Raw genomic sequence first — 56,879 nt, 5'->3', positions numbered from 1 at the left:
CCGTCGACGGCCAACAGCGCCAGCACCACGACGCGGATAGCGGGGTCCGTCGGGCCGCCATCCTCAATGGACACGGCGCGTGGCTTGGTTTCGGTCAGGTCGGGACGCTGTCGATGTTGGACATGATGGAGCCGATAACCCACTGCAAGCTGTCGAGTCGGTCCTGCCAATGCTGCAGGTTAGGGTCCAGGTCGGGGTCCATACGAATTCCTTCCGTGGCTGCCTGCATCGCAGCCTACCGCGCGGCGGACCCGCCGAGATCTAGTCCCGCGAGCAGATCGGTCTCCCAACCGCGCCCATCGCGATCCCCGGCGGAGCCGGCGACCAGAACGTAATGCTCGTCGCCAAGGATCGGCAGCGCCATGTTGTTCGACAGGGCACAGGCTCGCCCGGTCGGCCCGACGACCACCTGCGTGGCGTGCGCGCCGAGCGCGGCTACCTTGGCGGCCAGTGCATCTGGCGGTGTCGCCACGACGGCGTCGATCGACTCATCGGGATACCCGAAGTCGAATTCCTCTTGGGGCAGGATCGTCCACCCCGGCAGCAGATCGTCGCGGTCCAGGGCGTGCCAGGCGGTCAGGAATGCGTCGACCGCGAGCACCGTCCAGTAGAACTTCGGCACCGTCCACGGCTCGCCCGGGTAGTCGGCGCCGCCGGCCGCTTCGACCGCGGCGGTGGTGACGGCGTGGGCGCGGATGTGGTCGGGATGCCCGCATCCGCCGTTGGGGTCGTAGGTCACGACGACGTGCGGGCGCAGCCCGCGAATGATGGCGACCAGCTCCCCGACGGCCTCGCGCTCGTCGGCGTCGACGAATCGTTCGCGGCGCCGCTTGTTGTCGGTGCCCGCCATGCCCGAGTCGCGCCAGCGTCCCGCTCCGCCGAGATAGATCGGCGCACCGATGCCCAGCGCCTGCAATGCCGCGGTCAGTTCGCCGATCCGGTAGCCGCCGAGTTGGTCCGCGCGGTCGACCGCGAGCTCGGCCCAGCGGTCCCCGATAACCTCGCCCTCCTCGCCGAGAGTGCAGGTCACAACGCTCACTTGCGCCCCGCGGGCGGCGTAGTACGCGATCGTCGCGCCGTTGCTGAGGCTCTCGTCGTCGGGATGCGCGTGGACGAACAACAGCCGCGGAGTCTCAGGCATGGACGCACCCTACCCGCAGCCGAACCGGTAATCTCGGTCGTTGTGTTGCACCGAGGCGCACCAAATAGGAACGCCTACGGCTACTATCGAGAAATGCCGCAAGCCACTCAAGAAGCGCCGACTGGTATCCGCAGCCGCCGCCGCGGCGAGGTGCTCGAACGCGCGCTCTACGAGGCCACATTGGCCGAACTGGCCCAGGCCGGATACGGCGGGCTGACGATGGAGGGAATCGCGGCCCGCGCCCAAACCGGCAAAGCCGCGCTATACCGGCGCTGGTGCAGCAAGCACGACCTGGTGCACGCCGCGCTGGTGTTCGCGCTGCCGTCGCTCCCCGAACCAAGGTCCGGGCGGTCGGCGCGCGAAACTCTGCTGACGGTGTTCACCGCGCACCGCGACGTCTTGGCGGGCAAGACCGGTTTCCCCGGTCTGGACATCATTCACCAACTGCTGCACGAACCCGAGATGCGCGCCATCTTCGCCGACGCCGTGGTGAGCCCCCGGCTGAAGATCATCGATTCGATCCTGCAGGCCGCCGTCGAGGCCGGCGACATCGATCCGGCCACGCTGACCCCGCTGACCGCGCGCATCGGCCCGGCCCTGATCAACCAGCACTTCCTGCTCACCGGCGAACCACCGAATCGCCGCGAGCTGGCACTGGTCGTCGACACCGTGATCCCGCCGCGAGCGTCCCGCGACGACTGATCTCGCGGTTAGGGCCCGGTTTTCACCCATTGACCGGCGTCGCCGACGATGCCGACCGGCACCGCACCCGTGAGGCTGACGTTCTGCACGCTCGGGCCCGCACCGACGATCGTGGTGTCCTGCAGGATCGGCAACACCGTCGACATGTTCCACAGCCGCGGTTCCACCGCGGTGATCACGTCGTTGATGCTCTTGGTGCCGTTGAGAGCGGCATCGATGTTGGATTGGATGCTGCGATCGCAGATCCCGGTGAGGTTCGACGGCGCCTGCACCAGCGCGCCGGGGTCGGGCGGACGACTGGGCTCCGTCGGGGTGGGCGTCACCGGGGTGCCCGGCGGCGCGGCCGGTGAGGTCGAGGCGACGGGTGTGGTCGTCGGCGGCGCAGTGGCACTCGGTACGGTCGTCGCCTCCAAAGCGGGGCAGCCATAGCGCGATGCCAGCAGCGTCGCCAGGTTTCCACCGGCCTGATGCCAGCCGACGATGGCGTCCACCTGGTTGTTGTTCAGCGCGTCGCGATACAGCGTGACCGGATCCAGTGCCGCCACCGACGCAGCGATGCCGACGTTGCGCAACTGGTCGGCGGCGGTGTTGGCCACGGCCACCGAGGTCGGGTCGTTGGACGCCACCCCGATCACCAGCGACAGCTGCTTGCCGTCCTTGCTGATCCGGCCGCGAGTTGCTTCCGGCGGCCCGGTAGTCGGCGCAACGGTCGTCGACTCGGGCACCTGAGAGCTGTTCTCAACCTGATACCCGGCTGCCGAAAACAACGCCAGCGCAGCCTGTTTCGTCATCGCCGGCGGCGCGGTCGGTTCGTAGCCGGGGTCGCTGGGGGCGCGGATCTGAGCCTGGTCCAGCGAGATGGTGTTGTCGCTGCCGGCGCCCACCGCGGCGAGCAGGTCGACATCGAGCAATCCCAAAATCCCCTTGCGGACCGCGGTGTCGGCGAGCTTTGGCTGGTTGGCGCGCAGCGTGAGCTGCATGACCCGCGGCGTCATGATCCGGGCGGTCCGCACCTCGGGGATGGCCGACAGCTGCGCGAAAGACGCCGAGCCACCGTGCACCTGAGCGACCTGGGTATCGCCGTTGCGTACCGAGTCGGCAAGCGCCGCCGGCGCACCGGCACGACGGAACTGGATCAGGGCGGGCTTGGCGGGCGGCCCCCAATACCGGTCATTGCGTGCGATCAGGATCTCGTCGCGCTGCGGGTCGATATTTTCCACCCGGAATTGCCCGCCGGTGACCGTCAGCGACTTGACCAATCCGGCGGCGAAGCCGCCCGGCACATCCTTGACGATGTGCGCCGGCAGCAGATCGCTGAACAGTTCCTTCCACGCCGGATACGACCGCGCGAAGGTGACGACGGCCTGCTTGCCGCCCTCGAGCGACTGCACGCCGGTGATCAGGTCATAGCCGGCCGGGTCGACCACGCCAGGTTGGGTGACCATTTGATGCCACAGGTACCAGAAGTCGTCGGCACCGATGGGCGCGTTGTCGGTCCACTGCGCCTCGGGCCGGATCTTGTAGGTCACCGTGAACGGGTTCTGGTTGGTCACCTCGGCGGACACCAGCAGGGTCGGGTCCAGCTCCCAGCGTGAACCCGTGGCTGTGTTGGGATCGGGCACCGGCCGAAATGCGCTGGGCAACACCAGGGCACTGATCGCCGCGTTCACCGGAGACAAGTCGGACAGCAGATGTGGGTTGAACCCGGCGCCGATCGAGTCGATGCCCATGATGATCTGGGTGATGCGCTGCGGCGGCGGCGGCGTGTTGTGCGGAGTGTCGGTGCTCTGCGGTGCCGGCGGCGGGCTGACGGTGCAGGCCGCCACCGTCAGGCCCACCAGCGCGAGCAGCACGCCGGCCATCAGCAAAATGTGGCGGGCGCGGTGCAGCACGACCATCAGGGTATCGACCGCCCACCCGGCGGCAGCACGACCATCAGGGTATCGACCGCCCACCCGGCGGCTTCGCGAATCCTGCCCGCGTTGGGCAACAACAACCTAGCCCCGAGCCTTGGCTCGGGCCTTGCTGCGCGCCCGGGAAGTGGCGTCCAGCTCGACCTTGCGCACCCGCACGATCTCCGGAGTCACTTCGACACACTCGTCGACCGCGCAAAACTCCATCGCCTGCTCCAAGTCGAGTTCCAGCGGACGGGCCAACGTCTCGATGACGTCGGCCGTCGAGGACCGCATGTTGGTCAGCTTCTTCTCCCGGGTGATGTTGATGTCGAGATCCTCGGCGCGCGGGTTGATTCCGACGACCATGCCCTCGTAGGTGTCCTGGCCGGGCTCCACGAAGAACTGGCCGCGGTCGGCGAGCTGGATCATCGCGAACGGCGTGATGGCGCCGGACCGATCGGACACCAGCGAGCCGGTGTGCCGGGCCCGGATCTCGCCCGCCCACGGCCGGTAGCCGTCGAACACCGCGTTGGCGATGCCGGTACCGCGGGTCAGGGTGAGGAAGTCGGTACGGAATCCGATCAGGCCGCGGCTGGGCACGATGAAGTCCATCCGGACCCAGCCCGCCGCGTGGTTGGTCATCTCCTCCATACGGCCCTTGCGGCCGGCCATCAACTGGGTGATCGCGCCGACGAACTCCTCGGGGCAGTCGATCGTCATGGCCTCGAATGGCTCGTGCAGCTTGCCGTCGACGGTCTGCGTGACGACCTGCGGTTTGCCGACCGTGAGCTCGAAACCCTCGCGGCGCATCTGCTCGACGAGCACCGCCAGCGCCAGCTCACCGCGGCCTTGCACCTCCCATGCATCGGGCCGGTCGATCTCGACGACCTTGATGGAGACGTTGCCGACGAGTTCGGCGTCGAGTCGCGACTTCACCATGCGAGCGGTCAGCTTGTGGCCCTTCACCTTGCCCGCCAGCGGCGAGGTGTTGGTGCCGACGGTCACCGAGATGGCGGGCTCGTCGACCGTGATGCGCGGCAGCGCGTGCGCGTGATCGAGGTCGGCGAGGGTGTCGCCGATCATGATCTCCGGAATGCCCGCGACGGCGACGATGTCCCCGGCGATGGCCTCGTCGGTGGGCGTACGTTCGACGCCCTCGGTCACCAGCAGCTCGGTGATCTTCGCGTTCGTGATGACGGGATGGGAGTCCACCTCGCGCATCCAAGCGACCTGCTGCCCCTTACGGATCCGGCCCTTGTAGATGCGGATCAGCGCGAGTCGTCCGAGGAAGGCCGACGCGTCGAGGTTGGTCACCAGCGCCTGCAGCGGCGCCTCGGGATCGCCCTGCGGCGGCGGGATGTGCTCGAGCAGAACGTCGAACAGCGGATCGAGGTTGTCGCCCTCGGGGTTCTCGCCATTGGACGGCTCCGTCGTGCCGGCGATGCCGGCCCGGCCCGAGGCGTACAGCGTCGGCAGGCCCAGTGCGTCCTCGGCTGCCTTCTGTGCTTCCTCGTCGAGGTCGGATGCGACGTCGAGCAGCAGGTCGTGACTCTCCGAAACGACCTCGGAGATCCGGGCGTCCGGCCGGTCGGTCTTGTTGACGACCAGGATCACCGGCAGGTGCGCGGCCAGCGCCTTGCGCAGCACGAACCTGGTCTGCGGCAGCGGGCCCTCGGAGGCGTCGACCAGCAGCAGCACGCCGTCCACCATCGACAGCCCGCGCTCCACCTCGCCACCGAAGTCGGCGTGGCCCGGGGTGTCGATGACATTGATGACGGTCGTCGTGCCATCCGGGTGCTTGCGATGCACGGCCGTGTTCTTGGCCAGGATCGTGATGCCCTTTTCCTTCTCCAGGTCCCCGGAATCCATCAGGCGTTCGACCGCGTCATCGCCACGATGCGTCAATGCGCCGGACTGGCGCAGCATCGCATCGACGAGGGTGGTCTTGCCGTGGTCGACGTGAGCGACGATGGCGACATTGCGGAATGGCACGTCGGTGATTGTGGCAGCGGGGGCCCATCAATAGCGAACTGAGCACCTCAACGCTCTCAACACCCCTGCTAGGAGCTCGCGTCCTGAAGCGCCTGATTTCCACCCCGGCGTTTGGCCGCATACATCGCGTGGTCGGCGAGGACGACGAGCTTTTCGACGAGAGCGCCCCCGTCGCTCGTGTACAGCCGCTCCAATTCGGCGTTGGCGGTGCCGATGCTGGCCGTGATCCCGGACGGATGCCTGGCGATCGCCTCGCAGAGCAGTGCGGCAAGTGGCGCGACGTCGCCGGGCGTGCATGTCAGCGCGACGAGAAATTCCTCCCCACCGGCGCGGCACACGATGGCCTCGGCAGGAGCGTGATCGCGCAGTAGCCCGGCCACTACCTGTAAAAGGCGATCGCCGGCGGCATGACCGCTGGTGTCGTTGATGCGCTTGAAATCGTCGAGATCGGCCATCATCACCGCGAGATGAGTGTGCCCGGCAGGGTGGTCGGCCAGGCGGAGGCTGACCGATTCGGTGAACGCCCGTCGATTCAGCAAGCCGGTGAGCGGATCTTGCTCGGCGCGCTGCACATACGTTGCCATGGCCAGCGACATGCCCCAAATGATCAGCGGCACCGCGAAATTCGGATACCAGATCAGCCAGAACGCCGCGGCCGCGGTGGCCAGACCGGCTTCGTCGGCCAAGCGCAGCGCCGCCGTCATCGCGGCCACCGCGACGATGGCGGCGTTGAGCATTAGCAGACGTGGGCTATGAAACAGCGCGACGTAGGCTCCGGTGACCACCAGGGCCGCACACGCGAGCGCAGCGAACGTCGCACTGGGCTGGGCCACGCTCCAGCCGCCGGTTGACAACATGCCCGTGACCGCCGCGATGCGCGATTGGCGCCGCGTAGGCCAGTGCGTCAGCCAGAAGGCGACCGAACCGACGGCGAACACGACGACCAGCACGCCGATGATCGCGCTCGTCACGCTGGGCCGGCGCTGGGTGGCCAAGACAGTGAGCGGCACCCACACGGCAGACGCGGAGACGATCGCCAGGATCACCTGCGCCGATCGAATCAGGTCACGCTCGCGCAGAAAGGAGGTCACCCAATCGAACTGATCGGGCCGGCTCCACCACGATGTCAGCCGCGACATCGGTCAGACGACCTTCGCATCGCGGCCGGAATCCTCAGTAGTGACAAACGCTTCGCAACGTAGAAAACGGTAGGTCAAGGCATTCGCGGTGGCAACAGGGCGGAGCGGCCGCACCCTGCGTTTCGTCGTCCAGGACGCACGGTCAACGCCGACATCGCACGCTTGACGGCCTAAACGGGGCCGCTGCTACCAGCCGCGCCGGCGCGGTGCGGAACCGACCAATTGGTGCTTGTCCGCCACGTCGCGACTGCGGTAGACGATGTAGGGCCGGAACAGGTAGCCGATCGGCGCGCTGAACGCGTGTACCAGCCGGGTGAACGGCCACAATGCGAACAACGCGAGGGCGATGAACACGTGAATCTGGTAGTAGAACGCCGCGTGTGCCATCAGGTCCCCGCGGGGGTCGAGCATCCAGATCGACCGGAACCAGATCGATACTTTGCGCCGGTAGTCGTGCAGCTCGCCGAAGTGCGTGGCACCGGCCAGGGTGCAGCACATCCCCGCCACCAGTGCGCACGCCAGCACGACATACATCAGCTTGTCGTTTCGGGTGGTCGCCAGAAACACCGGCGCGTAGGTGCGCCGTCGGTAGATCAACAAGCCGATGCCGGTAATGGCCGCTATGCCGGCGGGTACACCGAGTAGCAGGGCTTGCAGGTGATAGAGGTGATCGCTCACCCCGAGCCACTCGGTCAGGGGTTCCGGAACGAACAGACCGATGACGTGGCCCATGATGACCATCAGGCTGCCGAAGTGGAACAGCGGGCTGCCGATCGACAGCAGCTTGGACTCGTAGATCTGTGACGAACGGGTGGTCCAGCCGAACTTGTCATACCGGTACCGCCACCAGGTGCCCACAGCCACGATCGCCAGCACGACGTACGGCGCGTCGTCCCAGAAGATCTCGAGCAATTTCATGTGCACGGCCGTCAGCCCCCGCTGGTGCGCTTCGGTGGAACGGTCAAGGTAAACGGTTGTAGCCCAACGGATTCCGCGGGCGGACCAGCCTTGGCAAGCCGCTCTGCACGGCGGGCCTCCTGGTTGGTCGCGACCGGCAGCGTCTCGCAGACCGCCGTGATGGTGTGCGCGTAGGGCGACCCGGTAGCCGTCAGGGCACCCGACAACACGTCGATTGGCACCCGGTGTTCGATCAGCAACCGCCGGCCGATCTCGGGGTCGACGGTAGCGGCGAATTCCAGCACGACGGGCAGATGATCCGGCGCCTCGCAGTGCGGCGGCTCCACACCCGCGCCGCGATAGGCGTTGGCGAACACCAGCATTTCGTTGCCGCGGTTACGGGTGTCCCCCGCGGTCCAATAGGTCAGATACATCGTGGCGCGCCGGCGCATGTCGAAGGTGTCAACATAGTTGGTCGCGGCGGCCATCGGCCCGAAAGCCCTTAGCGCCGTGACCGTCTGCCCAAGAAGCTCGACGGCCCGCCCGCTGAGGTGGCCCATCAGTTCGTCGACGGTGGCCAGTCGCGCGGTGTGCCCGTCGTCCGGATAGGCCAGCAGCAGGGACGCCGCCTGCCACACCAGCCGGTCACCGATCGCGCCGCGGCGTTCCCGGGACCGGGTCAGCAGCCTCATCGCCGCACCGAATCCGAGTCGGGGAATAGGCCGGCAGGCGCGCCGTGGCCGTCCCAGTTGAGCAGGTTAACCCGGGCACGGCGATGCCCACCGGGGGGCGGTTCCTGACCCTGCTGGCGTTGCCGGAGCGCGTGGAAGGTCTCCACGGCGACAGGCACCGGAGTTCCGCTGCCCTCGCCGAACGGACCGTGTTCATACATGCCCGGACCGTCGTCGTACGACAACGAGCAGCCCATCTCGTCCGGCTTGGACGGATCAAAAGCCGCGGCCGGCAGATCCGCCGCGTAGGACGTCGGAATGACATAGCGCTCTTCGTATTTCGCAATGGCCAGCAGCCGGTACATCTCGTAGATCTCTTCCTCGGTCATCCCGACCGAGTACGGAATGTGCGGTTGGGTTTCGCGGCCGAGGTTGATGTCACGCATATAGGACCGCATCGCGGCCAACCTCTTCAACACGCCCGCAACGACTTCGGTGTCACCCGCGGTGAACAACTCGGCCAAGTACTGGATCGGGATGCGCAGCGATTCCAGCGCGCCGAACAGATTGCCCAGGTCTTCGCGTCGTGACCGTCGTGGCTGACCGCATCGACCACCGGTGACAGCGGCGGGATGTACCAAACCATCGGCATGGTCCGGTATTCCGGGTGCAGCGGCAGGGCCACCCGGAAGGTGTTGATCAGGGCGTAGACCGGTGACTGCTGGGCCGCCTCGATCCACTCGTCCGCGATGCCCTCTGCCCGCGCGCCGGCGATCACCTCGGGGTCGTTGGGGTCCAACAGGATCTGACGCTGCGCCTCGTAGAGGTCGGCGTCGTTCTCCACCGATGCCGCCTCGAGTACCTTGTCGGCATCGTAGAGAACCAGCCCCAGGTATCGCAGCCGACCCACACAGGTCTCCGAGCACACGGTGGGCAGCCCGACCTCGATGCGCGGGTAGCACAGCGTGCACTTCTCGGCCTTGCCGGTCTTGTGGTTGAAATACACCTTCTTGTAAGGACATCCGGACACGCACATCCGCCAGCCGCGACAGCGGTCCTGGTCGACGAGCACGATGCCGTCCTCGGTGCGTTTGTACATCGCCCCCGACGGGCACGAGGCCACGCAGGAAGGGTTCAGGCAGTGCTCGCAGATCCGCGGCAGGTAGAACATGAAGGTCTCTTCGAGCTTCAGCTTGATCTCTTCGCTGACCTTCTTCAAAATCGGGTCGTTGGGCACGATCTCGGGTGAGCCGGCCAGGTTGTCGTCCCAGTTCGATCCCCACGAAACCTTCATCTGCTCGCCGCTGATCAGGCTGCGCGGCGCGGCCGTCGGGAAGGTGTCTCCGGCCGGCGCCTGGGTCAGGTTTTCGTAGTCGTAGGTCCACGGCTCGTAGTAGTCGCCGATGGTGGGCAGTCTGGGGTTGGCAAAAATCCGCAGCAACTTCTGCAGGCGCCCGCCATCGCGCAGCCGCAGCCGGCCCTTCTTGTCGCGAATCCACCCGCCGCGCCAACGGTCCTGGTCCTCATAGGTGCGCGGATAGCCCACCCCGGGCCGGGTTTCGACGTTGTTGAACCACACGTACTCGGTCCCGGAGCGGTTGGTCCAGGCCTGTTTGCAGGTCACCGAGCAGGTGTGGCAGCCGATGCACTTGTCGAGGTTCATCACCATCGCCATTTGCGCCATGACCTTCATAGTTGATCTCGCTCCGCAAGGGTCGGTCGGGCTATCAATACGTCACGTCCTGGCTGCGGCGGCGCACCACGGTCACCTCGTCGCGCTGGTTACCGGTAGGACCCAGGTAGTTGAACGCGAATGCGTGCTGGCCATAGCCACCGGCCAAGTGGCTGGGCTTGATTCGCACCCGAGTCAGCGCGTTGTGGTTGCCGCCGCGCTTGTTGTTGGTCTCGGTGCGTGGCGTGTCGATCGTGCGTTCTTGCACGTGGTAGACGAACACCACGCCGTCGGGCATGCGGTGCGAGACGATCGCCCTGCACACATAGATGCCGTTGGCATTCACCGCCTCGATCCAATCATTGTCGCTTACTTGAATTTTCGCGGCATCCCCGGGACTCATCCACATGGTCGGACCACCGCGGGACAACGACAACATGTACAGGTTGTCCTGGTAGGTCGAGTGGAAGGACCACTTCGAATGCGGCGTCAAATACCTTACGGTGAGCCCAATTCCGTCGTATCCAAGCTCGGGCTGGTTGAACAGCCGCGCCATGTCCAGCGGTGGCCGGTACACGGGCAGCTGTTCGCCAAGCTCCTCGACCCAGTCGTGGGCAAGGTAGAAGTCCATTCGCCCGGTAAGTGTGTGGAATGGTTTGAGGTGTTCGATATTGATCGTGAACGGGGCGTAGCGACGGCCGCCTGTCTCGCTGCCGGACCACTCCGGGCTGGTGATCACCGGGACCGGCCGCGTCTGGGTGTCGGCGTAGGTGATGCGCCGTTCCTCGCTGCCCTCGGCCAGATGCGCCAGCCGTTGCCCGGTGCGCTTCTCCAGCTCCAGGAAACCCTCGACCGCCAGCCGGCCATTGCAGGTACCGGACAGGGTGAGAATCACGTCGGCCATCCGCTTGGCCGTGGTGATCGCCGGACGACCAGCGGCCACACCGGAATTCATCACCCCGAACTTGGCGGCCAGCTCGCTGACCTCGCGGAAGGGATGCACGGTGTAGCCCTTGACGGTCACGCCGAACTTGTCCACCAGCGGCCCCAGGGTCACCCACTTGTCGTAGATCGCGGTGTAGTCGCGCTCCACCACGGTGAGCTTGCCCATCGTCCGGCCGGGCACCGGGACCTCGTCGCCTTGCAGCCAATCACGCTGTACGCCATCCGGATACGCCATCGCGTCCGGGGTGTCATGCTGCAGCGCGGTCAGCACCACATCGCGGCGGGTTCCCAGATGGCGCTGCGCCATCGCGCTGAACGCGCGTGCGATGGCGGCGAATGCATCGAAGTCCGAACGAGTTTCCCACGGCGGGTCGATCGCCGGGCTGAACGCGTGCACGTACGGGTGCATGTCGGTGCTGGACAGGTCGTTCTTCTCGTACCAGGTGGCGGCGGGCAACACCACGTCGGACACCAACGTCGTCGACGTCATCCGGAAATCGATCGACATCATCAGGTCGAGTTTGCCCTCGGGAATTTCGGTGTCCCAGTTGACGTCTTGAGGCCGTACGCCCTCCGCCGGCGGCTCGGACTGGACGTTGGAGTCCGTGCCCAGCAGATGCTTCAGAAAATACTCGCCGCCCTTGCCCGAGGAGCCGATCAGGTTCGAGCGCCAGACGGTGAGTACCCGCGGCCAGTTGACCGGATTGTCGGGATCGGCGATCGAGAGTTTCAGCTTGCGCTGGGCGAGTTGTTCGGTGACATAGTCGGATACGTCGCGCCCGTCGGCTTCCGCCTCGTCGGCCACGTCGAGACTGGATCGACGGACTCCAGCCCATCGCCGACGCGGATGCCAGCAGGTCGACCGTGTGCTTGTCCTCGAACTTGCCGGTGCCCAGTGGGCTGGCCAGCTTGTCCGCGCCGTAGCCGTCATAGCGCCATTGGTCGGTGTGCACATACCAGTAGGAGGCGCCGGGTACCTGGCGCGGCGGGCGCGACCAGTCGCTGGCGTTCGCCATGGTCTGCCAGCCGGTCAGTGGACGCACCTTCTCCTGGCCGACGTAGTGTGCCCACCCGCCGCCGTTGCGTCCCATCGATCCGGTCAGCATCAACAGCGCCAAAACCGAGCGGTAGATCACGTCGCTGTGGAACCAATGGCAGATGCCACCGCCCATGATGACCATCGACCGGCCGCCGGATTCCTCTGCGTTGCGGGCAAATTCCTTGGCGATCCGGATCGCCTGTGCCGCCGGAACACCGGTGATGGATTCCTGCCATGCCGGGGTGTTCTGCTGAGTGGGGTCGTCATAGCCGGTGGGCCATTCGCCGGGCAGGCCGTCGCGCCGGACCGAGTAATGCGCCAGCATCAGGTCGAACACCGTGCACACCAGATGCTTGCCGACCCGGCGCACGGGTATCCCGCGGCGCGCTGTTTCGCCGTGGCCGTCGATCGTGTCGAAGCTGGGCAGATCGACCGGTGCGCAGTCGTATTCGCCTGCTGCCCGTGCGACGCTGAGCGCCGGTATCAACGAACCCAGGTCGAGGTTCCACTTTCCGACGCCGTCTTCGCCGTAGCGGAACCCCAGCGATCCGTGTGGCACGACGACCTTGTCGGTAACCTCGTCGAGCAGCGCGGGTTTGAACGCCGAGTTCTCGACTTCCTCGCCGATATCGGCTGCGGTAAGGAACTTTCCCGGCACCATCGCGTCGCCGCGCTGGTCGAGCTTGATCAAAAACGGCAGATCGGTGTAGCGGCGGACGTAATCTACAAAGAACGGAACATGGTTACGCACATAGCATTCCGTCAAAATAACGTGGCCCATCGCCATGGCGAGCGCGGCGTCCGTACCGGCGGCGCAACGCATCCACTCGTCCGCGAACTTGGTGTTATCGGCGTAATCCGGGCTCACCACAACAACTTTGGAGCCACGGTAGCGCGCTTCGGCCATCCAGTGAGCATCCGGGGTTCGGGTGATCGGGACGTTGGAACCCCACATCATCAGATACGACGCGTCCCACCAATCGCCGGATTCGGGCACATCGGTCTGGTCGCCGAACACCTGCGGCGACGCTACCGGCAGGTCGGCGTACCAGTCATAGAACGACGTCATCACGCCACCCAGCAGGGAAACGAACCGCGAGCCCGCGGCATGGCTGACCATCGACATCGCCGGGATCGGCGTGAAGCCGGCAACGCGGTCCGGACCGTAGGTCTTGATGGTGTGCACGTGGGCCGCCGCGATCATCTCGCTGGCCTCGGCCCAAGTCACCCGGACCAGCCCGCCCTTGCCGCGGGCCTGCTGGTAGCGACGCCGGCGCTCGGGATCGGCCTGGATGTCGGCCCAGGCCAGCACGGGATCACTCAGCCGGGCTTTGGCCTCGCGGTACATCTCGACCAGCACGCCGCGGGCATACGGATAGCGCACTCGGGTGGGCGAATAGCTGTACCAGGAGAACGAGGCACCCCGGGGGCACCCCCGCGGCTCGTATTCGGGCCGGTCCGGGCCGACGGAGGGATAGTCGGTCTGCTGGGTCTCCCAGGTGATGATCCCGTCCTTGACGTAGATCTTCCACGAGCACGATCCGGTGCAATTGACGCCGTGCGTCGAGCGAACCACCTTGTCGTGGCTCCATCGATCGCGGTAAAACACATCGCCTTCACGCCCGCCGCGCCGGGTGACGGTGCGCATATCCGCCGAGAACTCACCGGGCGTGAAGAATCGCCCACTGCGTTCCAGTAGCTCCTCGAGCGCCCCACCGACGTGTGGTGTCGCAGTCAAGCGTTAATCCTCCCTAACTCAATGACGCGGCGTCGCGGCGCCGGGTTCGAATTCCCCGACCCCGATCGCGATGTGTTGGAGAGTTCTCGGCTGCTCGCCCCCGCAGCCTTTGGTCAGTGTCCGCGCCATCAACCTGAGAGTTGTGCGTCGAGGACGGTCGGGCCCCGGCGTGAAAGCCGTGCCCCACCGCCCTGACCACCTTCGGGATAGCTAACTGCATGCACAACGAGGTTAAGGGTTTGGTGACGCTTGTACCTTCCAGTTTCACGCGTGTCCGCTGCAATAGAACTGAATGTTGACTGCGGAAAGACTGTGGACTTATCGAGAAGCGGCTCAAAGAGCTTGGGCCAGGTCTTTTAACCATTCGCGATCGGCGGGCACCCAGTCGACCCCGGGCAATTCGGACGCCGTCACCCAGCGCAGCGCCCGATGATCGTGCGGATGGGGTTCACCGGCGGCCAGGCGCACCAGGTAGGCCCGCAGCGTCGTCGTGTCGTTCAGCGAAATATCGTCGCCGAGACGATCCCCCACCACGACGTCGCCGATCTGGACGCCCAACTCCTCGGCCAGCTCGCGGGCCAGGGCCGCGCGCTCGGTTTCGCCGGGCGCGACTTTCCCGCCCGGCAGTTCCCAGCGGCCGGCCAACTCCGGTGGCCGGACGCGCTGCGCGACCAAGACGGTGGAGCCGCGGATGACGGCGCCGGCGACGACGATCTGGGTCGGCATGGCCGGGTCAGCCCGCCACTGCGCCCCGCACCGCTTCGACGAACGCGCGCAGGTCGCGCTCGCGATCACCGAAGCGCAGCGGCCAGTGCGTCAGCCGCAAGTCCGTGACGCCTGCTTTCGCCAGCGCCTCCGCGTCGGCGGCGACGGTAGCCAGATCCGGCCCGTCGTCGGCGTCGGCCTTCACCCGAAGTGAGCCGGTGACGCCGAAACCTTGCGGGTCGCCGCCGGCGCGTTCGACCGCCTCCCGCATTCGCCCGATGCCGTCGGCGATGTCGCGGGCGTCCTGACCCCAAGGGATCCAATACTTTCCGAATCGCGCGAGCCGGCGCGCGACGGCACGATTGACCGTGCCGCTCACCCAGATCGGCACCCCGCCGGGCTGCAGGGGTTTGGGCATCTGGTGGATCCGATGGAAGGTCAACTCCGGCGACGCGTAGCTGACTTCGTTCTCACGCCACAATCGGGTGCACACCTCGAGCGTCTGGTCCAGGATGGCCCCGCGCTTGTCGAAATCCACTCCGGCCACGTCGTACTCTTCGCGTTGCCAGCCGACGCCCACCCCCAGATCGACGCGACCTCCGGATAAAACATCAAGCGTGGCAACGGTTTTCGCGAGAACAGCGGCCGGACGTAGCGCGGCGAGCAGGATGTTGGTGCCCAACCGGATGCGCTCGGTGCGTGCCGCGAGGTAAGTCAGCACCGTGAGCGGCTCCAGCCAGGGCCCGTCCGGGCCGGTGGGCTGGCGACCGCCGGCAGTCCCCCCTACCCCGGGGTCGGCGTACGCGTCCATGTGCATGCCGAACGCGATGTGCTCGGAGACCAGCACGCGGTCGAACCCGCAGCTCTGAAGCAGGTGTGCCCAGTCGGTGAGGTGCTCCCAGCTGCCCGGCGCCTCGGCCGCAAAGGAGGGGATTCCCATCGAGAGCTGTATCGGGGCCATGCGGCAGGTTAACCGATCGCCACCAGCGGTTCGCCAAGGGCATCGACGGCGAGCGAAGCGCACACCGAGAGGTGACCGAATTTATTTGCGGTGCAATAGGTTCTGCTACTTGCGCAGCGTGAACTGGTTGACATCGATGTAGCCGTCCCGGAATGCATCGGCGCAACCGGTCAGGTACCTCATGTATCGCTGGTAGACCTCTTCGGATTGAATCCTGATGGCCTCACTTCGGCGCTCCTGCAATGCCGCGGCCCAGAGGTCCAGCGTTCTCGCGTAATGCAGGCGCAGCGATTGCCGCCGCACCAAGTTGAATCCCATCTTCGAGGCGTGGAACTCCACCATCTCGATCGCCGGCAACTGGCCGCCGGGGAAGATCTCGCGGCCGATGAAATCGTTGAAGCTTGTCTGCTCCTCGGTCATCGGCAAGCCGTGTTCCATGATCTGCGCCGCGGTCAGCATGGTGATCGTGTGCACCATCATCACCCCGTCATCGGGCAAGGTGCGGTAGGCCATCGCGAAGAAATCGTCGTACCGGTCATAGCCGAAGTGCTCGAAAGCACCGATGGAGACGATCCGGTCGGCCCGCTCGTCGAATTCTTCCCAGCCGTGCAACAACACCCGCCTGCTGCGTGCGGTGTCGAGTGCGTCGAAGGTTTTCTGCACGTGCGCGGCCTGGTGTTTGGACAGCGTCAGCCCGACGACGTTCACGTCGTACTTCTCGATCGCGCGGCGCGCCGTCGCGCCCCAGCCACAGCCGACGTCCAACAGCGTCATACCGGGCCGCAGCCCCAGCTTGCCCAGCGACAGGTCGATCTTGCGGAACTGCGCCTCTTCGAGGCTGATGTCTCGCAGCCGATCGAAGTAGGCGCAGCTGTAGGTCATGGTGGGGTCAAGGAACAGCCGGAAGAAGTCGTCAGACAAGTCGTAATGTGCCTGGACGTCTTCGAAGTGCGGCGTCAGATTCTCGCTCATGGCGGCCTTGCGCCTCCCTACTCCGGGGCCATTCATTGTTTCACGAGGTGGCCGCGCAAACTGGTTCACTCTGGCTTCCCAAAATCGGCGCTCTGAAACCACGGGGCACCGATGCGGCATCCGGCGGTACGTTGGGCTCATGGCTGTTTTAACAGACGAGCAAGTCGACGCCGCACTGCCCGATCTCGACGGCTGGGAGCACAGCGACGGGGCCTTGCGCCGCTCGATCAAATTCGACAGCTTCCTGGCCGGCATTGATGCGGTGCGCCGGGTGGGTGAGCACGCCGAAAGCAAGGATCATCATCCCGACATCGATATTCGTTGGCGGACAGTGACTTTCGCGCTGGTTACACATTCCGAGGGCGGCATCACGCGCAACGACGTTGAGATGGCCCGCGACATCAACGGGATCGTCGCGGGCTAGCCCAGCGACGACGCGGTGCGCGCTTGCGGCTGCTGAACCGGCGCCGAGTCGCACCCGGCAGCCCGACGGCCGGATGCCGCGATGACAATCAGCGTTGCCATTGCCGCCACGATGTAGACCAGCGCAGCCCAGGCCAGATACCAGGGCCGGCTGATCTGCCAGATGTTCGGCTGAGCGAACAGCAGCAGCCACGGCACGCCGACGATGGTGAGCGCGAGCCAACCCCAGCCCGCTATCCGCATGCCGGCTCGCTGGCGCAATGGGCCGTGAATCAGCCACATCATCAACGGCACCAGCCATACCCAATGGTGGGTCCACGAAATGGGTGACATCAGCAGTCCGAACATCTCGACCACCAGCAACTTGCCGAGCCGATCCGAGGAGTCCACCGCGCGCCACGCCAGGACGGCCAGCACCGCGGTGACGGCGATCGCGCCCAGGACCAGCGGAGAAAAGCCGGCGTCGTAACCCAGGATCCGGGAGATGCCGCCCCGCCAGGATTGGTTGATCGACGTCGCGATGGGACCCACCCGGCGCGCGTCGCCAAGTAGATCGGTGAAGTAGTAGCGAGTCTGATCACCGACGATCAACGCCGACAGCGCGACGGTGGCAAAGAAAACCACCGCCGAAAACGCTGCCGCGGCGAACCGCCGGACGCCGACGAGGTAGACACCCGCGATGGCCGGGGTCAATTTGATCCCTGAGGCCACGCCGACCAACAGCCCAGTCAGCCACCAGCGCGTGGTGTAGATCGCCCAGAGCACGCCCAGCATCAGGAAGACGTTGATCTGCCCGTAGTCGAAGTTGTTGCGCAGCGGCTCAATCCACATGGTGATCGCCGTCCACGCCATCGCGACACGCTGATCGGTGCCGCGCTGGACACCGAGTAAGCGCTGGCTGATCCGCACCGAGCCGTACAACGCGGCGATCATGGCGACCTGCCACAGAAAACCCACCAGGCCGAACGGGAGCAGATGCAACGGGTAGAAGACGACCGCCGCGAACGGCGGATAGGTGAATGGCAGCGGGAAGTCCGGCGTGTGCTCGCTGTAGACGAAGTTGTACAGGGTGCCGGGATGGTCGATAGCGGCCGCACCGCCGAGATATACGTGCAGGTCGACAAAGTTCGTGCCGTTGGGCGTCAGGTACGTCAAGCCGAGCCGCGCGGCGATGCTCACGACCAACAACAACGGCGCTGCGGAGCCGATCAGACTCGCCAGCCGCCGGGAGGCGGGTGCCGCCGGGGCGGCCGGATTGGTGTCTACCCGCCTGACTTTAGCGATGCGGCTGGTGCCATGGCGTTCTCCGTCGCCACCGCCGTCTGACCTGCCGTGACCTGCCGTTGCGGACTTCGCCGTCGATCCCCGGTTCGGGGTGGCCCAGCAACCGTCTGGTCACCGCCACCGCTCGTATCGGTAACGATCAAATAAATGCCACACGTGTCACTTGAGTCCCACCAGCATCACAGTAGCTTTTGGGCCTGTCACCTGTTGTCGATCCCTTGGGGGAGCAATGCCAACCATCTGGACTTACGCGAAAGCCGCCGCCGTCGTCGTCGGTTCGTCCGCCGCCCTACTCACCGGCGGTATCGCCCACGCCGACCCGGTGCCGGCGATGCCCGACCCGGTGCAGAACATCCCGCAGCAGCTGATCGCCTCGGCGGCCAACGCTCCGCAGATTCTGCAAAACCTCGCCACCGCGCTCGGCGCTCAGCCGCCGGCCGCGCCGGCCCAGCCCGGCATCACCTTCCCGGGCCTGGCCTCGGCCGCACAGCCCGCGGCGGCTGCCCCGGCGGGTATCCCGTCCATTCCGGGACTCACGCCGGCCGCAACCGCGCCGACCGCCCCCACGGCGGCCAGCCCGACAATCCCCGGACTGGGCTCGATCCCCGGACTGGCGCAGTCGACACCGGCGGCCCCCGCCGCTCCGGCGAGTTCCGGAATCCCCGGGCTGGGCTCGATGATCCCGGGCTTGTCGACGCCGACGGCACCTGCCGCCGCCGCGCCGGCCACGTCACCGCTGTCCCAGGTGGCGAATGTCAACATGCCGGCGCTGCCCAGCCTGCCCGGCCTGCCCGGCCTGCCGCTGAGTGTGCCGCCGAAACTGTCGCTTCCGGGCGACCTGCCGGCACTGGCCACGGGCGCCGTCCCGGGGACGCCGGCCGCACCCGCCGCAGCCGCGCCGGCTCCGTCGCTGTTCTCGGCCCTGCCCTGATCAGTCTGCTAAACGGCTAACCCACCACCGAAGGACCGGAGGACATCGTGGCAAGCACTTGGAATCTGTCCAGAGGTTTCGCCGCTGTCGTCGTGGCATCGGCTGCCGCGTTCGGGCTCTGCCCGAACGCGGCCGCCGACCCGGCGGCACCGCAGCCGACACCGCCGCAACCCAGCCCCGCCCAGGGGCTACCGGGCCTGCCCGCGTTGTCGCAGTTGAGCCCGATCATCCAGCAAGCGGCAAGCGACCCCGGCCAAGCGACCCAACTGCTGATGGCCGCCGCGCAAGCGTTCGCCCACAACCCGTCCGCGCCCACCGAATCGAAGAATGTGGCCGCGACGGTGAACCAGTTCGTACAGGAGCCGGGCGCCCCGATTCCGGGCGCGCCGGCTCCGGCGCCGGGCGCCGCGCCGGCCGAGCACGTGCCCGCGGTCGGCGTCGTACCGGGGGCCCAGGCACATCTGCCGACGGGCATCGACCCGGCACGTGCCGCGGGTCCGGCCCCGATTGCCGCTCCTGCGGCTAATCCGCCGGCGGCCACGCCGCCTGCCGCACCGGCACCCCACGGGATCGCTCCGGGTGCGGCACCCGGCCACGCCCCGTCCGCACCGGACGCGGCACTTCCTCCGGTAGCCGCACCGGCAGCTGCGCCCGTCCCGGGCCCGGACCCCGCCCCGGCCGCTGCACCCGCACCAGCACCAAACCCGGCTCCGGCACCGGGCGCCCCCGCGGCGGCGGGTCCGGATTTCGGCCCCGGCGCCCCGATTACGCAAGACTTCATGTATCCCTCGATCGGCAGCAATTGCCTCGCGGACGGCAGTAGCGCGATAGCTGCCGCACTGTCGGTGGCCGGCCCGGCCACAATTCCGCTGCCAGGCCCGCAGGCCGGCCAGACCGCCTACGTGTTCACCGCGGTCGGCACACCCGGACCGGCCGAGGTGCAGAAGCTGCCGCTGAATGTCACCTGGGTGAACCTGACCACCGGCAAGTCGGGCACCTTGACGCTCAAGCCACGCACCGACATCAATCCCGAGGGGCCGACGACATTGACCGGAATCGCCGACACGGGTTCGGGCAGCATCATGTCGACGATCTTCGGTCAGGTCACGACCAAAGAGAAGCAGTGCCAGTTCCTGCCCACCATCGGCTCGACCGTGGTGCCCTAGAAGCCAACCAACCCCTCCCCTAGCGCGAGCGCGCGTGTCCCGCACGGCACGCGCGCTCGCCTATGTGCGGGGGTGTTAGTCGGTACGCCATGAACGGAATTGCGTCGCGGTCGTATTCCAGACCCGGATGAAAGCTGGACAGGTGAGACTGAGTCAGCTCGACCAGCTCGTCCTCATCTTTGCCGACGATGGCTTCTCCGCACGGACACGTTAGGTGTGTCTTCACGTTGCCGCCCTTCCCTTCTGGTGACCTACTACTTAGCCGCCTTGGCTGCCGCTTTCATCTGCTTCTTGTATGAACGCACTTCACCCATCGATTGGGCGTCGACGATGTCGGCAACGGAGATGTGGGTGCCGGCCTTGCCGAACTGCCCAGCGGCCGCGCGCCAGCCTTTCGGTGTGACGCCGTACTGCTTACCCAGCAATGCCAGGAAGATCTGCGCCTTCACCTCGCCGAAACCGGGCAGCGACTTGATTCGCCGCAGCAGCTCGCTGCCGTCGGGGTCGCCGGCGGTCCACAACCCGGCGGCGTCGCCGTCGTAGCGATCCACGACGATCTGGGCCAAGGTCTGGATACGTTTGGCCATTGATCCCGGAAAGCGGTGTATCGCAGGCTTTTCCGAGCACAGGGCAGCGAACTTGTCGGGGTCGTATGCGGCGATCTCAGCTGCATCGAAGCTGCCGATGCGGTCCGCGATCTTCTTCGGCCCCGAGAAGGCGGTCTCGAAAGGCACCTGCTGATCGAGAACCATCCCGATGAGCAGGGCCAGCGGATCCTTGTCCAGCAGCGCGTCGGCCTCTGGATCTTGAGCGAGCCAAAGTTTCACTGTCAACGACCAACCTTCCGCTGAACACCCAAAGACCGATGACCTATGTGATCGACAGACTACCTACCGGAAAGGCGGTAGCGACCAGCGGATAACCGCCGAGTTATCGTGACCTGGTGGTAGACGAGGCCAAATTGGCACTGATGCTGGACCGCGACGAACTGCACGCGCTCGTCGCCGCCTATTGCCGGGCCGTCGACCGTGCCGACTATGAAACGCTTCGCAGCCTCTACCACCCCGAGGCGACCGACGCGCACGGCTCATTCTCGTCGGGCGGCGTCGAACAGTTCATCGCGCAGCTACAGGCGGCGGAGCCGTATGTACGTGTCTCCCAACACAACATCACCACCACGAACTTCGTAGTCGAGGGGGACGGCGCCCGCGGCGAGATCTACTGCCTGGTGTTTCACACCTTCGCCGGTCCAGAACACGACATCGACGTCGTCATCGGCGGCCGGTACCTGGACACCTACATCCGCCACGACGGCCGCTGGAAGTTCCTCCAGCGCACGATCATCGCGGATTGGGCATACCAAAACGATCCGTCTCAGCTCGACTTCGAGCATCCCAGCACCCGGGGAAGCCTGCGTGGAAAGCCGGGCCAAGCAGACCCTTCGGTCAGCCTATTGCGCTCGCGCCAAAGCTAGCCGAAAAGCCGGTTATACCAACGGGTTTAGCCGCCGCTCTTGCGACGGAATTCCCGACGGCTGCCCGCGGCTCCATGCGCGCGAGACTGCTTGCCGCCACCATCTTTGTGGTCGGATCCGCCCGCAGAGTTGGACATCTTGCGTTCCAGGGCCTCGCGAAACTTGCGCTTGTTCTCGTCCTCTGCCCCCGAAGCGTCCTGCTTGGAGTTCGATTCAGCCATACCGGCAAGCCTAGCCCGACTACCGCTTGCCCGGAGGCATGCCATAGAGGTGGGAGATCGGCAGCGTCAGCACCACTCGCCGATCGGTGACCATCGCGTCGCGGTACTCGTCCCAATCCGGATGCTCACCGGCGATGTTGCGATACAACGCAATCAGCGCTTCGACGGTGTCGTCGTCGGGCGCGGCGGCCGGGGGCGTCAGTTCCGCCGTGCCCTCGGCGACGGCATAGGACCAGCCGTCGTCGGAGTCGACTAGCACCGAAGCCCGCGGGTCCCGGCGCAGATTGCGAGTTTTGGCCCGCGGCTCGGTGATCGATACCCGAATCACCAACTCACGCGGGTCGAAGTGATAGCTCACGTTTGACAGTTGCGGCCGCCCGTCGCGCTTGATCGTGGCCAGCACCCCGAGGGAGTTCCCTTTAATCAGTGCCAGCAGCTTGTCGTCTAATCAGTGCCAGCAGCTTGTCGTCGAAGACTTGGCGTCCCATCCCCAGAGACTACGTCGTTCTGGTGCAATCGGATGATGATCAAGTACGCCCTGTTCCTGCGCGGCGTCAACGTCGGCGGCATCAATCTCAAAATGGCCGAAGTCACGGCGGCCCTCACCGACGCGGGGTTCACAGCCGTGCGCACCATCCTGGCCAGTGGCAACGTGGCGCTGGAGTCGTCGGCCAAGACGGCCGGGGTGCGCAAGAAGGCCGAGGCCACCTTGCGCGAGAGGTTCGGTTACGACGCGTGGGTGCTGGCCTATGACGTCGAGGCGGTGCGCGCCATCCTCGACGCCTACCCGTTCGAGCCCGAGGTCGACGGCTATCAGTCCTATGTCACGTTCGTCGCCGCACCAGACGGTGGCGCCGCGGTGCTCGAAGAGCTCGCCGCGCTGGCCGATAAAGCCGGCCCCGACGAGAAGATCAGCCGCGGCGACGGCGTCATCTACTGGCAGGTGCCCAAGGGCAGCACGCTGGACAGCACGATCGGCAAGACGATGGGCAAGGCGCGGTACAAGTCGTCGACCACGACACGCAACCTGCGCACTCTGGCCAAACTGCTGCGCTGATGTCCACGGGCAAACATCGGTAAGGTTTGGCTCGATGGCTCCCGCTCAAGATCCCGAGAAAGACAAGGTCTCCCTGGACGGCGTTTCCGAGACCGCCCTGCTGACGCTGAATGCGCGGGCACAAGAAGCACGCCGCCCCGAACCCCTGATCGTCGATCCGACGGCGATCGCGCTGGCCGATTCGATCGACTACGACTTCGCGAAGTTCGGCAGGCCGCGCCAGGACATCGCGCTGCGCGCACGGCTCTTCGACACCCAGACCGCGTCTTATCTGGCTGCGCGCCCGACTGCCACGGTCGCTGCGTTGGCCGAGGGCCTGCAAACCAGTTTCTGGCGGCTGGATGCTGTCCTTCCGGACGCTCAATTCCGTTGGCTGACAGTCGATTTACCCGAGGTTGTCGATGTTCGAGCCCGGCTGCTGCCGACCTCGCCGCGGGTGTCGGTGTGCGCGCAGTCGGCCCTGGACTACAGCTGGATGGACTCGGTGGACCCGGCCGACGGCGTGTTAATCACCGCCGAGGGGCTGCTGATGTATCTACAACCCGAGCAGTCGATGGGGTTGATTACCCAGTGCGCCAAAAGATTTCCCGGCGGCGCGATGATGTTCGACCTGCCCCCCACTTGGGTGTCCCGGGTGAGCCGGCGCGGCACGCGAACCTCGCGACGCTACAAGGGGCCGCCGTTGCCGTTCAGCCTGTCGGTTGCCCAGGTGGCTGACCTGGTGCACAGCGTGCCGGGTGTCCGGGCGGTGCACGATTTGCGGCTACCACCGGGACGCGGTCGCGCCTTCAACGCCGCGGTGTCGATGATCTATCGCGCCCGTGTTTTCAGAGCGCTGCGGCCATGCCTAACGCTGCTCGAATTCGGCTAGCGCGGATCCTCGTCGGGCACCGCCTCGATGTAGCGCAGCGCATCTGCCTTCCCCAGCCCGAGTCCGCGCGCGACATGGACGTACTCGCGGGCCGCGGCCGCCATCGCCGCGTCGGTCGGGTCGTAGCGGGCAATGAAAGTGCCGAAGCGACCACGGGTTTCGACAATGGCCGCAGTCTCTAGCTCACGATATGCACGCGCCACTGTATTGACGGCCACTCCGAGTTGCCCGGCCAGGTCGCGGACCGTGGGCAAACGGCTGCCGGGCGCCAAAGCGCCTTCTCGCACACCATCGATGACCTGCGTCCGGAGCTGGTCGAACAACGGCCGGCCGCCCTTGAGGTCGACCCGTAGCCATTCGCCCAGCTCCACGTATCCAGTATTACCCAACCACCGCTATGTTTGTGGGCATGCGAGTGACGGTGCTTAGCGGCGCGGGGATCTCCGCAGAGAGCGGGGTGCCAACATTTCGCGACGACAAGAACGGATTGTGGGCCCGTTTCGACCCCTACGAGCTGTCCAGCACCCAGGGCTGGCTCGACAATCCCGAGCGGGTGTGGGGCTGGTATTTGTGGCGGCATTATCTGGTGGGCACCGTCGAACCTAATGACGGGCACCGGGCCATCGCCGCGTGGCAAGACTACGCCGACGTCAGCGTCATCACCCAGAACGTCGACGACTTGCACGAACGCGCAGGCAGTGCGCCCGTGCACCATCTACACGGCAGCCTTTTCGAATTCCGTTGTGCGAGTTGCGATATAGCTTACAGCGAGACTCTGCCCGAGATGCCCGAACCGGCACTCGAGGTGCAACCGCCGCTGTGCCCGGAGTGCGGCGGCCTGATCCGGCCCGACATCGTTTGGTTCGGCGAGCAGCTGCCCGAAGGACCCTGGCAGCAGGCGGTCGAGGCGACCCAGGCGGCCGACGTGATGGTGGTGGTGGGGACCTCGGCGATCGTCTATCCGGCCGCTGGCCTCGCCGATCTTGCGGTGTCGCGCGGCACCGTCGTGATCGAGGTCAATCCCGAGCCCACGCCGCTGTCCGGCAGCGCCACCATCAGCATCCGCGAGTCGGCGAGTCAGGCGTTGCCGGGGTTGCTACAGCGGCTGCCGGCTCTGCTTAAGTAACTCCCCGGCGCGCGCGCCCCAGCAGCAGCTCCGACACCGGCATGGGCGACCAGGCGGGCAGCGTCCACTCCCGCCGGGACGTGTGCACCTCGAATCCGGCGTCGACGATCGCGCGTTCGGTATCGCGATGGGTGTGGCAGTTACCCAGGAACCGCGGCCACACCGTCGCATCGGCAAACCGTTGCAGCCGGCCCCGGATACCGGGGCTGGCCACGTGCTCAAGAAAGCGCAACTCCCCGCCCGGCCGCAGCAAGGCGTACAGCCGCCGCAGCACCGCCGCGGGGTCGCGCACCGAGCACAGCACCAGCGAGCACACCACCGCGTCGAACGACTCCCCGCCGCTGAACCCCTCCACGGTCTCGTTGGTCAAGACAATCGGAACAGGCGCCGCGAGGGCGGCAGCGCGGGCGCGGACCGCCAGTCGGCACTCGGGCTCCACGGCAATTACCTGCTCGACGGAAGCGGGGTAGTTCGGAAAATTCGTTCCGACACCCGCACCGACTTCCAGCACCCGGCCCGACAAGCCGGCTAGGTTCTCCCGTCGCAGGGCCCGAACCGCCGGGGCTTCGTGAGCGGCCGCGACCGGCCACACACGCGCGAAAAACGGGTTGTCAAGCGTCGCTGTCGCCGCTGCTGTCATTCCCCCACCTATCTGACTCACAACGGACCTCAGCATAAAGCTCCGCGACGCCCGTGACTGACGATCCGCAACATGGCTATCGATACCGCAACGCGGCGTGAGCCCTATTCAACCGATTTTCGTCACCGGCTCGGCAATCGGGTGCCCATTGTGCTGCACCGGGATCGTGATCGGCTCAATCGGCAAGGCGCGTTCGGCCGGTTCCTCGCTGATGCCGAATCGTTCGTGCAGCCACACCAACGGCTTGGGCGCCCACCAGTTCCAGCGGCCCATCACATGCATGAATGCCGGGACCACGACCATCCGCACCAGGGTCGCGTCGGCGAACACGGCCAGCGTCAGGCCGAGACCGAACATGCGCATGAACGACACGTGCGCGGCGATCAGCGCGGCGAACGACATCGACATGACCAGCGCGGCCGCGGTGATCACCCGGCCGGTGCGCGCCACGCCGTGCGCCACCGCCTCGTCGTTGGCGGCGTGCGCCGGTTTGGCGGTCGAGTTCGCCGGCCGATACTGCAGCCAGTACTCACGGATCCGGGAGAGCAGGAACACCTCGTAGTCCATCGACAAGCCGAACGCGATGCAGAACAACAGCACCGGCATGTTCGCCACCAGGGTGCCGCTCGGCGTCGTTCCCAACGCGCCGAGGTGGCCGTCCTGGAAGATCCACACCAGCGCGCCGAACGCCGCGGTCAGCGAGAGCATGTTGCACATCAGCGCCTTCACCGGCAGCACCACGCTGCCGGTGAGCAGGAACAGCAAGATGAAGGTGATCACAGCCATCACGCCCAGCACCGCCGGAAGTCGATCCATCACCGCATCGACACTGTCGCGGTTAACCTGCGCGACGCCGGCCATCTCAACCGAGCGGCCGGCCGGCCGGCCCGGGCACCTGATGCAAACGTCTGAGTTGCGTGTCGAACGCCGGTGAAAACAGCGGCGCCGTGCTGCTGACGGTCAAGAACGCGCTGCCGTCAGCCAGCCCGGTGGCTCCCGCGGGCGGCCCGACCGGGTTTCCGCCGACGAACGTCGCGCTCGGCGCCGATACCGCCGACACGTCAGGCACCCGCGACAACGCCGCGGCATAGGCGTCGAGGCCCGCCGGGCTGACGCCGCGCGCATCCGGGATGACGACGGGCACCGACGTCGCGGAATCGTGCGCGAAATTGGTGCGCATCTGGTCGCCGACCTGGTGCGCCGACGCGGATCGCGGCAGCACCCGGTCATCGGGGAAGCCCCACGTCACCCGCAGGAACGGCAGGCCGAGCAGCACCAGCAGCGCGACGACGGTCAGACCGACCGGCAGCCAGTGGCGCATCACGAACTTGCTCGACCGGTACCAGAACATTCCCCCGAGATCGGGAGGTGCCCCCAGCTCAACCGGCTTGCGCACGGGATCGGGGCGGCCCAGCATCCGTCGCAGCAGCCGGCGCACGTCCAGCGAGTCCAGCCGCGGGCCCAGCAGCACGATCGCGGCCGGGGTCAGCACGATGGATGCGGTCGCGACGAACGCGACGGTGGCGACCCCGGCGTAGGCGAACGACTTAAGGAAGTACATCGGGAACAGCGCGGTGGCCGACATCGACAACGCGACGGTGATCGCGGAAAACAGCACCGTACGCCCGGACGTGGCCATGGTCCGGATCAGCGCCTCGTGCCGGTCGCGGCCCTCGGCCAGCTCGTCACGGTAGCGGCTGACGATCAGCAGCGTGTAGTCGATCGCCAGTGCCAGGCCCATCGCGGTGCTCAGGTTCAGCGCGAAGATCGACACTTCAGTGGTGTAGGTGATGAGTCGCAACACCGACATGGAGCCGACGACGGCCAGCGCGCCCAGCGCCATCGGCAACGCCGCCGCCAGCAGCCCACCGAACACCCAGATCAACACCAGGAAGCCAACACCAGGAAGCTCAGCGGCAGCGCGATCATCTCCATGACCAAGAGGTCGTCTTGGTTCTGGGTGTTGATTTGGGCGTATTCCATCGCCGACCCGCCGGCGCGGACGGTGACGCCGTCACGGTCGTGCACCAGCCGATCCGACAGGGCTTGGGCGTTTTTCTGCGCATCGTTTTCCCCGCCCTTGAGGTTGATCACGATCAACCCGGACTTGCCGTCCTTACTTATCAGGTCGGCGGCGGCCTGCGGCGGCGCCGACCAGGGGGAAGTCACGTTGTACACCAACGGCGAGTGCTGCAGCCGGTCGACGAGATCGGTGCCCACCTTGCGGGCCGCTTCGCTGTTGGCGCCCGCGGGTGCGGTCACCAGGATCAGCATCTTCTGACCGCTCTGCCCGAACTTGTCGGCCAGCACCGCGATGGCGCATGCGGACTCCGAGTTCGGGTCCTGGAAACCGCCGGGGGCCAAGGTCTTGGCGACCGGGATACCGAAGACCGCTGCGGCGATGAAAACCAGCACCCCGACCGCGATGATTCGGCGCGGAGCGGCGATGGCCAGCCGAGCGATCCGTGGCAGCATCTGTGCTTCCTCCCCCGGTGGCAGTCCCGCGGGGGCGCCCACCATATGCGCGGCAACCTAGCCGCGGTAAGTGACAGGTGTCAAACGATTCCAACACGAGCTACGGGGTACGAGCCCAATTGGTTCGATGCGGTTTCAAACTCGCGAACAGTAAGAGTCTGGCTAGAAAAGTGGGCGGTAACTAAGCCGCTCATGGGCCAAATCCGGCGCTACACCTCAGACGAACCTACTGGCGAGTAAATTGCCACCATTTTCCGAATCGTGACTCAAAGAATCCTTAATGGTTGCTCTTAGGCTCAGTGTCATGTGGATCGACGACTCAAGCGCAGACGTCATCAAGGTTGACTTCGAGGCCCTCTACCACGGCGACGTGCTGGTGGAAGGTGAGACCTCCGAGCAGCTTGAAGACTGGCACCCGCTTCCTAACGCGAGCTGACCATCATGAGCTTGCTTGCACGGCTACTTATGGCCGAACCCCAAGTCTCCCGTTGGTTCCGTAGATCTCACTGATCTTTCTGCCAGCACAAACCCCCGCCATCGCGGGGGTTTTTGTGTTTGGACCTTAGGTCGCGCTCAGCGAGGCGCCATGCGGATCGCGCCATCGAGGCGGATGACCTCGCCGTTGAGCATCGGGTTTTCCACGATGTGCACGGCCAGCGCGCCGTACTCGTCGGGGTCACCCAGCCGGGCCGGGTGCGGCACCTGCTTACCCAGCGATGCTTGCGCCTCCTCGGGCAACGAGCCCAGCAGCGGAGTCTTGAACAACCCCGGCGCGATGGTCACCACGCGGATGAACTCGCGCGACAGGTCGCGCGCGATTGGAAGTGTCATGCCGACGACGCCGCCCTTGGACGCCGAGTAGGCAGCCTGGCCGATCTGGCCTTCGAACGCGGCGACCGAGGCGGTGTTGATGATGACGCCACGCTCTGGGCTTGTTTCGGGGCCGACCGGCTCGGCCTTGGCGATGCGCTCAGCAGCCAGCCGCAGCACGTTGAACGTACCGATCAGGTTGACCTCGACTACCTTCTTGAACTGCTCCAGCGGGAACGGGCCGTCCTTGGACAGCGTCTTGATGGCGTTGCCGATGCCCGCGCAGTTGACGTTGATTCGCACCGTGCCCATCGACTCCGCGGCGTCCAGCGCGGCGCCGACGGCGGCCTCGTCGGTGACGTCGGCTTCGACGAAGCGCGCACGCTCACCCAGCTCGCGGACTGCGTCTTCGCCACGCAGGTCGATCACGACCACCTGGGCACCGCGGTCGAGCAGTCGCTTGGTGGTGGCCAGGCCCAGACCTGAGGCACCCCCGGTGACGACGGCGACGGCGTCTTTGATCTCCATGCGAGTCCTTTCGAGTCTTGCCGACCAACTTGTTGGTTGGGGACTATACCCAGTCGTTGAGCACAGCCGCGACGTCGGTCACCGGCGCCGCGGGGCGCGGTGTGCCCGGCGCGGTGCGGGAGAACCGCGGCGCCGGAAGCGGTTGTAGACCGCCGTTGACCTCGTAAAAGGTATTGCGCTCGGTGATGTGCGGCTCGGTCTGCACCTCGCCGAACGCGAGGATCGGCGTCACACACGCGTCGGACTCGGCGAACACCTTGGCCCAGTGGTCGCGGTCTTGACTGGCGAACTTTTCGGTGAGCACCGCTCTCAGTTCGGTCCAGCGGCTGACGTCGTTCTGCCCGGGCAGATCGGCGCCTTCCAGGCCCAGCCCGGTCAGCATGGCCGCGTAGAACTGCGGCTCGATGGCCCCGACCGCCACATAGCGGCCGTCGGCGCACTCGTAGGTGTCGTAGTAGGGAGCGCCGCCGTCGAGCAGGTTGGTGCCGCGCGCGTCGGTCCACATCCCCGAGGCGCGCATCTGCCACATCATCTGGACCAGCACGCTGGAGCCGTCCACCATCGCGGCATCAACGACCTGACCCTTACCGGAGCTCTGCCGCTCCCACAGCGCGGACAGGATGCCAAGCAACAGGAACATCGAACCGCCGCCGAAGTCACCGACGAGGTTCAGCGGTGGGACTGGCCGTTCGTTCACCCGGCCGATGGAGTGCAAGATGCCGTTCAGCGAGATGTAGTTGATGTCGTGGCCCGCCTGCTGGCTGCGCGGTCCGGTCTGACCCCAGCCGGTCATCCGGGCGTAGACCAGCCCCTCGTTCACCTTCGCGCAGTCCTGCGGACCCAGACCGAGTCGCTCGGTGACGCCGGGGCGGTAGCCCTCGATCAGCACGTCGGCCTTGGCGATCAGTTTGAGGACGGTCTCGCGCCCTTCGTCGGACTTGAGATCGGCGGTCACCACCCGCCGGTTGCGCATCATGGCGTCCTTGGCGACACCGCCGGGGCCGGACGATGGGCGATCGATGCGCACCACGTCGGCACCCAGATCTCCCAGAATCATTGCGGCATGGGGGCCCGGCCCGATGCCGGCCAGCTCCACTACCCGTAATCCACCCAGCGGTCCCGCCATGATGCACCGACCTTTCGTCTGCTCTGACGCGCGTAAACCCGGTCGTTGGCATCTTCGCAGCCGCGCTCGACGGCCGCGCACCCCGGTCGCTTACCCGGTGGTTAAGGTGGGCCCCATGCCGGAATCCGCGCTCGACACACAGACATCCGTGGCAGGTCTTGACGTCACGCTTTCCGACGGTGTGCTGTCGGTGACCATTGACCGGCCGGACAGCCTGAACTCGGTGACCGCGCCGGTGTTGACCGGGATCGCCGACGCGATGGAAAGCGCGGCCACCGATCCGCGCGTCAAAGTGGTGCGCTTGGGCGGCGCGGGTCGCGGCTTCTGCTCGGGTGCGGGCATGAGTGCTGACGACCTCGCCAACGGCGGGCCGGGCACCGAGATCATCGCGGAGGTCAACCGCGCCATCCGGGCGATCACCGCATCGCCGCGGCCGGTCGTCGCGATTGTGCAGGGACCCGCGGCAGGCGTCGGTGTTTCCCTGGCGCTGGCATGTGACGTTGTATTGGCTTCTGACAAAGCATTTTTTATGCTTGCCTTCACCAAGATCGGATTGATGCCCGACGGCGGCGCCTCGGCGTTGGTCGCCGCGGCGATCGGCCGGATCCGCGCCATGCGGATGGCACTCCTGGCGGAGCGGTTGCCGGCCGCCGAGGCGTTGTCCGCGGGCCTGGTCAGCGCGGTCTACCCGGCCGAGGAGTTCGACGCGGAGGTCGACAAGGTGATCTCGGCGTTGTTGGCGGGTCCCGCCGTGGCCTACGCCAAGACCAAGGACTCGATCAACGCGGCCACATTGACCGAATTGGACGCGGCCCTGGAGCGCGAATTCCACGGCCAGGCCGCGCTGTTGAGATCGCACGACTTCGCCGAGGGCGCAACGGCATTCCAACAGCACCGCACGCCGAACTTCACCGACCGCTAATACGGTTAGCGGCCACCGAACCGGCAATCCTTCTTTGCATCAGTTGCGAATAACTGACATGCAGAGAGGGATTCAATGGTGGGACAGCTGCGCTGTCTGGTGACCGGTGCGACCGGCTACATCGGTGCTCGATTGGTGCCGCGCTTGCTCGACGAAGGTCACCGCGTGCGCGCCCTGGCGCGAAACCCGGGCAAGTTGGCCGACGTGCCATGGCGCGAGCGGGTCGAGGTGGCGCGCGGCGACCTGGCCGACGTTGACTCGCTGATCGCAGCATTCGCTCACATGGACGTCGTCTACTACCTGGTCCACTCGATGGGGACGTCGAAGGATTTCGCCGCCGAGGAGAGTCGCTCGGTCCGCCACGTCGTGACGGCCGCGCGTCGCACCGGGGTGCGGCGGGTGGTGTACCTGTCCGGGTTGCATCCCGAAGGCAGCGGGCTCTAGCCACACCTCGAGTCGCGCCGGGCCGTGGGTGAAGCGCTGATCGATTCGGGAATCGAGACGGTGGTGCTGCAGGCCGGTGTGGTGATCGGCTCGGGGTCGGCGTCGTTCGAGATGATCCGGCACCTCACCGAGCGGCTACCGGTGATGACCACACCGAAGTGGGTACACAACCGGATCCAGCCCATCGCGGTTCGCGACGCGCTGCACTACCTGGTCGCCGCGGCATCGGCTGAGGTGCCCGGCACACAGCGAGCACGCACCTGGGATATCGGCGGACCCGACGTGCTGGAGTACGGCGACATGATGCGGGTCTACGCCGACGTCGCCGGCTTGCATCGGCGCTACATCTTCGTGCTGCCGTTTCTGACACCGTCGATCGCCAGCCTGTGGGTGGGGACAGTGACCCCGATTCCATCCGGCTTAGCGCGCCCGCTGATCGAATCGCTGGAATGCGATGCGGTGATGGGTAATTCGGACATCGATACCATCATCGACCCGCCGCCGGGCGGGCTCACCCCCTACCGCCGCGCCGTGTCGCTGGCACTCAATCGGGGGGCGCAGGGACTGCCGGACGCCGGCCGGCCCTCGTTGCAGCGGGAACCGGCAGAACCGCTGCCCAGCGACCCGGACTGGGCGGGCGAAGTCGTCTACACCGACCTGCGGATCGCGTCGACAGCCGCAGGCCCCGAACAAGTCTGGGCGGCCGCGTGCAACGCCGCCAACAACGACGCACGTTGGCAGGTGGCGGAGTGCAAGCCCGGAACGACGCTGCGACTGTGTTCCCGCAGACGCACCCGGGGAACGGCGTGGCTGGAAATGACGGTCACGCCGCAAGACGGCGGCAGCAGGTACACACAGCGGGCGATCTTTGTGCCGGCTGGACTGCGGGGGCGCCTGTACTGGTTCTTGGCGCGGCCGCTGCACATCGTCGCACTGGCCGCGCTGGCCCGCAACGTGATTGGCACCAGCGAGTAGCCGGCGTGTCTAGACGCCGAACATCGGCGGCAGCACCAGCACCATGATCAGGCCCCAGAAAAAGTGGGTCAGCATCGGAGCCAGGATCCCGCCGCTGGCCCGGCGCTCCAGCGCGCACACAGTGCCGAGGATGACTGCGGCAAAGCCGAGCATCGGGTTGCCGCTGGCCAACGTCACGCACAGGTACAGCAAGGTTGAAATCGCCACTGGCGCAAGGCGACCCAACGCGGTGTACAACGCTCCGCGGAAGAACACCTCCTCGGCGACACCGTTAATCAGGGTAATCACCACGACCAGCCAAAACGATCCCTGATGCGCGTACTGCAGCACCCGGGCGATCAAGGACGCAACGGCCGGGATCTCGCGGGCAGCCAGGCCGCCGAGCACGAAAATACCGCCGAGCAGCAGGCCGATGGCCGTGCCGCTGATCACCGGGCGCTGATTGCGGCCGCGCCAGTTGATACCGCCCAGATGCAGCGGCCCGGACAGGAATGCACCGGCGAACCAGACGGCGGCCAACACCAGGGTCAGCCAATAGAAGTTGGAATCGCCGGCCGCACGCCGCAACGAAAAGCCAAGCACCGCAGCGCCGATCACCACTGTAAGAGTGACGACGACGCGGCGTCGTCGCACCACCGAGGGCGGTTCATGGTGTGGCACAGCAAAATTGGTGACGGCTCGACGCAGTTCGGAGTACACGCTGGTGTGGTACGGGCGGGTTGCTTGGCTCATGCCGGACGTACCTTCGGAGTGAGGGTGAGCACGATGTCGAGGCCGGTTCGCAGCGCTCCAGCGACCGGGCCGGGAACCATGTTGACCAGCTTCAGGGTGGGTCGTGCGATCGGCGGGGTGATCATCCTGGCAAGCCGCCGGATGTGCAGGGCGTCCCCGCCGGCCCATCCTGGATCGGTATCGGCGAGATGATGCGGATCGGCCAGCGCATTGACGGGCCGGGGGCTGCCGTTCGACGTCAATGCCCGGCAGATGGCGTCCTCGACGCTCAGCAGGCCGCCGCGCGGGTCGGGTACCCGACCACGTAGGCCGCTGGCAGAGGCCACCATCGGGTGATCCAGCGACTCCACCAGATCGCCGGCCAATCCCATGGGCACCGGCAGCGCGAGCCCGGTGACCAGCGACGCCAGCGAAGTGTCGACTCTGCCGACCGGCAATGCGGCGTGCCACCTGCCCGAGACGCGCGCATACGTCTTGAGCAGGTCCCGGTAGGACGTGGTGTCCGGGCCGCAGATGTCATAGGCGCCCGCGGGCACCCGCCCGGGGTTCGCCACCGCGAGCAGGTAGTGCAGCACGTCGCGAATGGAGATCGGATCGATCGGATTGTCCATCCAGCTCGGAGCCGGGATCAGCGGGAAACGGTCGCCGACGTAGCGCATCATCTCGAACGACGTGGACCCGGCGCCGATGATCACCGCCGCCCCCAGCCACACCAGTTCCGGTCCGTCGGGGATCGTCAGGGCCTCGGCCACCTCGGCCCGGCTGGCCAGATGGTCGGACAACTCCCCACCCGCGGGCACGAAGCCGCCCAGGTAGACGATGCGCCGCACCCCGGCATCCCTGGCGGCGGCCGCGACGTTGGCGGCCGAGGCCTGGTCGGCGTCGCGAAAGTCGGGCTGCCCGATCGCGTGCACCAGGTAATAGACCACGTCAACCGGGCCCGCGGCGTCCATCGCCGCCTGCGCCGACACGGGGTCACAGGCATCGAGTTCGACCGGTGCGACGTGGCCATACCAACCGAAGCGCTTGAGCCGCTCGGGGTTTCGGGTGGCGGCTACCACCTGGTGTTGGTTCGCAAGCAACGCCGTGACCAGACGCGATCCCACATAGCCACTGGCACCGGTGACCAGAATTCGCATACCCCTGACCCTATCCCGCAAGGGGCGCGTCTAAACCAGAACGCCGTTGAACCAATCGAGTTAGGGCACCGTAACTAAAAGCATGGAGGACATCAGAGGGGGGTAATTCCGCACGCCTGGCGTTGCAGACCGTGGCCAGTGCGGATCCGTCAGTAGCAGCGGTTGCCGTGGAGTTCCCGCAGAACTATCACCGGCAAGACGCGCTCATCGACAGGTTAAGCGGCGTCCTTGGCGAACATTTTCGGCGCTTTGCCATGACCAGCGGGGTCGATCAACGGCATCTCGCGGTGTCGATGGATCGAATGGAGCAGCTGAGCGGCTTCACCGAGGCAAACGAGGCCTACCTCGAGGTAGCACTCGATCTGGGTGAGCGGGCCCTGCTCACGGCACTTGACGAAGCCAAGGTGAAGCCGTCGGACGTCGACATCGTCTTCTCGACGACCGTCACCGGGCTGGCCGTACCCTCGATCGAGGCGCGACTGGCGGGGCGGGTCGGACTGCGCGAAGACGTCAAGCGCGTCCCAATGTTCGGCCTGGGCTGCGTGGCAGGCGCGGCAGGTGTGGCCCGCATGCATGATTATCTGCGTGCCTTCCCCGACCAGGTGGCCGCGTTGCTGGCCGTCGAACTGTGCACATTGACGATCCAGCGCAACGACCATTCGATAGCCAATCTCGTTGCCACCAGCTTGTTCGGCGTCGGCGCCGCCGCCGTGATCGCGCGCGGCGCCGACCACCTGGACACCCAAAGTAGGGGGCCCAGGGTGTTGGCCACCCGGAGCAGGCTGTATCCGGACACCGAAGACGTTATGGGCTGGAAAATCGGCAGTGAGGGCTTCCAGATCGTCTTGTCGGCCGACGTGGTGAACGTCGCGCAGAAATACCTCGGTAACGACGTCCGCAAGTTCCTCGCCGACCATGGGCTGACACCGCAGGACATCTCGGCGTGGGTTTGCCACCCCGGTGGGCCCGCGGTCATCGAAGCGGTCGAAGAAGTGCTGGAACTGCCCGGCAACGCCCTTGATCGAACCCGAAACTCGCTGCGCGACAACGGCAACTTGTCGTCGGTGTCGGTGCTGGACGTGCTTGCGGCCAACCTGGCGGATCCGCCATCAGCTGGTTCGCTTGGCCTCATGATCGCGATGGGTCCGGCTTTCTGCGCCGAGCTCGTTCTGCTGGCCTGGTAGCCCCGGAAGCCTGATACGCGAGATAGTGGTGACATGTACTACCTGCTGATTCTGGCGGTCGGGCTCGAGCGCGTCGCGGAGCTGGTGCTGTCCAAGCGGAATGCGCAATGGTCTCTTACCCAGGGCGCCAAGGAGTTTGGCCGGCCGCACTACATCGTGATGGTCCTCATTCACACCGCTCTACTGGTCGGCTGCGTGGTGGAACCGTGGGCATTGCACCGGCCGTTCATTCCGTGGCTGGGCTGGCCGATGCTGGCGATCGCGGCGGCCAGTCAGGTACTGCGCTGGTGGTGCATCCGAACCCTGGGCCGGCGGTGGAACACCAGGGTGATCGTGTTGCCGGAGGCGCCCCTGGTGAACCAGGGGCCCTACCGGTGGCTGCACCACCCGAACTATGTTGCAGTGGTGGCCGAAGGGTTCGCATTACCGCTGGTACACACGGCGTGGCTGACGGCGGCGACGTTCACCGTCGCCAACGCGATCCTGCTCAGTGTGCGCATCCGGGTGGAGAACTCCGCGTTGGGCTACACATGAGCAGGTACGACACCGACTTGCTGATCGTCGGCGGCGGCCCGGGTGGGCTCGCCACGGCATTGCAGGCCCGCAGGCACGGGCTGTCGGTGATCGTGGCCGAGCCGCGCGAGGATCCGATCGACAAGGCGTGCGGCGAGGGCCTGATGCCCGGGGGCCTCGCCGAACTGACGTCGCTCGGCGTCGACCCCGCCGGCATGCCGTTTCGCGGAATCGCCTACGTCAGCGAGCAGCGCCGCGCCGAGGCCCTGTTTCGCGCCGGTCCGGGCCGCGGTGTGCGGCGGACTACCCTGCATGCGGCGCTAGAAGCACGCGCCAAAGAGCAAGACACCGAATGGATTCGGACCAAGGTGACCAGCGTCGAGCAGGACGCGCATGGCGTGACCGCCGCCGGCATCCGAGCGAAGTTCTTGGTGGGGGCCGACGGACTGCACTCGACAGTACGGCGGTGCGCCGGCATCAAGGCCACGGCCGGGAAACCGCGACGGTACGGCGTGCGTTGGCATTTCACGGTGCCAGCGTGGTCGGAGTTCGTCGAGGTGTACTGGTCCCGGTGGGGAGAGGCGTACGTGACGCCGGTCGAGCCGGATCTGGTCGGCGTGGCGATCCTGTCTCAGGGGCGCCCCGAGCTGGGCTGGTTTCCGCGGCTGGCCCGCCACCTCGAGGGCGCGAGCCGTGGGCACGCGCGCGGCTGCGGCCCACTGCGGCAGGTCGTCTCGCGCCGCGTCGCGGGCCGGGTGCTGCTAGTGGGCTACGAGGACGCGCTGACCGGCGAAGGAGTCAGCCTGGCCGTCAAACAGGCCGGGGCGGTCCTCGACGCCATCGTCAATGACACACCGGCGGCATATGAGGCGGCGTGGCACCGGGTTACCCGCAATTACCGCCTACTGACCCGGGCCGTCGTGTTGGCCAGCACGCCACGAATGACGCGACCTGCGATAGTGCCGGCGTGTGAACGCCTACCCGGTGTGTTCGGCTTCGGGGTCAACATCCTGGCGAGCTAGCGCTAACGCGCCTTCCAGACCGGCTCCCGCTTCTCGGCGAACGCCAATGGCCCTTCCTTGGCGTCCTCGGATCTGATCAGGGTGCGCATCTCGTGCACGGTGCGCTCCCAGCCCACCTCGTCGCCGGTGATCAAGCCGTCGTCGACGCCAGTAGCGATGCGCTTGCTGGCCTGCACCGACAGCGGCGCGTTCACGGTGACGCGGGCCGCCATCGCCAGCGCGGCGTCCAGCACGGAGCCTTCCTTGACGACCTGGTTGACCAGGCCCCATTCCCAGGCGTCGGACGCCGTCATCGGTTCACCGGTCAACAGCAGTTCCATCGCCACCTTGCGGGGCAGCTGATCGACGATGCGAAAGACACCGCCGGCAGCGGCGATCAATCCGCGTTTGACCTCGGGCAGACCGAATTTGGCCAGCTCGTGGGCGACGATCAGGTCGCTGGCCAGCGCCAGCTCGGTGCCGCCACCCAGCGCGGTGCCGTTGACCGCGGCGATGGTGGGCTTGTCGATGAAGTGGCGCACGTAACCGGCAAAGCCCCAGTCGGCGTGGTCGGGGTGATACAAGTTCTCCCGGCGAGCGATCGCCTTGAGATCGGCTCCGGCGCAAAACGATTTGTCGCCGGAGCCGGTGATCACCACTGCCCGCACGTCCGCGTCGTGCTGCGCTTCTTCCAGCGCATCCCCGACGCCGATGCTGACGGCTGCGTTGATCGCGTTGCGCGCTTCGGGCCGGTTGATGGTTATCACCATCACGTTGCCCCGGCGCTCGACCAGCACCGCCGGTGCGGCGCCGTCAGCGTCCGTCACAGCAGCTCCACAATGGTGGCGTTGGCCTGGCCACCACCCTCACACATCGTCTGCAGGCCGTAGCGAATTCCCTTGTCCCGCATGTGGTACAGCAGCGTGGTCATGATCCGCGCCCCGGAGCCGCCGAGTGGGTGGCCGAGTGCGATCGCGCCGCCGTTGGGGTTGAGCTTCGTCTCGTCGGCGCCGATGTCTTTCAGCCAGGCGAGCGGAACCGGCGCGAACGCCTCGTTGACCTCGTACGCACCGATGTCGTCGATGCTCAGCCCGGACCGCTGCAGCACTTTCTGGGTGGCCGGGATGGGCGCGGTCAGCATGATGACCGGGTCGGCTCCGGCCAGGGTTGCGGTGTGCACCTTGGCAATTGGCTTGAGCCCCAGGTCCTTGGCCTTCTCCGCGGACATGAACAGCAGCGCGGCCGCGCCGTCGGAGATCTGCGAGGAGTTGCCAGCGTGGATCACGCCGTCCTCCTTGAACGCCGGCTTCAACGAGGCCATCTTCTCCATCGGCGTGCCGCGGCGGATGCCTTCGTCCTTGAGCACGACGTTGCCGTCGGAATCCTTGATGCCCACGATCTGGTCGTCAAAAGCGCCGGAATCCTGTGCAGTAGCGGCCTTTTCGTGGGAATCGAGGGAGAACTGGTCGAGCGCCGTACGGTCGAGTCCCCACTGCTCGGCGATCATCTCGGCGCCCAGGCCCTGGTTGGGAATCTTGCCGTCGTAGCGGGAGATGAATTCCTCGGGGTAGGGCCGGCCGCCGTTGGCCAGTGAGGCCCCCATCGGGGTGCGCGACATCGACTCCACGCCGCCGGCGACGACCACGTCGTAGTGGCCGGCCACCACGCCGGCCGCGGCGAAGTGGATGGACTGCTGGCTGGATCCGCACTGGCGATCGACGGTCACGCCCGGGACGGTCTCCGGCCACCCCGCGGTCAGCAGCGCGGTGCGGCCGATGTCGAGGGCTTGCTCGCCGGCCTGCATCACGCAGCCCCAGATAACGTCGTCAACGATTACGGGATCGATACCGGCCCTGGTAACCAGTCCGTTGAGCACCTGCGCGGACAGCTCGGCGGGGTGCACCCCGGATAGTCCGCCGTTGCGCTTGCCGATTGGCGAGCGCACGGCTTCGACGATGACAGCTTCAGGCATGGTGATGTCTCCTTTGACTCCGGTCTTGCCTCGATTGTCAACCAAGGGGTTGGGCGGCCTAGTGCCGGGGTGGTATCGGAGATGTGCGCGGACCGGGCGTCACAGTGGTCACACCGATCCCGCACGGTGGGGCTTGCTAATTCGTTGACGCACTGCCGGCGATGAGTGTGTGCGCGTTGGGTGCCGACACGCCGACGGAGTCGGCGCTAAGCGCACACGCGACGCCCTGGTCGCACGGGCGTCGACAGCGGCCGGTCTAACCGACCGCGCCTGCCTCGATCGCCGCGGCCCAGCCGCCGTAGCCACTGATGTCGGTGCCGGCAGCGGCGACCGCTGCGTCGCAGCCGAACGCGGTGCACCAGGTGCCGTCGGCCAGTTCGACCTTGCCGAGCTGCATCGGCGCCGGCAGCGCAGCCAGGAACGTACCGAGCGCGGCCGGCGAAAGCAGCCAACGGTGCCCCGTCAGCGCCGTGCCGACTGTTCCGTCGGGTGTTCGGGTCACCGCCGGCTTGGGCAGGTCGCCATCCAGCACTGCCATCCGGTAGCGCGGCGCGGTAGTCGCCGCACCGGCGAAACTGGCACCGAGGTCAGTGAGCTGGTGCGCCAGCGGGCCGGCACGCAAATGTGCACCGAAGACCACCAGCTCGACGTTGCGGGCAACGGCCAACGGCCAGCTAGCTTCTGACAACGCGTCGCCAGTCAAACTTGCCGCGATGTCCAGCGCCACGGCATCGTCGAAGGCCCGCCCCAGCACCGTCACGCCGAACTGCGCTTCGCCCGCCGTACCCGCGGGTACGGCGACCGCACACATGTCGAAGAGATTGCAGAAGTTGGTGTAGGTCCCCATTCGTGCATTGACCCCGATCGGGTCTGCCGCAACTTCGGCTATCGACGGATGCATCGGGGCGGTCGGCACCAACAGCGCGTCGGCCCCGTCTAACGATGCCATGGCGCGGCGGTACAGCCGCTGGACTTCCCGACGGTCTTGAAGCAGCCGATGAGCAGGGATGTCGCGGGCGCCGCCAATAATCCGCTGGACCGCCGAATCAAGCGATGCGTCGGGATGATGGTCGATGAATTCCCCTACGGCATCATATCTTTCGCTGACAAGTGCGCCATCGTAAAGAAGCCGGGCCGCCGCCAAGAACGGTGTCATGTCGATGGCACGGATGCGTGCGCCCGCGTCTGCCAGTGCGGCGGCAGCGTTCTCGAACGCCGCACGCCAGTGCTCGTCCAGCTCGGGGAGCTCATTGGGCACGGCGACAACCGGGTTCGGCGGCGCCGCCAGCCGGGTATCCGCCGGCCAACTTCGTCCCGGCGCACCCGCTGCCATCACCGCCATGGCACGATTGGCCAAAGCCATCTCGCGCGCGAATACCGTTAGACAGTCGTATGATTCGCATGCCGGCACGACGCCGTCGGTGCTGATGACACCAACCGTCGGTTTGATTGCCACCAGGCCCTGCAATGCTGCGGGCACCCGGCCAGAACCAGCCGTATCGGTGCCGACCCCGATATCTGCCTCCTGGCAGGCGACCGCGACGGCGGAGCCCGAACTGGAGCCACCGCTGACATGGCTTGGCCGTCGACTATCGGGCACAACGCCATACGGCGAACGCGTCCCCACCAGCCCGGTAGCGAACTGGTCGAGATTGGTCTTGCCGATCACCACCCCGCCGGCCGCCCTCAGCGCCGCCACCGCCGGTGCATCACGGTCAGGCTGATATGCGAACTCGGGACAGGCGGCGGTGGTGGGCAAGCCTTGCACATCGATATTGTCCTTGACCGCCAACCGCATCCCTGCCAGTGTTCCTCGGCTCGAACGGCTTTGGGCCAGCTCCGTGACAAGCTCGGCGTCCGGACGTCGGCAGATCCACACGCTCATGGTTTCGATCGATTCCCTTCAGGAGGCCCGGTTGAATTCCCCGGCGAGGTGCCAAGCTTCGCGTTCGGCGTTGAACGCCATAGCTTGCCGCCGGCGGAACTCGGCGATGCTGTCGTCGTTGTCTTTGAGAAAATGGCGATAGTCAGCCAGCGAGAACTCACCGCTGGTGATGTCGACCTGGCCGCGTCCGGCAGACATGTCCGCGCGCAGTTCCAAGAGTTCCTCGGCGCCCACCGGAAAGAAGCTGATTTGGTCGAAATACCTCAGTAGCCAAGGTGTTCCGGGCTCGAACGAGGCGGCTTCGTCGGGATGACGATGGTTCCACACCTGGGTGGTGCGTCCCACGAGCTGGTAACCGCCGGGCCCCTCCATCCCATAAACGCAGAGGTATGCGCCACCGATGCCAACGGCGTTCTGCGGTGTCCAGGTGCGCGCAGGGTTGTACTTCGTTGTCACCAGCCGATGCCGAGGATCCAACGGCGTGGCCACCGGTGCGCCCAGGTAAACATCCCCCAGCCCCAGAACCAGGTAGTTGGCGTCGAAGACGATGTCGTGCACCTGCGAGTGGTCATCCAGACCGTTGATGCGCCTGGTGAATTCGATGTTCCACGGACACCACGGCGCGTCGGCACGCACACCGTGCATGTATCGCTGGATCGCCTCGTGGGTGGCCGGATCGTCCCACGACAGGGGTAGCCGAACCGACCGACTCGATACTACGAGCTCGTGCCATGGCGGGAGAGATTCGTCCACTTCGGCCACCAGTTCAGTCACTTCGGCACAGGACAGCTGATCGGGAGCGAATTGGATCTGTAGTGACCGCACCCCGGGGGTCAGTTCCAGCACACCGGTGACGTTGCGCGCCCGGATCTGTTCATAGAGCACTTGAACCCGTGCCCGCATCGCCAAATCCAGTGCCATCAGGCCGTATTCGACGAGTACCCCGCCGTCGCCGGCGCGCCGCAATGTAACAGCGGTACCGTCGCCGGCCGTGTAGCGCTGAAGCACACCGTCGTCGCGGTCACCGGATGTCGAGATGACCAGCGGCAGTGACGCCCGTCTGCACGTAGCAAGCGACCGCAATGACGGTGCCCGATCGGCTCGCACCGGCACGAACCGCACGGCGTCCCCAGGCGCCATCTGGCCGAGCTTCCACCGGTCGCCGTTCACCACCGTCACCGGGCACACGAACCCACCGAGGCTGGGTCCGTCGGGCCCCAGCAGGATCGGTGTATCGCCGGTGAAATCCAATGCTCCAATGCAGTACGCGGTGTCGTGGATGTTCGACGGGTGCAGGCCCGCCTCGCCCCCGTCGAGACGAGCCCACTGTGGTTTCGGGCCGACCAAGCGAACGCCGGTTCGGTCGGAGTTGAAGTGCACGGTGTAATCGGTGCTGATCAGTTCGTGGATGTCGGAGCGGGTGAAGAACTCGGGCGCCGCGTGCGGGCCCTCGGTCACCGCCAGCTCCCATCGGTTGCCGATACTGGGCTGGGTCTCATTGGGAGCGCGCGTGGCGTTGTGGCGTTCGCCGTTCGTCACCTCTGGCCCGCCGGCGGCGCTCAGTTCGTCCCCGTCCCGCAGCGAGCGCCCTTGGTGACCACCAAAGGCACCCAGCGTGAATGTCGCGGCGCTGCCCAGATACTCCGATGCACAAATGCCGCCTGCAACAAGGACATAGCACCGCATACCGGGCCCAGTGACCATGCCGATATCCAGCACACCCCCCGCGGGCACGCACACCGACCGCCATTGCGGAGCCGGATTCCCGTCGATGGTGACCGGCGCCGCGGCCCCCGTCACACACACCCACGTCGCTGTTGAAAAGCGCAGCGATGGACCGGCTTTGGTACATTCCAGGCCCGCCGCCCCCTCGGGGTTTCCGATTACCCGGTTTCCGATCCGGAACGACAGGTCGTCCATCGGACCGGAGGGCGGCACACCGACATGCCAAAACCCGGTACGTCCGGGCCAGTCCTGCACGGTGGTCAGCATGCCGGACCGCAGCACCTCGATGTGTGTCACGGACGCGAAATCACCATTCGTACGGGTGTCGGGTTGAAGCCGTTGCACGGATTGTTGATCTGCGGACAGTTCGACACCAACACCAGCGTGTCGATCACCGCACGGACGGTGAGGCTCTTGCCAGGCGCTGACAAGCCGTCGACGATACCCAGCGTGCCGTCTGCTTCGACTGGAACGTTCATGAACCAGTTGATGTTTGGGACGATGTCGCGCTTGCCCAGGCCCCATTTAGCGCCTTCGATCAGGAAGTTCTCGGCACAGGCGTGTTGGTGCACGGTGTGATGGCCGTAGCGCAATGTGTTCGATTCTTGCGAACAGGCTCCCGCAAGTGTGTCGTGATTGCCGACATCATCGGCGACGACCTCCATCAACGCGGTGCCGTCCGCGGTGCGCAGCACCGAGCCAGTGGTCAAGTAGATGTTGCGTTGCGCCGCCACCGTGGCTTGAGCGCTGTAACGCTGGGTGTGGTCATCGGCGGCGTACAGCAGGCAATCCACCGCCTGATTTCCTTCCAGGTCAACGATTTCCAGCTGTTGGCCGGCATGGACGATCGCCGACCAGGGCGCGCAGGGCGCCACGATCTCGTCAACGACGATCTTCGACTGCACAGTGGTTGTCATCGGGCGACCTCCGATCCGGTGGCCGCCAACCAGGCCGCGTCGCTATTGAACAATGCACGCAGGTATTCGGGATCGTCATTGACCGGCGCTGTCAGCTCCTCGCCCGCTTTCCAACCCAGGACATCCAGCGCGGTAACCGACGGATCTGGGTCTAGTGGGTGAGCGGCGTTGACGAGTATCAGCACCACCGGCAGGTGAATCAAGAGATCGATTGCCGCCCCAGGGCCGGTGGAACCCGTGAATTCGAGTGCGCCGCAACCAGGATCGACGTGAACGCCCTGGAAGAACGATGCCGACGCCGCCACGTCCCGTATGTCGAGGCCGTGCTTGATGGCGCCTAACTGCAACAGCTGACGTCCGGCCTGCGTGGGCCCGCACAGCATGTCGTGGCGGCCCGAGGAGTCGGCAACCACAGTTGCCAGCAGCCGGCCCTGATCGGATAGCAGCGGATGGCCCGCGCGTAGGTAGGCATGCCACGGCACCTTCATGGTGTCGGCGACATTCAACCGCTCCCAGGGCGCCTCGGCGCGATACAGCAGCACATGTGCGCACGCGCCACCGTCGGGGTCGGCCAGCCGGACGCGGCTGCCCCTGGCGAGGACCTTGGTGGCGTAACCGTTCACCGGAATCGACTCGGCCCAAAACAGCCGCGAGCACTCGATGTCCGGCGGGGTCGTCGGTATTCGCATCGTCGCTTGCTGCGCCTGGGCACGCGCGTGCAATCTGGCACCGCCGGTCGAATCGGTGCTCGCGGGTGTGCTCATCGCGGTCTCCTTATCTGGCGGCGCGGCTGTCCACTTGCAATTCGATTGCATGAGCGCGATCCCTGATTTTCTATCACATGATAGAAATATCTGCATCCGGCTGCCAAATTTTCACCGGGTTGGGAGAATGTGGCATGCGCAATGACAGGCGTGGGCGTCCCAGACTGGTGGTATCGCATCGGCCGGAACTGACCGCCAGGGACGAAATTCTTGACGCGGCCGCCGAATTGTTCACGACAGTCGGGTATGCCTCCACCTCGACGCGACGCATCGCGGAAGCCGTCGGCATCAGGCAGGCGTCGCTCTATCACTACTTCACCACCAAGGACGACATCATTGACGCGTTGCTCACCGGTACCGTGGACGAGTCGCTGCGGCTGGCGAGGGAACTACTTGGCGAGGCCGGACCGGGCGCACCGCGGCTGCACGCCCTGGTGGTCGGTGATACTTCTCAATTGTGCGGCAGCCGATGGAATCTCGGTGCCCTCTATCTACTTCCGGAGCTGCGCGCCGGCCGTTTCGGCACATTCCGTCGGCGCCGCAGCGCGCTGCGGGCCCGCTACCGCGAGCTCTCGGGCGCCGTCGTCGCCGAGAGCAACGGGCCGCCAGAAACTGATGACCTGCCGTTTCGTTTGGTTGAGTCAGTCATCAACCAACGCTTGGACGACGGTGTCTGCCCGCCCGATCACCCTTGGGTCATCGCCGAGAGCGCACTGCGATTGCTGGGCCACACCGGTGATTTCGCACAGCTGCGCAGGCTGACCGCCGAACGACTGCAGTCATCATTGCCGCTGAACTAGGAGCCGGGTGCGCGAACTCGGCAGCAGCTGCATGACGGCCCGGCAGGCTAGACCGTAAAGTGCTGGGTCACAGCACTTTACGGTCTAGCCGACGGGATAACCGACCGTCTTGATCTCGGTGTACTGGTCGAACCCGGCCACGCCGTTCTGGCGGCCCACCCCGCTGTCCTTGTATCCGCCGAATGGTGCGTCGGCGCCATACGGAGCGCCGCCGTTGACGCCCATGAAGCCGGCCTTGATCCTGCGGGCCACCGCCAGCGAATGCTCCAGCGATCCCGACATCACGTTGCCGGCCAAGCCGTAGACGCTGTCGTTGGCGATTCGGATCGCGTCCTCTTCGTCGTCGAACGGGATGACCGACAACACCGGGCCGAAGATCTCCTCTTGGGCGATGGTCATCTTGTTGTCGACGTTGGTGAAAAGCGTTGGCCTGACGAAGTATCCCTTGTCGAAACCGGTGGGCGCATCGGGGCCGCCGACGAGTGCCGTGGCGCCCTCCTCGACACCCTTGCGGATGTAGCCCATCACGCGATCGCGCTGCTTCTCCGAGATCACCGGGCCGCACAGCGTTCCCGCGTCCTGCGGGTCACCGCATGTGACGTTCTCATAGATGCCCTTGAGGATCGCCACACCCTCCTCGTAACGAGACCGGGGCAACAGCATCCGGGTGGGGTTCGCGCAACCCTGCCCGGCGTGCATGCACGGGGCGATGCCGATCGCGCAGGCCAACCCGAAGTCGGCGTCCTCCAAAACGATGGTGGCCGACTTGCCGCCGAGTTCGAGGAACAGCCGCTTCATGGTGGCCGCGCCCTTTTCCATAATCCGCTTGCCGACCACCGTAGACCCGGTGAACGAAATCAGGTCGACCTTGGGTGACAGCGTAAGCTCTTCGCCCACAAAGTGATCCGACGCGGTGACGACGTTGACCACGCCGGCGGGGATATCGGTTTTCTCGGCGATCAGCCGGCCCAGCCGGGTCGCGTTGAACGGGGTGTTGGGCGCCGGCTTGAGCACGACGGTGTTGCCCGTTCCCAGTGCCTGGCCGAGCTTGTTGAGAGTGACCTCGAACGGGAAGTTCCACGGCACGATGGCGCCGACCACGCCCACCGGCTCCCGCCAAACCTTGATGGAGGTGTTCGCACCGGTGAGGCTGATGACTCGATCGCCGAGATCGGTTTCCCAGGCGTACTCGTCGATCAACCTGGCCGGGTACTTCAGTCCGTCGGCCAGCGGGGCATCCAACTGAGGCCCGAACGTGATGGCCCGGGGCGAACCAACTTCGAGGATGAGCTCCTCGCGCAGCTCTTCCTTCTCCTCCTCGATCGCGTCGTGCAGCTGCAACAGGGAGCGCTTACGCAACTCGCGATTGGTCGACCAGTCGCTCTCGTCGAAGGCCCGCCGGGCGGCGTCGATGGCCCGGAGCATGTCTTCCTTCGAGGCGTCGGCGACCTCACCGAGGGGCTCCTCGGTCGCCGGGTTGATGTTGGTGAAGGTGCCGGCCTGGCCATCGACGAGCTTCCCGTCGATCATCATCTTCGGCTCGAACCGGACCTTTACAGTGTCAGCCATATTTGTTCAGCTCTCTTCAAACTCGTTCTCGTGTGACTCGTCCCAACGGAGAGCCTTACTGGAAACTAGCCGATTGGCAACATGCAACGCGCAGGCAGCCACGAAAATGGGCGTGACGTGCGATTACCGCACGTGCGATTGGCGCCATGGCCGCCCTACTTCTGGGCATCGAACAGCACCGGTACCGACGTCGGCGACCGGAATACCTGTCCACGGATGTGTGGGTCGTTCCCGTCGGGATCCAGCCGGAGATTCGGCAGCCGGTCCAACAAAAGGTTGATCGCGGTCCGCATCTCGAGCCGCGCCAGGTGCATGCCGAGGCAGACGTGCACGCCGTGCCCCCAGCCCAGATTTGCCCGAGCCTCGCGGTGAATGTCGAACGTGTTCGGGTCGGGATATCGCTCTTCTTGCCGATTTGCCGAACCGAGCATCGGCATCACCGTCGCCCCGGCCGGGATGGCCACGCCACCGAGTTCGGTGTCGCGCGTCGCCACCCGGGTAATGGTCAACAGCGGTGATTCCCAGCGCACCCCCTCCTCGATAGCCTGCGGCAGCAGTGACCGGTCGGCACGGATGGCCGCCAACTGCGCGGGATCTGACAGCAGCGCCAGCAGCAGGCTGCCCAGCGACCGATAGGTCGTCTCGACGCCGGCGGGCAGCAGCAACCGTAGGAACGAGAAAATCTCTTCATCCGCGAGCTTTTGCCCGTCGATCTCGGCCGCCGCGAGCGCGCTGATCAAGTCATCCTTCGGCTCGGCCCTGCGGGCCTGCAGGATCGGCGCGAAGTATTCGCACAGGGCAGCCGAGGCCGCCAGGCCGCGTTCGGGGTTCATCAGCCAACTCAGCAGCGAAATCGACCATCTCTGGAACTGCGGGAAGTCCTGTTCCGGCAAGCCAAGCAGCCCGGCGATGATCTGGCTCGGGTAGTCAAAGGTGAACTCCTTCACCAGATCTGCCTTGCCATTGGGTGCGAACTTGTCGATCAGGCCATTCGCTACCCGCCCGACCAACTCGTCCTGCCAGCGTGCCAAAGACTTCTGCGTGAACGCCTTGGAGACCAAGGAACGCAGCCGCCCGTGGATGGGCTCGTCCATACCGAGCATCACGCCTTCACCGAGTACGGGACCGAACGCGGCAATCACCGCCGACGACGAGAAAGTCTCGTTGTCGCGCAGCATCTGCTGGATGTCCTCGTGCCGATACACGATGAACATCGGCAGCGATTCCTCGTGCGGAAGCGCGCCGGACGTCTCAAGTCGCTGCACGGGTTCCTCGTTGCGTATCCGCGCCAATTCGGTGTACGGGTCACGCACGTCACCGGATATCGCGTCGTCGAAGGAGCCGAAATCCTCCAGGTCGTCGAATAGCTGTTCCATTATTTTCCCTCACTCCCCTGTTGGCGCTTCGCCGCCAGCGCCGCCAAGCGCTGCAGCACCGGCTGCGGAAGAACGCGTGCGGCAAGCGCCATCACCTTCTGGGTGAGAGTCAACGGCCATGCCCCACCCCGCATCGAACCCTGTTTGGGTATGCCCAAGACGATCCGCGACATGTGGTGCATTCCTGAAGACGGCAGAATCCGGTTGAATGTCAGCAACATTGACGCATCCGGCCCGACACCGCGGCGGCGGAACGGCGCCTCGTCAGCCAGCGCCCTGACCAGTCCGTCGGTGAAGCGTTCGGGGGGCCGAGCCATCTTCATCGCGAACCGTCCGCGGCTGTTCATGGTGTTGTGCAGTCGGGCGTAAGGGCCCTCGAAATTGCGATCATCGACGGTGCCCGCGTCGGTGATGATTTCGGTGTCGTAGGTGCCGGACACCAAGACGGTGACACCCAGACCGAAGGGCGCGATCTCGCATGCCATCGACTCGCCCCAGCGCTCCAACGCGCCCTTGGCCGCCGAATAGGGCGCGGTGGCCGGCTGGCCGCGCACCCCGGCCGTGCTGGCGACCAGCACAATGCGGCCCTGACCCGCCGCGCGCATGGACGGCAACAGGGCCTTGGTGAGTTCGACCGGTCCCAGCACGCTGGTGGCGAACATGCGCTGCCACAGCGCCATATCCGTCTCCTCCACCATTCCGGCCGCGGAGATCCCGGCGTTGTGCACCAGCGCGTACGGTGCGCCGATGGCTTCCTCGAGTGCCTTGGCGGCCAGGGAAATCGACACGGAGTCGGTGAGATCGAGCTGCACACCGATCAGCCGGTCGTCATCGTCGGTGGCTCCAGTCGCCTGCCGCAGCAGCCGAAGTCCAAGGTCGGGTGTACGCATCGCCGCGACCACCCGCCACCCCTCGCGATAGAGGCGCACGGCCGAGGCGAATCCCAGCCCGCGAGACGCGCCGGTGATCACAACCGCGTGTGGTTCAGCCATTCTTGCTCGCGGTCGCGCAGGCGCCCTGGCCCGGCGGCGGGTCTAGGTGAGGCCGGCCGTTCGGCTCGCCGCTCGCCCAGGTCGACCAGATGCCGACCGAGTAGGGGCCCTGAGCGCCCGCCTTCTCGTAAAATCCTTGCGGGTCATAAACTTTAGCTTCTGGATACGGCCACGGGCAGGCGACCGATGTCGCCGCATGGCTAACCTTGATGGCCCAGAACCAGGCGCCGTAAGCGAAGTACGACACGTTCATGATGGCGAACATCACCAGGAAAGTGCCGAGCACCGGACGTCTGGGCAGGATCTTGGCCTTCGCAGTCAGCTTCTCGGCCACCGACTTTCCGGTGTCATCGCGATAGCAGAGGATCGCGGCGGGCACCATCACAAAGGTGACCGAGAACGACTCCCAGATCAGCGGGAACTGGAACGTGGTGCCGGTGAAGACCGAGCCCCAGGGAATCACCTGGGAGTAGATGTACATGCCGGCGTGCACGAGCTGGATCTCCAGCCATGCGTCGAAGACGAAGCCGATCACACAGGCCAGCAGGCCCAGGCTCCACAACGGATGTCGCGACACGAACGATTGCGGCCCGTATTTAGCCTGCAGTTTGCGCAGGATCCAGATCGCCGGGAAGTACGGACCGAAATAGAAAGTGACGTAGCCGAATACGACGAACGGCTCGACGGTCGGCGACAGCGATACCAACGGCCAGGACTCCGGCCAGTGAATGAGGTCGGGGTTGTACACCGCGAACGGCGACCAGTTCATGATCGGGTCCTGCCACACGATCAACGTGGTGCACAGGAACATCAGCATGACCGGGCTGCCCGGGTTGCGGCGCCAGCCCCGGATGAACACCACCAGCAGCACCAGCAGCATGATGCACGTTGAGATATGCAGGAAGGTGATGTAGTCCAGGCCGAAGATGAACTTCACCGGCCGCGGCCGGCCCTGCACATTTGGATTGGCGACGCGCGGGTCAAGAGCGACACGACAATTCGCGATGAAGAAGAGCGCGAACGCCGCCAGCGCGGCGCCGGCGATCCAGCCGCCCCAACTCCGCTTTGCGCCCGGCTGCGTGGGTTTGTCGTTTGTCGTCAGTGGTGTGGACTGTTCTGTGGACATCAGTCTTCCTCTCCGAAGCGATCCACCAGGTGTGAGTTGATTCCGTCGGCATCGAGAGTCCGGGCCACCAGGTAGCCGGCGCCCATCCAGGCGCGACGGGTCCATTTGCCGAACGACACACGAGTTCCGGGCGCGCCCGAGGCGGCGGGCATCATCTTGACCCGCTCCAGCGCCTCCTTGACGCCGCGCGGACTCAACGGGTGAGCGTCGGTGAAGGCCCGCACGAGGGTGGCGGCGACGTCGTGGTTGACGACGGTCACGCAGAACTCTGGGCGACTGCCGTTGTACTTCTTGGCGTAGCTGTCGAGGAAGTCCTGGCCGATCTGGTTCGCCTCGTCGTACTGGTCGACACCGGTCCAGCCCAGAAACGCGTTCCACATGATTGGGTTAACCCATGCGTTCTGCCATGCGGTGGTGGTGAAACGGGGCGGGTCCCAACCAAGGGCCTCCAGGGCCGGGTTGATGAAGACGATTCCGAATCCGAAGCCCAGGTGCACGATCGCCTCGGCCTTTGCCTCATGGAGCGTCTGGACCGCGGCGTTGATGTCCTGAGCCGTCTGCGCGATCGCGACTTCGGCGACGATGCGAATGCCCCTGCGCCGACAGGCACTTCGCAGGTTCTTCAGGTAGCTCTCGCCAATGAGGCTCTGCTCGACCAGCACTCCGATCTCGGCGAGTCCGCGTTTGGCGATGAGGTCCGCCAGGAAGATCGGCTCATCGGTCATCGATCCCTGCGGGAAGGCGAAGGTCCACTCGCCTAGCCAGTCGTCGGTGCCGGTCACGGCGATGGCCGGCACCTTGAATCGTTCCTCGATCGCTTCCCGCACCGGCACGCAGTTATCGGTGATGTGCGGCCCGAAGACCACCAGGCAGCCCTCGTCGACCAGCTCGCCATACGCATCGATCACCGCCTTCACCGAACCCTTGGGCAGACCCTCCACCTCGCGATAGATCATTTGCACGGGACGGTCCATCAGGCCCTGGGCCATCGCCTCCTCGAATATGAGGTCGAAAGTCTGGGTGAAGGAGGCGAAGAGATCCTCGGGAAAGCCCGGCGGCAGGGTGAAGTCCATCAAGTAGCCGACCTTGATCGGCTCAGCGCTGCTTTCGTAGGACATCTGACCTCCCGGGTGACCCGCTCACTCGCAACGATCCATCGCTGACCTAATATTTGTTCAGACCGTAGCGGCGTCGCCGTGCAGCGTCAAACATCTAGGCGCCTTCGCCCAGGTAGACCTCGACCATCTCGCCCAGCGCCCGGCCGACCGCCATATCGTCGGTGAGCGGCCCGGCGATCGCGGCTTTCGCCGCCTCTTGCTTGGTCAGGCCCTCGGCGACCAGCCGGCCCGCCGCGATCAAAACGCGGGTCGACGCGACCTCGCGCAGGCCACCGGTTTCCAAGCGGCGGATGGCTTGACCGAAACGCACCAGCTCGGCCGCGGTCGCGGCATCCACACCCGCTTCGTGCGTGACGATTCCCTCTTCGACATCGGCTGCGGGAAAACCGAATTCGATGGCGACCATGCGCTGCCGCGTTGAATCCTTGAGGTCCTTGAGCACGCTCTGGTAGCCGGGGTTGTAGGACACCACCAGACCGAATCCGGGCGCCGCGTCCAGCGTGATGCCCAACCGCTCGATCGGCAGCTGCCGCCGGTGGTCGGCGAGCGGGTGCAGCACCACGGTCGTATCCTGGCGGGCTTCCACGACTTCGTCCAGGTAGCAGATCGCACCCTCGCGGACCGCCCGGGTCAGCGGACCGTCCACCCACACAGTCTCGTCGCCGCGCAGCAGATAACGGCCGACCAGGTCCGCCGTGGTGAGGTCGTCGTGACAGGAAACCGTGATCAACGGCCGGCCAAGTTCGTGGGCCATCGCCTCGACGAAGCGGGTCTTGCCGCAACCGGTCGGCCCTTTCAACACGAGCGCCAGACCCTGGCGGTAAGCGGCCTTGAAGATGGCCTCTTCGCCGCCGACCGCCTGGTAGTAGGGCCGTACCCGCGCGGTGCCGGGTTCCGGGTCAGGATTCGCACCGTTGCGGCACACGATCCCGGACTCGTTGGTCATAACGTTCCTTCTGCCGATGCATTGCAGCCTAACCGGAACAGATGTTTGTTTCAAGTGCGATCACGTGGGGCTTTGCAGTCGATGCCCGTACACGAACCGCGTTCGGGGACATGACATCAGCGCAGATTGGCCGTGGTCAGGCGCCCACCCTCCGCCGAACCTCGGCCGAGCGCAGCGCGGAGCGGAACAGCGGCCCGATCACGCCGCCGAGCTGATCCGGGCGCGCGATCGTGGCGTGCGCGGTGCTGCCGAACACCCGCCGAAGCGATGCGACATCCGTGCCCGCACCGATGGTCAGGCAGAGGCAGCCGGTCCCCTGCCGGCGCGCCTCGGTCAGCGCGCGGCGCGCGTCCGCGGCACCGTAGGCCCGCTCGTATCCGTGGTCGTAGGCCAGGCCGTCGGAGAGCACCACCAGCAGCCGCCGTGAGGTACCGCCGCGAGTCTCCAGCACCGACGAGCCGTGCCGGATAGCGGCGCCCAGCCGCGAATAGGCGCCGGGCTCAAGGCTGTTCAGCCGCCGGATGATGCGGGCGTCGAGATGGTCGTCGAACCGCTTGACGGGCACCATGGTTACCGCCGAGCGGCCCTGCGAGTAATAGGCGTAGAGACAGACCCGGTCACCCAGATCGTGCAATGCGACGGTCAGGTTGGCAACAGCAGCGCGCTGCTGTTCGTGCACCGTGCGCCCGACTGTTCCCGGCTCGGCCGCCGACCCCGACACGTCGAGAAGCAACAACACCGACAGGTCGCGCCGGCGCCGCAAGCTGTCGAGGTACACCGACTCGTCGGGCACCGATCCGGCCCGCACCTCGACGCGGGCTTCGACCGCGGCGTCGATGTCGATGTCGTCGCCCTGCGACTGACGGCGGCGGCGGTGCAGCCCCATGCCGAGTCGCGACAGCGGTCGTCGCAATCCAATGGCATCGTCGATCGCTTGAGTTGCCGAGGCTTTGATCTCCGGCTCGACCTCGCGCACCGTGCACCAGGCGGGCCGGTAGCGCTCGCGGGTGACGTCCCATTCCGGATACCGCACGCCGTCCGCCGCGGCTTCGGAGTCGTTGATGTCCTCGCTCGAGGTCGAGGCCAGCGACGACACGGCGTGCAAACCGCGCTTCGCGGAGTTCGTGCGATGCGTCGGGGCATCGGCCCCCGGCGGTCCACCGCCGCTACCGGTCTTACGCGCCGAGGACAACATCTTCTTCAGCCACTTGCCAATGAAGCCGCCGCCCCCGACCGGGCTGGTGAACAGATCCGGGTTGTCGGTGTCGTCGACCTCGCCATCGTCGAGCTCTTCCAGCTCGTGTGCGCCGCGGCCGCGCGGGACATGTTGCGGAGGTTCTTCTTGTTTGGTGGCGCGGGCGCAGGCGGCCATCACCTTGGCCACGCGGATCACGCCGAACGCGGGTGCCGGGTCGTCAAGCGGCGCCCGGCTTCCCGCGATCTCCAGCGACGCGGCGGGTGAGGCGCTGCGACCGGCGACGTCCGTGTTACCCAACCAAACCAAAATGGTTGGCAGTAAAGGCGCATTGGCGACCAGGGCGCGGTGGCCTTCGATCGCCAGATAGCGCTTGGCCAGCCGCGGGTGACGAACCAACGACCCCACCACGTCGGGGGCCAGGCTGCCGGCGGCGATCATCGACGCTTGGACGGCTACCGCCTCGAGTCTGCTGCGCGCGCCCACGGCGGCATCGACATAAATCGTCTGGCCATCCGTCCAGGCCGGTTCTCCAGGCGCTAACTCGGACACCGCGACGGCCCGCCCTGCCAGCGCGGACGCGAGCATGCCCATCGCCTGCAATCGCTCGGCACGTGCGTCGTCCCCCACGCAACCTCCGACTTGTTGACCAAATATCTGTTCCACCGTAAAGTCCGGCGTCACACCAGTCAAACAGCCGTCGGTTAATCGGGAGCACATCATGATTGACTTCACCGGCCAGGTGGCTGCGGTTACCGGGGCCGGCCGCGGGCTCGGCCGCCTCTACGCGCTGGACCTGGCGCGCCGCGGCGCCGCGGTGGTTGTTAACGACCTCGGCGGCTCGATGCACGGTGATGGTGCCGACACGAAGATCGCGGACGACGTGGTCGACGAGATCACCCAAGCGGGTGGTCGCGCGGTCGCCTCCTACGACTCGGTGGACAGCCCGGCGGGCGGCCAGGCGATCGTCGATGCCGCCGTTGACACATTCGGGCGCCTGGACGCCGTCGTCAGCAATGCCGGCATTTTCGGCAGCGTGGCATTCGAAGATCTGTCGGTCGACGAGTGGACGCGAATGCTGCGTGTCCATCTGGACGGCGCGTTTTTCCTGTCCCAGCCCGCCTATCGGGTGATGAAGAAAAGCGGCGGCGGGCGGTTCGTGTTCATCTCGTCGTCGGCCGGCATCTTCGGCCAGCCGATGGAGGCTCACTACGCCGCGGCCAAGGCCGGTCTGGTGGGGTTGACGAATGTGATCGCGATCGAAGGCGAAGCGCACGGAATACTCGCGAATGCCGTTATGCCCACCGGCTTTTCGCGAATGGTCACCGAGACGGTCGGTGACGAGAAGTTCCTCGCCGAATCCGGATTCATGCAGGCGATTCGGCCCGAGCTGGTGGTGGGGTTGGTGACGTTTCTCGCCAGTCGCGCCTGCACGTTCACCCACCGCAATTATTCGGCCGCCGCCGGACGGTATGCGCGGATATTCGTCGGACTGAGCCAGGGCTGGCTGGCGGACACCGAGAGCGAACCCACGGCAGAAGACATTGAGGCACATCTCGAGCAAATGTCGGCGACCGAGCGATTCACAGTGCCCGGCTCGATCGTCGACGAGGTGCTCGAAGTCTGCGAGCGACGCGGCGTCAGCGCGATGCCGGACAACGCCGAGGTCGCATTCCCCGAGCCGCAATCGCGATAGACGTCATTGACCAAGAAATTGCTCCACCGTAAAGTCCGGCTAAGTCGCAGTTAGCCACGATCAGAGTCAAGGAAAAGTGGACTTCTCCTATCCGCCGGAGCCCGAACAGTTCCGCGCCGAGCTGCGCGACTGGCTGTCCGCGAACCTGACCGACGAATTGGTGGCGGCCCGCCGGAACCTGGGGCGCGACGACGCGACATTCGAGATGATGCGTGCCTGGAGCCGCACGATGGCCGACGCGGGATGGGCCGCCGTCTCTTGGCCCCGCGAATACGGTGGCCGCGGGGCGACGGTTCTCGAGCAACTCGTCTACACTGAGGAGACCACCCGCGCGCGGGCTCCCATGCCGCTCAACGTCATTGGGATGAACAACATCGCCCCCGCGATCATGCAGTACGGCACCGAAGACCAGAAGAAGACGCTGTTGCGCCGGATGATGCGGGCCGACGACATCTGGTGCCAGGGAATGTCGGAACCCGAAGCGGGATCCGATCTGGCATCGCTGCGCACCCGGGCGGTGCGAGACGGGAACGACTTCGTCGTCAACGGCCAGAAGATCTGGACCTCGCTGGGGCATCGGGCGCACTGGTGCCAGCTGTATGTGCGCACCGATCCCGACGCCCCAAAGCACCAGGGGATCTCCTGTCTGATCGTCGACATGTCGCTGCCGGGCATCGAGGTCCGCCCGCTCGTCACACTCAACGGCGACACCGATTTCGCCGAGGTGTTCCTTCACGACGTGCGGGTGCCGGCCGACGCATTGCTCGGACCGCTGAACGGCGGTTGGCAGGTGGCCACCACCACGCTCAGCCACGAGCGCGCCGGGGCCGCACGGCTGTACGCCGAAATGCAGGCGCGGCTGGAAGAACTCGTCGACGACATGGCCGCGCAGACCGACGCACTCCAAGATCCCGTGACGCTGCGGCGCCTCGGCGAAATCGCGGTCCGCATCAAGTATCTCGAGGTGCTGTGCCAGAGCTCGATCTCGGCGACGCTGCACGGCGGTTCAGAAATAACAGCGTTCGGATCGGCCAGCCTCGCCAAGACCGTGTGGGGGGAGATCGGACAGGACATGGCCGCGCTGGCCTTCGATGTGCTGGGCACCCACGGCAGCAATCCCGCGTGGGCGAACTACCGCCTCACGTCGCGCTCGCTGACCATCGCGGGCGGCACGACACAGATCAACAAGAACATCACCGCGCAACGCGTACTCGGATTGCCGCGCAAATGAACCTCGAACTCACCGACGAACAAGTCGCGCTGCGCGACACCACGCGCCGTTTTCTT

At 66.0% G+C, this 56,879-nt stretch carries 50 protein-coding genes and 5 pseudogenes (2 of these 55 running past the window's edge); 18 read left to right on the top strand and 37 right to left on the bottom strand.

The window, feature by feature from the left end; genetic code table 11:
• Positions 1–143, bottom strand: the beginning of a protein-coding gene (locus tag H7K34_RS05730) for a hypothetical protein (RefSeq protein WP_264060822.1). The gene continues 322 nt to the left of window position 1, outside the view; the window shows 143 of its 465 coding nt (coding positions 1–143); the start codon lies at positions 141–143; its stop codon lies off the left edge, out of view.
• A gap of 92 nt (positions 144–235) precedes the next feature.
• On the bottom strand, positions 236–1,141 hold the full coding sequence (gene mshB, locus H7K34_RS05725; RefSeq protein ID WP_264060821.1) for an N-acetyl-1-D-myo-inositol-2-amino-2-deoxy-alpha-D-glucopyranoside deacetylase: 906 nt from the start codon (positions 1,139–1,141) through the stop codon (positions 236–238).
• Positions 1,142–1,234: 93 nt separating this feature from the next.
• Between mshB and H7K34_RS05720 the strand changes: the two genes are divergently transcribed.
• A complete protein-coding gene (locus H7K34_RS05720) occupies positions 1,235–1,843 on the top strand; it encodes a TetR/AcrR family transcriptional regulator (RefSeq protein WP_264060820.1) in 609 nt (202 codons plus the stop codon).
• 8 nt (positions 1,844–1,851) lie between these two features.
• Here H7K34_RS05720 and H7K34_RS05715 read toward each other — a convergent pair whose 3' ends face one another.
• The 10 genes and pseudogenes from H7K34_RS05715 to H7K34_RS05670 form a co-directional block, all read right to left on the bottom strand.
• Positions 1,852–3,705, bottom strand: a complete 1,854-nt coding sequence (locus tag H7K34_RS05715) for an ABC transporter family substrate-binding protein (RefSeq protein ID WP_372510701.1) — start codon at positions 3,703–3,705, stop codon at positions 1,852–1,854.
• Positions 3,706–3,840: 135 nt separating this feature from the next.
• Entirely contained in the window at positions 3,841–5,730 is a 1,890-nt protein-coding gene (gene typA, locus H7K34_RS05710; RefSeq protein WP_264060818.1) for a translational GTPase TypA, read from the bottom strand.
• A gap of 68 nt (positions 5,731–5,798) precedes the next feature.
• Positions 5,799–6,869, bottom strand: a complete 1,071-nt coding sequence (locus H7K34_RS05705; RefSeq protein ID WP_264060817.1) for a GGDEF domain-containing protein — start codon at positions 6,867–6,869, stop codon at positions 5,799–5,801.
• 186 nt (positions 6,870–7,055) lie between these two features.
• Entirely contained in the window at positions 7,056–7,787 is a 732-nt protein-coding gene (gene narI / locus H7K34_RS05700) for a respiratory nitrate reductase subunit gamma (protein WP_264060816.1), read from the bottom strand.
• Positions 7,788–7,798: 11 nt separating this feature from the next.
• Positions 7,799–8,458, bottom strand: a complete 660-nt coding sequence (gene narJ / locus H7K34_RS05695; protein ID WP_264060815.1) for a nitrate reductase molybdenum cofactor assembly chaperone — start codon at positions 8,456–8,458, stop codon at positions 7,799–7,801.
• A pseudogene (narH, locus tag H7K34_RS05690) lies at positions 8,455–10,130 on the bottom strand (nitrate reductase subunit beta). Before narH ends, narJ begins: the two are co-directional and overlap by 4 nt.
• A 34-nt stretch (positions 10,131–10,164) precedes the next feature.
• Positions 10,165–13,831 (bottom strand): annotated as a pseudogene (locus H7K34_RS05685) (nitrate reductase subunit alpha).
• A gap of 333 nt (positions 13,832–14,164) precedes the next feature.
• Positions 14,165–14,557, bottom strand: a complete 393-nt coding sequence (locus tag H7K34_RS05680; RefSeq protein ID WP_264060814.1) for a (deoxy)nucleoside triphosphate pyrophosphohydrolase — start codon at positions 14,555–14,557, stop codon at positions 14,165–14,167.
• Between the two features lie 7 nt (positions 14,558–14,564).
• Entirely contained in the window at positions 14,565–15,497 is a 933-nt protein-coding gene (locus H7K34_RS05675; protein WP_264060813.1) for a TIGR03619 family F420-dependent LLM class oxidoreductase, read from the bottom strand.
• A 105-nt stretch (positions 15,498–15,602) separates the two neighbouring features.
• The gene (locus H7K34_RS05670; RefSeq protein ID WP_108924555.1) at positions 15,603–16,469 is read right to left on the bottom strand and encodes a cyclopropane mycolic acid synthase family methyltransferase; all 867 of its coding nucleotides are present in this window, start codon (positions 16,467–16,469) and stop codon (positions 15,603–15,605) included.
• A gap of 139 nt (positions 16,470–16,608) precedes the next feature.
• On the opposite strand from H7K34_RS05670, the gene H7K34_RS05665 reads away from it, so the two are divergent.
• Positions 16,609–16,893: a 4a-hydroxytetrahydrobiopterin dehydratase gene (locus tag H7K34_RS05665; protein WP_108924554.1), complete on the top strand. Its 285-nt coding sequence runs from the start codon at positions 16,609–16,611 to the stop codon at positions 16,891–16,893.
• Here H7K34_RS05665 and H7K34_RS05660 read toward each other — a convergent pair.
• Positions 16,890–18,176, bottom strand: coding sequence for a mannosyltransferase (locus tag H7K34_RS05660; protein ID WP_264060979.1), 1,287 nt, complete (start codon positions 18,174–18,176; stop codon positions 16,890–16,892). The genes H7K34_RS05665 and H7K34_RS05660 overlap by 4 nt on opposite strands.
• Before the next feature lie 229 nt (positions 18,177–18,405).
• Between H7K34_RS05660 and H7K34_RS05655 the strand changes: the two genes are divergently transcribed.
• The gene (locus H7K34_RS05655) at positions 18,406–19,107 is read left to right on the top strand and encodes a hypothetical protein (protein ID WP_264060812.1); all 702 of its coding nucleotides are present in this window, start codon (positions 18,406–18,408) and stop codon (positions 19,105–19,107) included.
• 47 nt (positions 19,108–19,154) lie between these two features.
• Complete coding sequence (locus H7K34_RS05650) at positions 19,155–20,273, top strand: Rv1157c family protein (protein ID WP_264060811.1); 1,119 nt, start codon at positions 19,155–19,157, stop codon at positions 20,271–20,273.
• Between the two features lie 82 nt (positions 20,274–20,355).
• Here H7K34_RS05650 and H7K34_RS05645 read toward each other — a convergent pair.
• Together H7K34_RS05645 and H7K34_RS05640 are read right to left on the bottom strand one after the other, a co-directional pair.
• Positions 20,356–20,499: pseudogene (locus H7K34_RS05645) on the bottom strand (DUF1059 domain-containing protein); the annotation flags it as partial.
• Between the two features lie 28 nt (positions 20,500–20,527).
• Positions 20,528–21,100, bottom strand: a complete 573-nt coding sequence (locus H7K34_RS05640; RefSeq protein WP_264060978.1) for an HhH-GPD-type base excision DNA repair protein — start codon at positions 21,098–21,100, stop codon at positions 20,528–20,530.
• Positions 21,101–21,213: 113 nt separating this feature from the next.
• Here H7K34_RS05640 and H7K34_RS05635 point away from each other — a divergent pair, with 113 nt between their 5' ends.
• A complete protein-coding gene (locus tag H7K34_RS05635) occupies positions 21,214–21,747 on the top strand; it encodes a nuclear transport factor 2 family protein (RefSeq protein WP_308203150.1) in 534 nt (177 codons plus the stop codon).
• A 26-nt stretch (positions 21,748–21,773) separates the two neighbouring features.
• On the opposite strand, the gene H7K34_RS05630 is transcribed toward H7K34_RS05635, so the two are convergent.
• Both H7K34_RS05630 and H7K34_RS05625 read right to left on the bottom strand, forming a co-directional pair.
• The gene (locus H7K34_RS05630) at positions 21,774–21,968 is read right to left on the bottom strand and encodes a DUF5302 domain-containing protein (protein WP_108924548.1); all 195 of its coding nucleotides are present in this window, start codon (positions 21,966–21,968) and stop codon (positions 21,774–21,776) included.
• 19 nt (positions 21,969–21,987) lie between these two features.
• Entirely contained in the window at positions 21,988–22,404 is a 417-nt protein-coding gene (locus H7K34_RS05625) for a PPOX class F420-dependent oxidoreductase (RefSeq protein WP_264060977.1), read from the bottom strand.
• Between the two features lie 87 nt (positions 22,405–22,491).
• On the opposite strand from H7K34_RS05625, the gene H7K34_RS05620 reads away from it, so the two are divergent.
• Together H7K34_RS05620 and H7K34_RS05615 are read left to right on the top strand one after the other, a co-directional pair.
• Positions 22,492–23,025 (top strand): DUF1697 domain-containing protein, encoded by a 534-nt coding sequence (locus H7K34_RS05620; RefSeq protein WP_264060809.1) that lies wholly within the window; start codon positions 22,492–22,494, stop codon positions 23,023–23,025.
• Positions 23,026–23,059: 34 nt separating this feature from the next.
• A complete protein-coding gene (locus tag H7K34_RS05615) occupies positions 23,060–23,896 on the top strand; it encodes a class I SAM-dependent methyltransferase (protein WP_264060808.1) in 837 nt (278 codons plus the stop codon).
• Here H7K34_RS05615 and H7K34_RS05610 read toward each other — a convergent pair.
• Positions 23,893–24,267, bottom strand: a complete 375-nt coding sequence (locus H7K34_RS05610) for a GntR family transcriptional regulator (RefSeq protein WP_264060976.1) — start codon at positions 24,265–24,267, stop codon at positions 23,893–23,895. The two genes, H7K34_RS05615 and H7K34_RS05610, sit on opposite strands and share 4 nt — an antisense overlap.
• A 38-nt stretch (positions 24,268–24,305) precedes the next feature.
• Here H7K34_RS05610 and H7K34_RS05605 point away from each other — a divergent pair, with 38 nt between their 5' ends.
• Positions 24,306–25,022, top strand: a complete 717-nt coding sequence (locus H7K34_RS05605) for an SIR2 family NAD-dependent protein deacylase (protein WP_264060807.1) — start codon at positions 24,306–24,308, stop codon at positions 25,020–25,022.
• Here the strand turns inward: H7K34_RS05605 and H7K34_RS05600 are convergent.
• Together H7K34_RS05600 and H7K34_RS05595 are read right to left on the bottom strand one after the other, a co-directional pair.
• On the bottom strand, positions 25,015–25,662 hold the full coding sequence (locus H7K34_RS05600) for a class I SAM-dependent methyltransferase (RefSeq protein WP_264060806.1): 648 nt from the start codon (positions 25,660–25,662) through the stop codon (positions 25,015–25,017). The two genes, H7K34_RS05605 and H7K34_RS05600, sit on opposite strands and share 8 nt — an antisense overlap.
• Before the next feature lie 108 nt (positions 25,663–25,770).
• A pseudogene (locus H7K34_RS05595) lies at positions 25,771–28,137 on the bottom strand (MMPL family transporter).
• A gap of 304 nt (positions 28,138–28,441) precedes the next feature.
• Between H7K34_RS05595 and H7K34_RS05590 the strand changes: the two are divergent.
• Positions 28,442–28,573: a hypothetical protein gene (locus H7K34_RS05590; RefSeq protein WP_108924594.1), complete on the top strand. Its 132-nt coding sequence runs from the start codon at positions 28,442–28,444 to the stop codon at positions 28,571–28,573.
• Between the two features lie 137 nt (positions 28,574–28,710).
• Here the strand turns inward: H7K34_RS05590 and H7K34_RS05585 are convergent, their stop codons facing one another.
• On the bottom strand, positions 28,711–29,475 hold the full coding sequence (locus tag H7K34_RS05585) for a 3-hydroxyacyl-CoA dehydrogenase (RefSeq protein WP_264060805.1): 765 nt from the start codon (positions 29,473–29,475) through the stop codon (positions 28,711–28,713).
• A 43-nt stretch (positions 29,476–29,518) separates the two neighbouring features.
• On the bottom strand, positions 29,519–30,601 hold the full coding sequence (locus tag H7K34_RS05580; protein WP_264060804.1) for a CaiB/BaiF CoA transferase family protein: 1,083 nt from the start codon (positions 30,599–30,601) through the stop codon (positions 29,519–29,521).
• A 115-nt stretch (positions 30,602–30,716) separates the two neighbouring features.
• On the opposite strand from H7K34_RS05580, the gene H7K34_RS05575 reads away from it, so the two are divergent.
• Positions 30,717–31,523 carry an enoyl-CoA hydratase gene (locus H7K34_RS05575; RefSeq protein ID WP_264060803.1) on the top strand — a complete coding sequence of 269 codons (807 nt, stop codon included), beginning with the start codon at positions 30,717–30,719 and terminating at the stop codon, positions 31,521–31,523.
• A 75-nt stretch (positions 31,524–31,598) separates the two neighbouring features.
• Positions 31,599–32,942: pseudogene (locus tag H7K34_RS05570) on the top strand (DUF2867 domain-containing protein).
• A gap of 9 nt (positions 32,943–32,951) precedes the next feature.
• Here H7K34_RS05570 and H7K34_RS05565 read toward each other — a convergent pair.
• A complete protein-coding gene (locus H7K34_RS05565) occupies positions 32,952–33,674 on the bottom strand; it encodes a CPBP family intramembrane glutamic endopeptidase (RefSeq protein ID WP_264060802.1) in 723 nt (240 codons plus the stop codon).
• The gene (locus H7K34_RS05560; protein WP_264060801.1) at positions 33,671–34,813 is read right to left on the bottom strand and encodes an NAD(P)H-binding protein; all 1,143 of its coding nucleotides are present in this window, start codon (positions 34,811–34,813) and stop codon (positions 33,671–33,673) included. The genes H7K34_RS05565 and H7K34_RS05560 overlap by 4 nt, the downstream gene beginning before the upstream one ends.
• Positions 34,814–34,944: 131 nt before the next feature.
• Here H7K34_RS05560 and H7K34_RS05555 point away from each other — a divergent pair, with 131 nt between their 5' ends.
• Genes H7K34_RS05555 through H7K34_RS05545 form a run of 3 tightly spaced genes read left to right on the top strand, consistent with a single transcriptional unit; the run spans position 34,945 to position 37,532 of the window.
• Positions 34,945–35,997, top strand: a complete 1,053-nt coding sequence (locus H7K34_RS05555; protein ID WP_264060800.1) for a type III polyketide synthase — start codon at positions 34,945–34,947, stop codon at positions 35,995–35,997.
• A gap of 33 nt (positions 35,998–36,030) precedes the next feature.
• Positions 36,031–36,531, top strand: a complete 501-nt coding sequence (locus H7K34_RS05550; protein ID WP_264060799.1) for an isoprenylcysteine carboxyl methyltransferase family protein — start codon at positions 36,031–36,033, stop codon at positions 36,529–36,531.
• Positions 36,528–37,532: an NAD(P)/FAD-dependent oxidoreductase gene (locus H7K34_RS05545; protein WP_264060798.1), complete on the top strand. Its 1,005-nt coding sequence runs from the start codon at positions 36,528–36,530 to the stop codon at positions 37,530–37,532. The genes H7K34_RS05550 and H7K34_RS05545 overlap by 4 nt, the downstream gene beginning before the upstream one ends.
• 2 nt (positions 37,533–37,534) lie before the next feature.
• On the opposite strand, the gene H7K34_RS05540 is transcribed toward H7K34_RS05545, so the two are convergent.
• The 6 genes from H7K34_RS05540 to H7K34_RS05515 all read right to left on the bottom strand — a co-directional run bounded on the left by H7K34_RS05540 (position 37,535) and on the right by H7K34_RS05515 (position 44,774).
• Positions 37,535–38,338, bottom strand: a complete 804-nt coding sequence (locus tag H7K34_RS05540) for a crotonase/enoyl-CoA hydratase family protein (RefSeq protein WP_264060797.1) — start codon at positions 38,336–38,338, stop codon at positions 37,535–37,537.
• The gene (locus tag H7K34_RS05535; RefSeq protein ID WP_264060796.1) at positions 38,335–39,483 is read right to left on the bottom strand and encodes a thiolase family protein; all 1,149 of its coding nucleotides are present in this window, start codon (positions 39,481–39,483) and stop codon (positions 38,335–38,337) included. The genes H7K34_RS05540 and H7K34_RS05535 overlap by 4 nt, the downstream gene beginning before the upstream one ends.
• Before the next feature lie 256 nt (positions 39,484–39,739).
• A complete protein-coding gene (gene atzF, locus H7K34_RS05530) occupies positions 39,740–41,368 on the bottom strand; it encodes an allophanate hydrolase (protein ID WP_264060795.1) in 1,629 nt (542 codons plus the stop codon).
• Between the two features lie 18 nt (positions 41,369–41,386).
• A complete protein-coding gene (locus tag H7K34_RS05525) occupies positions 41,387–43,360 on the bottom strand; it encodes a 5-oxoprolinase/urea amidolyase family protein (RefSeq protein WP_372510700.1) in 1,974 nt (657 codons plus the stop codon).
• A 26-nt stretch (positions 43,361–43,386) separates the two neighbouring features.
• Positions 43,387–44,010, bottom strand: a complete 624-nt coding sequence (locus tag H7K34_RS05520; RefSeq protein WP_264060793.1) for an urea amidolyase associated protein UAAP2 — start codon at positions 44,008–44,010, stop codon at positions 43,387–43,389.
• Positions 44,007–44,774, bottom strand: a complete 768-nt coding sequence (locus H7K34_RS05515; RefSeq protein WP_264060792.1) for an urea carboxylase-associated family protein — start codon at positions 44,772–44,774, stop codon at positions 44,007–44,009. The genes H7K34_RS05520 and H7K34_RS05515 overlap by 4 nt, the downstream gene beginning before the upstream one ends.
• A gap of 134 nt (positions 44,775–44,908) precedes the next feature.
• On the opposite strand from H7K34_RS05515, the gene H7K34_RS05510 reads away from it, so the two are divergent.
• Complete coding sequence (locus tag H7K34_RS05510; RefSeq protein WP_264060791.1) at positions 44,909–45,574, top strand: TetR/AcrR family transcriptional regulator; 666 nt, start codon at positions 44,909–44,911, stop codon at positions 45,572–45,574.
• A gap of 84 nt (positions 45,575–45,658) precedes the next feature.
• Here the strand turns inward: H7K34_RS05510 and H7K34_RS05505 are convergent, their stop codons facing one another.
• The 7 genes from H7K34_RS05505 to H7K34_RS05475 form a co-directional block, all read right to left on the bottom strand.
• Positions 45,659–47,143, bottom strand: coding sequence for an aldehyde dehydrogenase family protein (locus H7K34_RS05505; protein WP_264060790.1), 1,485 nt, complete (start codon positions 47,141–47,143; stop codon positions 45,659–45,661).
• A gap of 155 nt (positions 47,144–47,298) precedes the next feature.
• Positions 47,299–48,519, bottom strand: a complete 1,221-nt coding sequence (locus H7K34_RS05500) for a cytochrome P450 (protein ID WP_264060789.1) — start codon at positions 48,517–48,519, stop codon at positions 47,299–47,301.
• Positions 48,519–49,511 (bottom strand): SDR family oxidoreductase, encoded by a 993-nt coding sequence (locus H7K34_RS05495; RefSeq protein ID WP_264060787.1) that lies wholly within the window; start codon positions 49,509–49,511, stop codon positions 48,519–48,521. The genes H7K34_RS05500 and H7K34_RS05495 overlap by 1 nt, the downstream gene beginning before the upstream one ends.
• Positions 49,504–50,637 (bottom strand): spirocyclase AveC family protein, encoded by a 1,134-nt coding sequence (locus H7K34_RS05490; RefSeq protein ID WP_264060786.1) that lies wholly within the window; start codon positions 50,635–50,637, stop codon positions 49,504–49,506. Before H7K34_RS05490 ends, H7K34_RS05495 begins: the two co-directional genes overlap by 8 nt.
• Complete coding sequence (locus tag H7K34_RS05485; RefSeq protein ID WP_264060785.1) at positions 50,637–51,755, bottom strand: ABC transporter substrate-binding protein; 1,119 nt, start codon at positions 51,753–51,755, stop codon at positions 50,637–50,639. The genes H7K34_RS05490 and H7K34_RS05485 overlap by 1 nt, the downstream gene beginning before the upstream one ends.
• A gap of 94 nt (positions 51,756–51,849) precedes the next feature.
• Entirely contained in the window at positions 51,850–52,701 is an 852-nt protein-coding gene (locus tag H7K34_RS05480) for a CbbQ/NirQ/NorQ/GpvN family protein (RefSeq protein WP_264060784.1), read from the bottom strand.
• A gap of 136 nt (positions 52,702–52,837) precedes the next feature.
• Positions 52,838–54,526 carry a nitric oxide reductase activation protein NorD gene (locus H7K34_RS05475; protein WP_264060783.1) on the bottom strand — a complete coding sequence of 563 codons (1,689 nt, stop codon included), beginning with the start codon at positions 54,524–54,526 and terminating at the stop codon, positions 52,838–52,840.
• Between the two features lie 91 nt (positions 54,527–54,617).
• Here H7K34_RS05475 and H7K34_RS05470 point away from each other — a divergent pair, with 91 nt between their 5' ends.
• From H7K34_RS05470 to H7K34_RS05460, 3 genes are all read left to right on the top strand, one after another.
• The gene (locus H7K34_RS05470) at positions 54,618–55,592 is read left to right on the top strand and encodes an SDR family NAD(P)-dependent oxidoreductase (RefSeq protein WP_264060782.1); all 975 of its coding nucleotides are present in this window, start codon (positions 54,618–54,620) and stop codon (positions 55,590–55,592) included.
• Positions 55,593–55,668: 76 nt separating this feature from the next.
• Complete coding sequence (locus H7K34_RS05465) at positions 55,669–56,823, top strand: acyl-CoA dehydrogenase family protein (RefSeq protein ID WP_264060780.1); 1,155 nt, start codon at positions 55,669–55,671, stop codon at positions 56,821–56,823.
• Positions 56,820–56,879 carry the beginning of an acyl-CoA dehydrogenase family protein gene (locus H7K34_RS05460; protein WP_264060779.1) on the top strand. It continues 1,038 nt past the right edge of the window, so the window shows 60 of its 1,098 coding nt (coding positions 1–60); it begins with the start codon at positions 56,820–56,822; its stop codon lies off the right edge, out of view. Before H7K34_RS05465 ends, H7K34_RS05460 begins: the two co-directional genes overlap by 4 nt.

The organism is Mycobacterium montefiorense (assembly GCF_025823255.1).
GTDB classification, from domain to species: domain Bacteria; phylum Actinomycetota; class Actinomycetes; order Mycobacteriales; family Mycobacteriaceae; genus Mycobacterium; species Mycobacterium montefiorense.
The sequence above is the reverse complement of the archived record's forward strand: the minus strand, read 5'-3'. Positions and strand labels throughout refer to the sequence as shown.

What these genes read in the sequence shown, in the direction of transcription:
- H7K34_RS05560 (WP_264060801.1), bottom strand. Translation starts at nt 34,813, where the DNA reads ATGCGAATTCTGGTCACCGGTGCCAGTGGCTATGTGGGATCGCGTCTG.
- H7K34_RS05480 (WP_264060784.1), bottom strand. Translation starts at nt 52,701, where the DNA reads ATGACCAACGAGTCCGGGATCGTGTGCCGCAACGGTGCGAATCCTGAC.
- H7K34_RS05505 (WP_264060790.1), bottom strand. Translation starts at nt 47,143, where the DNA reads ATGGCTGACACTGTAAAGGTCCGGTTCGAGCCGAAGATGATGATCGAC.
- mshB (WP_264060821.1), bottom strand. Translation starts at nt 1,141, where the DNA reads ATGCCTGAGACTCCGCGGCTGTTGTTCGTCCACGCGCATCCCGACGAC.
- H7K34_RS05670 (WP_108924555.1), bottom strand. Translation starts at nt 16,469, where the DNA reads ATGAGCGAGAATCTGACGCCGCACTTCGAAGACGTCCAGGCACATTAC.
- H7K34_RS05630 (WP_108924548.1), bottom strand. Translation starts at nt 21,968, where the DNA reads ATGGCTGAATCGAACTCCAAGCAGGACGCTTCGGGGGCAGAGGACGAG.
- H7K34_RS05485 (WP_264060785.1), bottom strand. Translation starts at nt 51,755, where the DNA reads ATGTCCTACGAAAGCAGCGCTGAGCCGATCAAGGTCGGCTACTTGATG.
- H7K34_RS05495 (WP_264060787.1), bottom strand. Translation starts at nt 49,511, where the DNA reads ATGGCTGAACCACACGCGGTTGTGATCACCGGCGCGTCTCGCGGGCTG.
- H7K34_RS05500 (WP_264060789.1), bottom strand. Translation starts at nt 48,519, where the DNA reads ATGGAACAGCTATTCGACGACCTGGAGGATTTCGGCTCCTTCGACGAC.
- H7K34_RS05590 (WP_108924594.1), top strand. Translation starts at nt 28,442, where the DNA reads ATGTGGATCGACGACTCAAGCGCAGACGTCATCAAGGTTGACTTCGAG.
- narI (WP_264060816.1), bottom strand. Translation starts at nt 7,787, where the DNA reads ATGAAATTGCTCGAGATCTTCTGGGACGACGCGCCGTACGTCGTGCTG.
- H7K34_RS05605 (WP_264060807.1), top strand. Translation starts at nt 24,306, where the DNA reads ATGCGAGTGACGGTGCTTAGCGGCGCGGGGATCTCCGCAGAGAGCGGG.
- H7K34_RS05620 (WP_264060809.1), top strand. Translation starts at nt 22,492, where the DNA reads ATGATCAAGTACGCCCTGTTCCTGCGCGGCGTCAACGTCGGCGGCATC.
- H7K34_RS05600 (WP_264060806.1), bottom strand. Translation starts at nt 25,662, where the DNA reads ATGACAGCAGCGGCGACAGCGACGCTTGACAACCCGTTTTTCGCGCGT.
- H7K34_RS05575 (WP_264060803.1), top strand. Translation starts at nt 30,717, where the DNA reads ATGCCGGAATCCGCGCTCGACACACAGACATCCGTGGCAGGTCTTGAC.
- H7K34_RS05565 (WP_264060802.1), bottom strand. Translation starts at nt 33,674, where the DNA reads ATGAGCCAAGCAACCCGCCCGTACCACACCAGCGTGTACTCCGAACTG.
- narJ (WP_264060815.1), bottom strand. Translation starts at nt 8,458, where the DNA reads ATGAGGCTGCTGACCCGGTCCCGGGAACGCCGCGGCGCGATCGGTGAC.
- H7K34_RS05490 (WP_264060786.1), bottom strand. Translation starts at nt 50,637, where the DNA reads ATGTCCACAGAACAGTCCACACCACTGACGACAAACGACAAACCCACG.
- H7K34_RS05585 (WP_264060805.1), bottom strand. Translation starts at nt 29,475, where the DNA reads ATGGAGATCAAAGACGCCGTCGCCGTCGTCACCGGGGGTGCCTCAGGT.
- H7K34_RS05535 (WP_264060796.1), bottom strand. Translation starts at nt 39,483, where the DNA reads ATGCCTGAAGCTGTCATCGTCGAAGCCGTGCGCTCGCCAATCGGCAAG.
- H7K34_RS05705 (WP_264060817.1), bottom strand. Translation starts at nt 6,869, where the DNA reads ATGTCGCGGCTGACATCGTGGTGGAGCCGGCCCGATCAGTTCGATTGG.
- H7K34_RS05715 (WP_372510701.1), bottom strand. Translation starts at nt 3,705, where the DNA reads ATGGCCGGCGTGCTGCTCGCGCTGGTGGGCCTGACGGTGGCGGCCTGC.
- H7K34_RS05515 (WP_264060792.1), bottom strand. Translation starts at nt 44,774, where the DNA reads ATGAGCACACCCGCGAGCACCGATTCGACCGGCGGTGCCAGATTGCAC.
- H7K34_RS05545 (WP_264060798.1), top strand. Translation starts at nt 36,528, where the DNA reads ATGAGCAGGTACGACACCGACTTGCTGATCGTCGGCGGCGGCCCGGGT.
- H7K34_RS05580 (WP_264060804.1), bottom strand. Translation starts at nt 30,601, where the DNA reads ATGGCGGGACCGCTGGGTGGATTACGGGTAGTGGAGCTGGCCGGCATC.
- H7K34_RS05655 (WP_264060812.1), top strand. Translation starts at nt 18,406, where the DNA reads ATGCCAACCATCTGGACTTACGCGAAAGCCGCCGCCGTCGTCGTCGGT.
- H7K34_RS05520 (WP_264060793.1), bottom strand. Translation starts at nt 44,010, where the DNA reads ATGACAACCACTGTGCAGTCGAAGATCGTCGTTGACGAGATCGTGGCG.
- H7K34_RS05680 (WP_264060814.1), bottom strand. Translation starts at nt 14,557, where the DNA reads ATGCCGACCCAGATCGTCGTCGCCGGCGCCGTCATCCGCGGCTCCACC.
- H7K34_RS05675 (WP_264060813.1), bottom strand. Translation starts at nt 15,497, where the DNA reads ATGGCCCCGATACAGCTCTCGATGGGAATCCCCTCCTTTGCGGCCGAG.
- H7K34_RS05470 (WP_264060782.1), top strand. Translation starts at nt 54,618, where the DNA reads ATGATTGACTTCACCGGCCAGGTGGCTGCGGTTACCGGGGCCGGCCGC.
- H7K34_RS05550 (WP_264060799.1), top strand. Translation starts at nt 36,031, where the DNA reads ATGTACTACCTGCTGATTCTGGCGGTCGGGCTCGAGCGCGTCGCGGAG.
- H7K34_RS05525 (WP_372510700.1), bottom strand. Translation starts at nt 43,360, where the DNA reads ATGCTGACCACCGTGCAGGACTGGCCCGGACGTACCGGGTTTTGGCAT.
- H7K34_RS05665 (WP_108924554.1), top strand. Translation starts at nt 16,609, where the DNA reads ATGGCTGTTTTAACAGACGAGCAAGTCGACGCCGCACTGCCCGATCTC.
- atzF (WP_264060795.1), bottom strand. Translation starts at nt 41,368, where the DNA reads ATGAGCGTGTGGATCTGCCGACGTCCGGACGCCGAGCTTGTCACGGAG.
- H7K34_RS05510 (WP_264060791.1), top strand. Translation starts at nt 44,909, where the DNA reads ATGCGCAATGACAGGCGTGGGCGTCCCAGACTGGTGGTATCGCATCGG.
- H7K34_RS05720 (WP_264060820.1), top strand. Translation starts at nt 1,235, where the DNA reads ATGCCGCAAGCCACTCAAGAAGCGCCGACTGGTATCCGCAGCCGCCGC.
- H7K34_RS05615 (WP_264060808.1), top strand. Translation starts at nt 23,060, where the DNA reads ATGGCTCCCGCTCAAGATCCCGAGAAAGACAAGGTCTCCCTGGACGGC.